This is a genomic window from Streptomyces sp. NPDC008317 (assembly GCF_042955955.1).
In the GTDB taxonomy this organism is placed as follows: domain Bacteria; phylum Actinomycetota; class Actinomycetes; order Streptomycetales; family Streptomycetaceae; genus Actinacidiphila.
Map to the genome: position 1 here is coordinate 346,030 of NZ_JBIBFQ010000001.1, position 54,137 is coordinate 400,166.

49 protein-coding genes and 1 pseudogene (2 of these 50 only partly in view) are annotated in these 54,137 nt (G+C 71.9%); 23 read left to right on the forward strand and 27 right to left on the reverse strand.

The features are described 5' to 3' along the window. Together ACFY9V_RS01315 and ACFY9V_RS01320 are read right to left on the reverse strand one after the other, a co-directional pair. A protein-coding gene (locus tag ACFY9V_RS01315) for a SpoIIE family protein phosphatase (RefSeq protein ID WP_391158581.1) crosses the window boundary here: on the reverse strand, positions 1 to 1,197 show its 5' portion. 45 nt of this gene lie to the left of the window's left edge; the window shows 1,197 of its 1,242 coding nt (coding positions 1–1,197); its start codon is at positions 1,195 to 1,197; the stop codon falls past the left edge of the window. Between the two features lie 205 nt (positions 1,198 to 1,402). After that, the gene (locus tag ACFY9V_RS01320; RefSeq protein ID WP_355339742.1) at positions 1,403 to 1,912 is read right to left on the reverse strand and encodes a MarR family winged helix-turn-helix transcriptional regulator; all 510 of its coding nucleotides are present in this window, start codon (positions 1,910 to 1,912) and stop codon (positions 1,403 to 1,405) included. A 280-nt stretch (positions 1,913 to 2,192) separates the two neighbouring features. Here ACFY9V_RS01320 and ACFY9V_RS01325 point away from each other — a divergent pair, with 280 nt between their 5' ends. Next, positions 2,193 to 3,182, forward strand: coding sequence for a phosphatase PAP2 family protein (locus ACFY9V_RS01325; RefSeq protein ID WP_391158583.1), 990 nt, complete (start codon positions 2,193 to 2,195; stop codon positions 3,180 to 3,182). A 167-nt stretch (positions 3,183 to 3,349) separates the two neighbouring features. On the opposite strand, the gene ACFY9V_RS01330 is transcribed toward ACFY9V_RS01325, so the two are convergent. Continuing rightward, positions 3,350 to 4,852: a DEAD/DEAH box helicase gene (locus ACFY9V_RS01330; RefSeq protein WP_391158585.1), complete on the reverse strand. Its 1,503-nt coding sequence runs from the start codon at positions 4,850 to 4,852 to the stop codon at positions 3,350 to 3,352. Positions 4,853 to 5,119: 267 nt separating this feature from the next. Further along, a complete protein-coding gene (locus tag ACFY9V_RS01335) occupies positions 5,120 to 5,323 on the reverse strand; it encodes a cold-shock protein (RefSeq protein ID WP_161307368.1) in 204 nt (67 codons plus the stop codon). Between the two features lie 415 nt (positions 5,324 to 5,738). Between ACFY9V_RS01335 and ACFY9V_RS01340 the strand changes: the two genes are divergently transcribed. The 3 genes from ACFY9V_RS01340 (at position 5,739) to ACFY9V_RS01350 (ending at position 11,470) form a co-directional block, all read left to right on the forward strand. After that, entirely contained in the window at positions 5,739 to 6,419 is a 681-nt protein-coding gene (locus ACFY9V_RS01340) for a hypothetical protein (RefSeq protein ID WP_391158588.1), read from the forward strand. A gap of 654 nt (positions 6,420 to 7,073) precedes the next feature. Beyond that, positions 7,074 to 9,155 (forward strand): glycosyl hydrolase family 28-related protein, encoded by a 2,082-nt coding sequence (locus ACFY9V_RS01345; protein ID WP_391158589.1) that lies wholly within the window; start codon positions 7,074 to 7,076, stop codon positions 9,153 to 9,155. A gap of 335 nt (positions 9,156 to 9,490) precedes the next feature. Next, on the forward strand, positions 9,491 to 11,470 hold the full coding sequence (locus tag ACFY9V_RS01350) for an amino acid transporter (protein WP_355339728.1): 1,980 nt from the start codon (positions 9,491 to 9,493) through the stop codon (positions 11,468 to 11,470). Between the two features lie 65 nt (positions 11,471 to 11,535). Here the strand turns inward: ACFY9V_RS01350 and ACFY9V_RS01355 are convergent, their stop codons facing one another. Then, positions 11,536 to 12,411, reverse strand: coding sequence for a helix-turn-helix domain-containing protein (locus ACFY9V_RS01355; protein WP_391041822.1), 876 nt, complete (start codon positions 12,409 to 12,411; stop codon positions 11,536 to 11,538). Between the two features lie 174 nt (positions 12,412 to 12,585). Between ACFY9V_RS01355 and ACFY9V_RS01360 the strand changes: the two genes are divergently transcribed. Next, positions 12,586 to 13,566, forward strand: coding sequence for an aldo/keto reductase (locus ACFY9V_RS01360; protein WP_391158592.1), 981 nt, complete (start codon positions 12,586 to 12,588; stop codon positions 13,564 to 13,566). 12 nt (positions 13,567 to 13,578) lie between these two features. Here ACFY9V_RS01360 and rpmG read toward each other — a convergent pair whose 3' ends face one another. Together rpmG and ACFY9V_RS01370 are read right to left on the reverse strand one after the other, a co-directional pair. After that, the gene (gene rpmG / locus ACFY9V_RS01365) at positions 13,579 to 13,743 is read right to left on the reverse strand and encodes a 50S ribosomal protein L33 (RefSeq protein ID WP_355339719.1); all 165 of its coding nucleotides are present in this window, start codon (positions 13,741 to 13,743) and stop codon (positions 13,579 to 13,581) included. Between the two features lie 103 nt (positions 13,744 to 13,846). Beyond that, the gene (locus tag ACFY9V_RS01370; protein ID WP_391158595.1) at positions 13,847 to 15,328 is read right to left on the reverse strand and encodes an alpha/beta fold hydrolase; all 1,482 of its coding nucleotides are present in this window, start codon (positions 15,326 to 15,328) and stop codon (positions 13,847 to 13,849) included. A gap of 83 nt (positions 15,329 to 15,411) precedes the next feature. On the opposite strand from ACFY9V_RS01370, the gene ACFY9V_RS01375 reads away from it, so the two are divergent. Further along, positions 15,412 to 16,410, forward strand: a complete 999-nt coding sequence (locus ACFY9V_RS01375; protein ID WP_391158597.1) for a MerR family transcriptional regulator — start codon at positions 15,412 to 15,414, stop codon at positions 16,408 to 16,410. Positions 16,411 to 16,619: 209 nt separating this feature from the next. Beyond that, on the forward strand, positions 16,620 to 16,811 hold the full coding sequence (locus ACFY9V_RS01380; RefSeq protein WP_355339710.1) for an antitoxin: 192 nt from the start codon (positions 16,620 to 16,622) through the stop codon (positions 16,809 to 16,811). Between the two features lie 124 nt (positions 16,812 to 16,935). Here ACFY9V_RS01380 and ACFY9V_RS01385 read toward each other — a convergent pair whose 3' ends face one another. From ACFY9V_RS01385 to ACFY9V_RS01395, 3 genes are all read right to left on the reverse strand, one after another. Further along, positions 16,936 to 17,385, reverse strand: a complete 450-nt coding sequence (locus ACFY9V_RS01385) for a type II toxin-antitoxin system PemK/MazF family toxin (RefSeq protein WP_391158600.1) — start codon at positions 17,383 to 17,385, stop codon at positions 16,936 to 16,938. Between the two features lie 142 nt (positions 17,386 to 17,527). Further along, positions 17,528 to 18,511, reverse strand: coding sequence for an aldo/keto reductase (locus ACFY9V_RS01390; RefSeq protein ID WP_391158602.1), 984 nt, complete (start codon positions 18,509 to 18,511; stop codon positions 17,528 to 17,530). Positions 18,512 to 18,520: 9 nt separating this feature from the next. Beyond that, a complete protein-coding gene (locus ACFY9V_RS01395) occupies positions 18,521 to 19,363 on the reverse strand; it encodes a hypothetical protein (protein ID WP_391158604.1) in 843 nt (280 codons plus the stop codon). A 165-nt stretch (positions 19,364 to 19,528) separates the two neighbouring features. On the opposite strand from ACFY9V_RS01395, the gene ACFY9V_RS01400 reads away from it, so the two are divergent. From ACFY9V_RS01400 to ACFY9V_RS01410, 3 genes are all read left to right on the forward strand, one after another. After that, positions 19,529 to 19,882: a hypothetical protein gene (locus ACFY9V_RS01400; protein ID WP_355339698.1), complete on the forward strand. Its 354-nt coding sequence runs from the start codon at positions 19,529 to 19,531 to the stop codon at positions 19,880 to 19,882. Between the two features lie 180 nt (positions 19,883 to 20,062). Next, a complete protein-coding gene (locus ACFY9V_RS01405) occupies positions 20,063 to 20,935 on the forward strand; it encodes a slipin family protein (RefSeq protein WP_355339695.1) in 873 nt (290 codons plus the stop codon). A gap of 50 nt (positions 20,936 to 20,985) precedes the next feature. Then, positions 20,986 to 21,993 (forward strand): aldo/keto reductase, encoded by a 1,008-nt coding sequence (locus tag ACFY9V_RS01410; protein WP_391158607.1) that lies wholly within the window; start codon positions 20,986 to 20,988, stop codon positions 21,991 to 21,993. Between the two features lie 481 nt (positions 21,994 to 22,474). On the opposite strand, the gene ACFY9V_RS01415 is transcribed toward ACFY9V_RS01410, so the two are convergent. The 6 genes from ACFY9V_RS01415 to ACFY9V_RS01440 form a co-directional block, all read right to left on the reverse strand. After that, positions 22,475 to 24,091: an ATP-binding protein gene (locus ACFY9V_RS01415; protein ID WP_391158609.1), complete on the reverse strand. Its 1,617-nt coding sequence runs from the start codon at positions 24,089 to 24,091 to the stop codon at positions 22,475 to 22,477. A 4-nt stretch (positions 24,092 to 24,095) separates the two neighbouring features. Continuing rightward, entirely contained in the window at positions 24,096 to 24,833 is a 738-nt protein-coding gene (locus ACFY9V_RS01420) for a response regulator (RefSeq protein ID WP_391158611.1), read from the reverse strand. Between the two features lie 68 nt (positions 24,834 to 24,901). Then, positions 24,902 to 25,729 carry a hypothetical protein gene (locus ACFY9V_RS01425; protein WP_391158613.1) on the reverse strand — a complete coding sequence of 276 codons (828 nt, stop codon included), beginning with the start codon at positions 25,727 to 25,729 and terminating at the stop codon, positions 24,902 to 24,904. Positions 25,730 to 25,780: 51 nt separating this feature from the next. Beyond that, on the reverse strand, positions 25,781 to 27,001 hold the full coding sequence (locus ACFY9V_RS01430) for an ABC transporter permease (protein WP_391041839.1): 1,221 nt from the start codon (positions 26,999 to 27,001) through the stop codon (positions 25,781 to 25,783). Beyond that, positions 26,998 to 28,080 (reverse strand): ATP-binding cassette domain-containing protein, encoded by a 1,083-nt coding sequence (locus ACFY9V_RS01435; protein ID WP_391158616.1) that lies wholly within the window; start codon positions 28,078 to 28,080, stop codon positions 26,998 to 27,000. Before ACFY9V_RS01435 ends, ACFY9V_RS01430 begins: the two co-directional genes overlap by 4 nt. Further along, a complete protein-coding gene (locus ACFY9V_RS01440; protein ID WP_391158618.1) occupies positions 28,077 to 29,453 on the reverse strand; it encodes an HlyD family efflux transporter periplasmic adaptor subunit in 1,377 nt (458 codons plus the stop codon). Before ACFY9V_RS01440 ends, ACFY9V_RS01435 begins: the two co-directional genes overlap by 4 nt. Before the next feature lie 319 nt (positions 29,454 to 29,772). On the opposite strand from ACFY9V_RS01440, the gene ACFY9V_RS01445 reads away from it, so the two are divergent. The 3 genes and pseudogenes from ACFY9V_RS01445 (at position 29,773) to ACFY9V_RS01455 (ending at position 33,308) form a co-directional block, all read left to right on the forward strand. Further along, on the forward strand, positions 29,773 to 30,429 hold the full coding sequence (locus ACFY9V_RS01445; RefSeq protein WP_391158620.1) for a hypothetical protein: 657 nt from the start codon (positions 29,773 to 29,775) through the stop codon (positions 30,427 to 30,429). Positions 30,430 to 30,586: 157 nt separating this feature from the next. Beyond that, positions 30,587 to 32,667 (forward strand): annotated as a pseudogene (locus ACFY9V_RS01450) (TerD family protein). A gap of 167 nt (positions 32,668 to 32,834) precedes the next feature. Continuing rightward, entirely contained in the window at positions 32,835 to 33,308 is a 474-nt protein-coding gene (locus tag ACFY9V_RS01455; RefSeq protein ID WP_355339668.1) for a carboxymuconolactone decarboxylase family protein, read from the forward strand. 70 nt (positions 33,309 to 33,378) lie between these two features. On the opposite strand, the gene ACFY9V_RS01460 is transcribed toward ACFY9V_RS01455, so the two are convergent. After that, on the reverse strand, positions 33,379 to 34,092 hold the full coding sequence (locus ACFY9V_RS01460; protein ID WP_355339665.1) for an SDR family NAD(P)-dependent oxidoreductase: 714 nt from the start codon (positions 34,090 to 34,092) through the stop codon (positions 33,379 to 33,381). A gap of 101 nt (positions 34,093 to 34,193) precedes the next feature. Between ACFY9V_RS01460 and ACFY9V_RS01465 the strand changes: the two genes are divergently transcribed. The 3 genes from ACFY9V_RS01465 (at position 34,194) to ACFY9V_RS01475 (ending at position 36,328) form a co-directional block, all read left to right on the forward strand. Next, a complete protein-coding gene (locus ACFY9V_RS01465; RefSeq protein ID WP_391158623.1) occupies positions 34,194 to 35,042 on the forward strand; it encodes a helix-turn-helix domain-containing protein in 849 nt (282 codons plus the stop codon). Positions 35,043 to 35,161: 119 nt separating this feature from the next. Further along, positions 35,162 to 35,647: a GNAT family N-acetyltransferase gene (locus ACFY9V_RS01470; RefSeq protein WP_391158625.1), complete on the forward strand. Its 486-nt coding sequence runs from the start codon at positions 35,162 to 35,164 to the stop codon at positions 35,645 to 35,647. A 45-nt stretch (positions 35,648 to 35,692) separates the two neighbouring features. After that, a complete protein-coding gene (locus tag ACFY9V_RS01475) occupies positions 35,693 to 36,328 on the forward strand; it encodes a TetR family transcriptional regulator (RefSeq protein WP_391158628.1) in 636 nt (211 codons plus the stop codon). Positions 36,329 to 36,498: 170 nt separating this feature from the next. Here the strand turns inward: ACFY9V_RS01475 and ACFY9V_RS01480 are convergent, their stop codons facing one another. Together ACFY9V_RS01480 and ACFY9V_RS01485 are read right to left on the reverse strand one after the other, a co-directional pair. Next, positions 36,499 to 36,960, reverse strand: a complete 462-nt coding sequence (locus tag ACFY9V_RS01480) for an RbsD/FucU domain-containing protein (protein WP_391158631.1) — start codon at positions 36,958 to 36,960, stop codon at positions 36,499 to 36,501. A gap of 105 nt (positions 36,961 to 37,065) precedes the next feature. Then, positions 37,066 to 37,902, reverse strand: coding sequence for a chitosanase (locus ACFY9V_RS01485; protein WP_355340133.1), 837 nt, complete (start codon positions 37,900 to 37,902; stop codon positions 37,066 to 37,068). A gap of 231 nt (positions 37,903 to 38,133) precedes the next feature. Between ACFY9V_RS01485 and ACFY9V_RS01490 the strand changes: the two genes are divergently transcribed. After that, complete coding sequence (locus tag ACFY9V_RS01490) at positions 38,134 to 38,370, forward strand: DUF2277 domain-containing protein (RefSeq protein WP_355339648.1); 237 nt, start codon at positions 38,134 to 38,136, stop codon at positions 38,368 to 38,370. Between the two features lie 32 nt (positions 38,371 to 38,402). After that, a complete protein-coding gene (locus tag ACFY9V_RS01495; protein ID WP_355339645.1) occupies positions 38,403 to 38,843 on the forward strand; it encodes a PPOX class F420-dependent oxidoreductase in 441 nt (146 codons plus the stop codon). A gap of 529 nt (positions 38,844 to 39,372) precedes the next feature. Here ACFY9V_RS01495 and ACFY9V_RS01500 read toward each other — a convergent pair. Together ACFY9V_RS01500 and ACFY9V_RS01505 are read right to left on the reverse strand one after the other, a co-directional pair. Next, positions 39,373 to 40,836, reverse strand: coding sequence for an LCP family protein (locus ACFY9V_RS01500; protein WP_391041857.1), 1,464 nt, complete (start codon positions 40,834 to 40,836; stop codon positions 39,373 to 39,375). A 336-nt stretch (positions 40,837 to 41,172) separates the two neighbouring features. Continuing rightward, positions 41,173 to 42,039, reverse strand: a complete 867-nt coding sequence (locus tag ACFY9V_RS01505; protein ID WP_355339639.1) for a helix-turn-helix transcriptional regulator — start codon at positions 42,037 to 42,039, stop codon at positions 41,173 to 41,175. A 181-nt stretch (positions 42,040 to 42,220) separates the two neighbouring features. On the opposite strand from ACFY9V_RS01505, the gene ACFY9V_RS01510 reads away from it, so the two are divergent. Beyond that, positions 42,221 to 42,697 (forward strand): ATP-binding protein, encoded by a 477-nt coding sequence (locus ACFY9V_RS01510; protein WP_355339636.1) that lies wholly within the window; start codon positions 42,221 to 42,223, stop codon positions 42,695 to 42,697. A 39-nt stretch (positions 42,698 to 42,736) separates the two neighbouring features. On the opposite strand, the gene ACFY9V_RS01515 is transcribed toward ACFY9V_RS01510, so the two are convergent. Next, on the reverse strand, positions 42,737 to 42,973 hold the full coding sequence (locus ACFY9V_RS01515; protein ID WP_355339633.1) for a DUF397 domain-containing protein: 237 nt from the start codon (positions 42,971 to 42,973) through the stop codon (positions 42,737 to 42,739). A gap of 256 nt (positions 42,974 to 43,229) precedes the next feature. On the opposite strand from ACFY9V_RS01515, the gene metG reads away from it, so the two are divergent. Next, complete coding sequence (gene metG / locus ACFY9V_RS01520; RefSeq protein WP_391158634.1) at positions 43,230 to 44,963, forward strand: methionine--tRNA ligase; 1,734 nt, start codon at positions 43,230 to 43,232, stop codon at positions 44,961 to 44,963. Between the two features lie 31 nt (positions 44,964 to 44,994). Here metG and ACFY9V_RS01525 read toward each other — a convergent pair whose 3' ends face one another. From ACFY9V_RS01525 to aspS, 4 genes are all read right to left on the reverse strand, one after another. Further along, positions 44,995 to 45,804: a L,D-transpeptidase family protein gene (locus ACFY9V_RS01525; RefSeq protein WP_355339627.1), complete on the reverse strand. Its 810-nt coding sequence runs from the start codon at positions 45,802 to 45,804 to the stop codon at positions 44,995 to 44,997. Positions 45,805 to 45,833: 29 nt separating this feature from the next. Further along, positions 45,834 to 46,658, reverse strand: coding sequence for a hypothetical protein (locus ACFY9V_RS01530; protein WP_391158637.1), 825 nt, complete (start codon positions 46,656 to 46,658; stop codon positions 45,834 to 45,836). After that, positions 46,648 to 47,163, reverse strand: coding sequence for a SigE family RNA polymerase sigma factor (locus tag ACFY9V_RS01535; RefSeq protein WP_355339621.1), 516 nt, complete (start codon positions 47,161 to 47,163; stop codon positions 46,648 to 46,650). Before ACFY9V_RS01535 ends, ACFY9V_RS01530 begins: the two co-directional genes overlap by 11 nt. A gap of 81 nt (positions 47,164 to 47,244) precedes the next feature. After that, positions 47,245 to 49,023: an aspartate--tRNA ligase gene (aspS, locus tag ACFY9V_RS01540; protein ID WP_355339618.1), complete on the reverse strand. Its 1,779-nt coding sequence runs from the start codon at positions 49,021 to 49,023 to the stop codon at positions 47,245 to 47,247. Positions 49,024 to 49,184: 161 nt separating this feature from the next. On the opposite strand from aspS, the gene ACFY9V_RS01545 reads away from it, so the two are divergent. After that, positions 49,185 to 51,302 carry a SpoIIE family protein phosphatase gene (locus ACFY9V_RS01545; protein ID WP_355339615.1) on the forward strand — a complete coding sequence of 706 codons (2,118 nt, stop codon included), beginning with the start codon at positions 49,185 to 49,187 and terminating at the stop codon, positions 51,300 to 51,302. Between the two features lie 222 nt (positions 51,303 to 51,524). Next, on the forward strand, positions 51,525 to 52,730 hold the full coding sequence (locus ACFY9V_RS01550; protein ID WP_391158639.1) for an acyltransferase family protein: 1,206 nt from the start codon (positions 51,525 to 51,527) through the stop codon (positions 52,728 to 52,730). Here the strand turns inward: ACFY9V_RS01550 and ACFY9V_RS01555 are convergent. Continuing rightward, the gene (locus ACFY9V_RS01555) at positions 52,678 to 53,130 is read right to left on the reverse strand and encodes an ATP-binding protein (protein ID WP_391158641.1); all 453 of its coding nucleotides are present in this window, start codon (positions 53,128 to 53,130) and stop codon (positions 52,678 to 52,680) included. The genes ACFY9V_RS01550 and ACFY9V_RS01555 overlap by 53 nt on opposite strands. A 215-nt stretch (positions 53,131 to 53,345) precedes the next feature. Between ACFY9V_RS01555 and ACFY9V_RS01560 the strand changes: the two genes are divergently transcribed. Then, a protein-coding gene (locus tag ACFY9V_RS01560; protein ID WP_391158644.1) for a Scr1 family TA system antitoxin-like transcriptional regulator crosses the window boundary here: on the forward strand, positions 53,346 to 54,137 show its 5' portion. 60 nt of this gene lie beyond the right edge of the window; the window shows 792 of its 852 coding nt (coding positions 1–792); it begins with the start codon at positions 53,346 to 53,348; its stop codon lies beyond the right edge, outside the window.

Below are 54,137 nucleotides of genomic sequence, written 5' to 3' on the forward strand. Positions count from 1 at the left end.
CACGGCGACGTCGTCCTCGGCGCGGGTGGCGTCCAGTCGGGTGAGGACTTCGTCCAGGACGGCCTGGATCGCGGCGCCCGGCGGGAGCCGCAGATCGGCGAGGCGGGCCAGGGAGACGTCGATGTCCTCCTTGCGCCGCTCGACCAGGCCGTCGGTGAACATCACCAGCGTCTGGTCGGGGGTGATGTCACGGGTGGTCAGCTCGTAGCCGCCGACGCCCGTGCCCAGCGGCGGCCCCACGGGCAGGTGCAGCAGGCTGCCCGCGCCGTCCGCCGAGAACAGCACCGGCGGCAGGTGTCCCGCGCTGACCAGTGCCACGCTGCCCCGCGCCGGGTCGACCCGGACCAGCAGACATGTCGCGGGGCGGCGGGTGCCGTCCTCGGCCACGGCCGCGTCGAGCTGGCGCAGCACGCGGTGCGGCGGCAGATCCGCCGAGGCCACGTACCGCAGCATCGAGCGGTACGCGTTCATGTCCACGGCCGCGTCCAGGCCGTGGCCCATCACGTCACCGATCACCAGCAGCGTCCGGCCGAAGCTGAGCCGTACCGTCTCGAACCAGTCGCCGCCCACCAGGCTCCCGCCGCCCGCCGGGAGATAGCGGGTCGCGATGTCCAGGTTCGGGTGCGGGCGCCGGGGCTCGGCCAGCAGCGCCCGCTGGAGATTCAGCGCCGTGCTGTGCGCCGCCGTGTGCTGCCGCGCGTGGCTCAGGTGCACGGCCGCCAGGCGCGCCGCGTAGTGCACGGCCGCCGTCTCCTCCGCCGTGAACCCCCGCCGGCCCGCCCGTACCGCCAACAGCGCGCCGTACAGCCGTCCGTGCGCCAGCAGCGGCATCGACACCGCCGTACGCGGCAGACTCCCGTCCGCGTCCGCCGTCGCCGTGATCGGATGCCCCTCGTCCAGCGCCCGCACCGACAGGGACCGCGCGCTCAGCGGCGTCCTCGGCTCCAGCAGCTCCGACCTGCCCGCCGCCGCCGTCCGCGTCAGCGCCGGCTCCTCCGGCCGCCGGTCCGCCGGTACGTCCTCGGGCAGCAGGTCCACGGCCGCCGCGTCGCTCACCCGGCGGCACAGGAAGCCGACCAGCTCCGCGCAGGTCGTCTGCTCGTCCAGGGTGCTTCCGATGGCCTCGACCGCCTCCTCCGCCACCCCGAACCGGCCCCCGTCCGTGCCCTCCGCCTCCCCCTCGACCGGTCCGCTCACCACTCCACGCCGCCTCTCCCACCGTTCGCCCTGGCGGGCACCCCCTGATCCTTCCAGGGCCCCCGCCGCTGCCCCCGTTCCCACGTGCCCGTCCCCCGGTCTTTTCCGGGCCGGGCCCCCTGTGCGTCGGCTCCAGGCGGGTGGGTGAGCCCGGCGGTCCTCAAAGCGCCCGCCCGCGCACGGTGAACGGACCGGGCCCGGGGCCCTACAGGGGCGAGCCGTCCCGGGCGGGGGCGGGGCCGTCGAGGAATTCGGCGAGCCGGAAGAGGGCGGGAAGGGCCGCGCGCACCGCCCGAAGGTCAGCATCGGGCAAAGCTTCAAGCGCGGCGTCCATCCGCCGCTCGTGCGCCAGCGTCCACGCGGCGAGCCGCTCCCGCCCGGCAGCGGTGAGCGTGACGACCGAGGCGCGCCGGTCGGCGGGATCGGTCTGCCGGGCGACGAGCCCGGCGGCGATCATGGGCCCGATGAGCCCGCTGACGGTGCTGGCGGCGAGCCGTCGCCGGACGGCCAGATCACCGATGCGGGCGGGCGAGTGCTCGCCCAGGACCTGCAACAATTCCACCTGGGCCATGGGCAGCGCCTCCCACGGGTCGTCGCCGCCGACGGACACCCGAAGGGCACGGCGGAGCCGGGTGACGGCCTCGGTGAGCAGCCGGGCGTCGGCGGACTTGCTGAGCGGTCGCGGCGGGGAAACCGCGGGGTGGTGCGGGGACATGCCCTTGAGCGTAGGCCCTGGCATGTCACGGACCACCTGTCCACGGCCTCTCAGGAGCGGGACGGGACCCCGTCGCGGCGGGCGGTGACTCGTCACTTCGGCGCCACCCGGACGACGGAAACTTCGGTGTCCGATGTAATCTCGTCCGAGTCCGCCGGCCACGGCCGGACCGTACGGCGAGAGTGAAAACCTTCATGCTGCTGGCGTATCCCCCGAGTCCCGCACAAGGTGCCCGGCACCCGGGACGGGTCCTGCCCGCAGCCGCGCCGGAGGGCGGCCGATGACGTCCCCGACGCGCAACGCGCCGCGTACGGACGGCGCGCGGACGGACGGACCCCGTACGGACGGACCCCGTGGCGACGAGCCCCGCACCGACATCCTCCGCAAGGACGCGGCCCCGGAGCCCGAGGCCGCACCCGAGTCCGGGTCCGCGCCCTCCGAGGCCCCCAGGAGCAGATTCCGCCGCCTCGGCCCGCTCCTGCCCGCCCGGCTGCGCCGCCTCGGCCGCCCGCACCTGCTGGTCGAACTGGTCTTCAGCGTGGTGCTGTACAAGACGTACTCGCTGACCCGCCGCGCCGCGCCCGAGCACCACGAGGCCGCGCTGCACCGCGCCACGGACATCCTCAACGCCGAGCGCAAGCTGCACGTGAACATCGAGCTGACGATCAACCACGCGATCGACAAGATTGACTGGCTGATCGTCGGCATGAACTACTACTACGCCACGCTGCACTTCATCGTGACCCTCGGCGTCCTGATCTGGCTCTACGCCCGCCACCCCGCCAGCTACCGCAGCGCGCGCACCGCGCTGTACGCGGCGACCTTCGTGGCCCTGATCGGCTTCACCTTCTTCGCGCTGGCGCCGCCGCGCCTGATGGAGGGCCAGGGCTTCATCGACACGGTGGTCACGCACCATACGTGGGGCTCGTGGGACAACGACGACGTGTCGTCGCTGTCGAACCAGTACGCGGCGATGCCGTCCGTCCACATCGTGTGGTCGGCCTGGAGCGGTCTGACGGTCGCGGCGCTGGCCCGCAGAACGTGGGTCAGGGTCCTGGGCTTCCTGTACCCCTTCTTCACCTTCACCGTCATCCTCGCCACCGGCAACCACTTCCTCGCCGACGCCGTGGCGGGCGCCCTCACCCTGGCCCTGGGCTTCCTCATCCAGCGCCTGCTGCTCGGCCGCCCCGCCTACCTCTACCCGGCCCCCGACCCGCTCCCGCCGGGCCCCCTGGGTCCGGTGGGCGCCCGCACGGGCACCAGGCAGTAGTCCTCCGCGCGCCGCCGACGAACGCGCGCGCACCGCGGGCCGCGAGGACGAACGCGGCCAGGACGCACGAGGGCCCGAGCCGTGTCGAACGGCTCGGGCCCTCGTCGTGCGTGTGGTGCCAGTCGTGCCGGTCGCGCCGGTCGTGCTGGTCGCGCGCCCCTGAGGGGTTACGCGGCGCCGCGCATCGGGGACGAGCGGCGGCGGGACTGCGACGTCGGACGGCCGCGGCGGGCGCGGGAGGACGGCGCGCCGGAGCGCTGCGGGCGGTCGGCGACCGGGTTGGTGATGGTGACCGGGATGCCGGACGGCGCCTGGGCGCCGGTGATCCGGGTCAGCTCGGCCTCGCCCGACCGCACCTGGGCCACCTGCGGCGCGATCCCCGCGTTGGCCATCAGACGGGTCATCTCACGGCGCTGGCTGGGCACCACGAGCGTGACGACCCGGCCGGACTCGCCCGCCCGCGCGGTACGCCCGCCGCGGTGCAGATAGTCCTTGTGGTCGCTCGGCGGGTCGACGTTCACGACGAGGTCGAGGTTGTCGACGTGGATGCCGCGGGCCGCCACGTTCGTGGCGACCAGCACCGTCACATGCCCGGTCTTGAACTGCGCGAGGGTACGGGTGCGCTGCGGCTGCGACTTGCCGCCGTGCAGCGCCGCCGCCCGTACACCGCTCTTGAGCAGGTGCTGGGTGAGCTTGTCGACGGCGTGCTTGGTGTCGAGGAACATCAGCACCCGGCCGTCGCGCGCCGCGATCTCGGTGACGGTCGCGTACTTGTCGGCGTCGTGGACGTGCAGCACGTGGTGCTCCATCGCGGTGACCGTGCCCGCCGACGGGTCGACGGAGTGGACCACCGGGTCGGAGAGGTAGCGCCGCACGAGCTGGTCGATGTTGCGGTCGAGCGTGGCGGAGAACAGCATCCGCTGGCCGCCGGGCCGCACCTGGTCGAGCAGCTCGGTGACCTGCGGCATGAAGCCCATGTCGGCCATCTGGTCGGCCTCGTCCAGCACGGTGATCGCGACCCGGTCCAGCCGGCACTCGCCGCGGTCGATGAGGTCCTTGAGCCGTCCGGGCGTCGCCACGACGATCTCCGCGCCGCCGCGCAGCGCGCTGGCCTGGCGGCCGATGGACATGCCGCCCACGACGGTGGCCAGCCGCAGCCGCAGCGTGCGGGCGTACGGGGTGAGGGCGTCGGTGACCTGCTGGGCGAGTTCCCTGGTCGGGACCAGGACCAGCGCGAGCGGCTGCCGGGACTCGGCGCGCTGCCCCGCGGTACGGGCCAGCATCGCCAGGCCGAAGGCGAGCGTCTTGCCGGAGCCGGTACGCCCGCGGCCCAACACGTCACGTCCCGCGAGGGAGTTGGGCAGCGTGGCGGCCTGGATCGGGAACGGTACGGTGACGCCCTGTACGGTCAGCGCGTTCAACACGGCGTCGGGCAGGTCGAGTTCGGCGAAGGACTCGACGGCGGGCAGCGGCGGGGTGACCGTCACCGGCAGGGCGAACTCGCCCTGCGGCGCGGAAGGCCGCCGTCCGTAGCCGCCGGAGCGGGAGCCGCCGCCGCTACGGGACTGGCCGCCGGAGCGGCCGGAGCCCGAGCCGGAGCCGCCCGTACGGGAGGAACCACCCGTTCGGGTGCGGCTGAAACGGTCGTTCGTGCGAGATGTGCGGTTCAAAGGAACCCTTCCTCGATGCGACACGTATCGAGGATTTCCCGGCGGCCGTGAGGCGGCGGGGACAATCGCAAGAACGAGCCGGATAAAAAGCGAAACGAAGCCGGTCGGGACATTTCCTCCCGTGGCTTCGACATTTCCGCGCCATGAAAAAGCCGTGGAAAACGGCGGAACGCGGTGGAAATCCGTACAACGCAACAAGCCGGGACCCGCACCCCAAGGCGCGGGCCCCAGCTATATCGCTGAACGTGTCAGACGTATTCAGACGCGTCAGGCGGGAACGATGTTCTCGGCCTGCGGGCCCTTCTGGCCCTGGGTGACGTCGAAGGTCACCTTCTGGCCTTCCTGGAGCTCACGGAAGCCCTGGGCGGCGATGTTCGAGTAGTGGGCGAAGACGTCGGCGCCGCCGCCGTCCTGCTCGATGAAGCCGAAGCCCTTTTCAGCGTTGAACCACTTCACGGTACCGGAAGCCATATTAATCTCCTTCAGGGGCAGTACATCGAAGCCCGCGGATTACGGACCCCGTGTCGCCGCAATGATTGCCCCGTTCAGGAAAGAACAGCGGAAATACAAAAGTGCACCTATCGGCACGTATGCCGATGAAGGAGCACTTGTAAGTCTTTGGGAACCACAACTGCAACTGAAAACAACGGTACCACGGAACCAGATTTTCGCCGGGTAAAACGCGTCACACCCCGCCCCGGCGCGCCCCACGGGTGTCGTCCAGGTGCCGACGGGGGTGTCGTCGAGGTGTCGTCGGGGTGTCGTCGGCCCCTCGCCCGGGCGCGGGGGCGGCCGGGCGCGCGCGCATCACGATCGCGCTCGTATCCCGGCCCCAGGGGCCGTTACGGCTGTCGCGGGCACAGGTTCATCGGCCATACTTCGCGCCGTGGAGCAGAAAACAGGTCCGAACACCCCGCCGATACCGCCCGCCGGAGTCGACCCGGCGTACATACCCGGCCTGACGCCCCCCGCGCGGTCCGCCGCCGAGGCGCCCGCGCCCGTGGTGGACGACGACGCCCCGGAGGACGCGCCCCCGGCCGCGCCCGAGGCCGAGCCGGAACCGGCGCCCGAGGCCGTGCCCCAAGCCGCCGTCGAGGCCGTGGCCGAGGACACGGGCGCGGCGGACGACGAGGACGCGACGGAGGAGGACACCGGCCCGGTGTTCTCGGTCTCCGACCGCCGCGGCTCGATCACCGCCGACCGCACCGGCATCACCTTCAAACTGGACGGCGAGACCGCCGACTTCGGCTGGGACGAGATCGGCGCCGTCGAGATCGACACCCCGCGCTTCGGCCGCCGCTTCTCCGTCACCGTCTACACCTCGACCCGCCGCTGGTTCGACACCGACGTCGAGGCGCCCTCCAAGCCGCTGCTCAAGACCTGGGCGGCCGAGCTGGACGCGGTGCTGGACACGTACTTCGAGGACGACAAGCCGGACGCGGCCGACGCCACGGACGACGTGGAAGAGGTCGAGGAGGCCGAAGTGGCCGAAGAGGCCGACACGACCGACGCCACGGAGAAGGCCGACGGGACGAAGGCCAAGGCCACCGAGGACGCCGAGGCGTAGCCGTACCGTCGTGGACGGCGCCGGTTCCCACCCTCCGGCGCCGGTTCTCACCCTCCGGCGCGGGGCACCGCATACCGCCGACGTACCCGGCGCCGTACGCCACCGCGGGCGACGCGTTGAGCGAGGTGCCGACGGAGACGCGCCACCGGCAGGGCCCTGGTCGCGGCGGGTGTCGACCGTCGCCAGGCGCAGCCGTCCGGCGTCGTCCGTGAGGCCGTGGCCAGTGAAGTAGAGCAGGACGAGGGCTTCCGCGTCGTGCCCCGGCGCGGTCGACTGCCGCAGCCCCGCGCCCTCGTGCTCGTGCTCGTACGGAGCGACCAGCGGAGCAAGTCGCCGCCCCACGCCTCGTCGCCTCCCCCGGGTACCGCTCTTCGTGCCTGCGCGCCAGCGCGCCTCCGCGTCCGCGCGGCGCCGAAGTCCCCCCGATTCTCCCCCTGTTCGCATCCCCGCCCGGGGCCGCTTCCCGGCAATCGCTCCGGCGCGGAGGCGGGGACGCCTGCAACAGGTGTTGCAGGTGATTGCAAGAAGTCAACCAACGGGCGTAGTTCGACAGCAGGGTTACGAAATCATTTCGCATGAGCCTTGTGGAACCGGACGCGCGCGCCCTAATGTCACCTCACCCTCTCGGCAGGTCTCGACAGAAACGAGCTTTCGATGTCACGGAGCAGCACAGGCGCTGTGGTGGAGTGGTCGGGCAGACCGCGGCGAAGAGCCGCGGTCGTGGTCGCGACGGCGACCGCGGTAGCCGTCGGGTTCAGCATCATGGCCGGTGGTACGACCGCCCTGGCGGGTACGGGATCGGGCGGAACGGGCGGCGGTACGGCCCCGGTGGTGACGCGGGCCGCGCTCGACCCCTCGCTCGTCGCCGGCCGCGGCGCGAACGTCGGCTTCGCGGAGCAGGAGGCGGAGAACGCCGCGACGAACGGCACGGTCATCGGCCCCGGCCGGGACGCGTACACGCTGCCCGCCGAGGCGTCGGGCCGCAAGGCGGTGTCGCTGAAGCCGGGCCAGTACGTCGAGTTCACCCTTCCGAGTGCCGCCAACGCGATCAACGTGCGGTACAGCATCCCGGACGCGCCGACCGGCGGCGGCATCACCTCGCCGCTCGACGTGACGGTGAACGGCAAGGACCGCAAGGCCCTGACGCTCACCTCGCAGTACGCGTGGCTCTACAACCTGTACCCGTTCTCGAACGACCCGGGCGCCGACGTCCTGCACCCCGACTACTGGGTGACCGAGTGCGCCTGCGTGCCCCAGGACACCACGCCCGCACCGGTGTTCGCCAAGCCGTTCCGCCCCAACCACTTCTACGACGAGCAGCGGCTGTCGCTGGGGAAGACGTACCGCGCGGGCGACAAGGTGCGGCTCCAGGTCCCGGCGGGCGCCACCGCCGCGACCACCACGATCGACCTGCTGGACTCGCAGCTCGTCGCGCCGCCGAAGATCGACCTGATCGCGGCCAACGTCCTCGCCTTCGGCGCCGATCCGACCGGCCGCCGCGACTCGGCGAACGCCATCGACAAGGCCATCGCCTTCGCGAAGCTCACGCACCTGAAGGTGTACATCCCGCCGGGCACCTACCAGGTGAACCGGCACATCGTCGTCGACAACGTGACGATCGAGGGCGCGGGTAGCTGGTACACGATCATCAAGGGCCGCCAGGTCGACCTCGCCACCCCGGCGCCCGACGGAAGCGTCCACACCGGTGTCGGCTTCTACGGCAAGGACGCGTCGAAGGGCGGGAGTTCGAACGTCCACCTGTCCGGCTTCGCGATCCAGGGCGACGTCCGGGAGCGCATCGACACCGACCAGGTCAACGGCATCGGCGGCTCGCTGAGCAACTCGACCATCGACGGCCTGTACATCCAGCACACCAAGGTCGGCATGTGGTTCGACGGGCCGATGAGCAACCTGAGGATCACCAACAACGTGATCGTCGACCAGATCGCCGACGGCATCAACTTCCACACCGGCGTGACGAATTCGACGGTCTCCAACAACTTCCTGCGCAACACCGGTGACGACGCGCTCGCGCTGTGGTCGGAGAAGACCGAGGACGCGCGCAACACCATCGACCACAACACCGTGCAGACGCCGGTGCTCGCCAACGGCATCGCGCTCTACGGCGGCACGGACAACACCGTCTCCAACAACCTGATCGCCGACCCGATCCGCGAGGGCAGCGCCATCCAGGTCGGCTCCCGCTTCGGCTCCGAGGCGTTCACCGGCCACCTGTGGATCACGGACAACACCACGGTCAGGGCGGGCACGTACGAACTGAACTGGAACATCGGGCTCGGCGCGATCTGGTTCTACGCGCTGGAGAAGAACATCGACGCGGACATCCGGGTGACCGGGGACAACTTCCTCGACAACACGTACAACGCGATCATGCTCGTCGCCGACTGGCCGGTGAAGGACCTGTACTCGGTCACCAACGTCCACTTCAAGGACATCAAGGTCGACGGCACCGGTACCTCGGTGGTCAGCGGCCGGGTGGCGGGCTCCGCGTCCTTCGAGAACGTGGTCGCGCGCAATGTCGGCGCCGTCGGCGTCAACAACTGCGGTTCGTTCAACTTCACGCCCGCGGGCTCGGAGTTCTCCCTGACCGACCTCGGCGGCAACACCGGCGGCGGTACGACCGGGCCGTGGTTCGCGTCGTGGGAGCTGCCGAACACGATCACCTGCGACGACCGCCCGCCGGTCGTGGCACCGCCGGCTCCGTCGGCGTGGTGACGGCTGCCCTTCGAGGAGCGCGCCGTGAGGAGCGCGCCGTGAGAAGCGCTCCGTGAGCGACACCCCGTGACAAGCGCCTCGCGCGAAGTCCATACGGAGATCCGTACAGGTTTCGCGCGGGGCCGCTAAGAAAGCGTTAAGACTCGCGGGCCGCGGTGGCCGGTGCGCCGGGACAGACCCCGGCAAAGCCCCCACCGTCCCGATGAAATGCCTGGTCGGCCGCCCGGAACACCCCGGGCGGCCGATCATGTGTCAGCGGGGCAGGGGTGCGTACGCTGGCCGGGCCGTCATCCGCGATGGCCCGACCGATCCGCCGCACCCCAGGAGCCCTCCGGATGACCACGACCGTCCCGCCCGAGCGGTCCTCGACGCCCCCGCGCAGCCGCTTCAGGGCCTGGCTGCTCGAAGGTCTCTCCGACATGGGCAAGCACCAGTCGGGCGGCGGCGGGGCGGCGGAGCGGGAAGCCGCGCCCGCCCACAAGGGCCAGCGCTGGTGGCGGGTGATGTGCCTGACCGGCGTGGACTACTTCTCCACCCTCGGCTACCAGCCCGGCATCGCGGCGCTCGCGGCCGGGCTGCTGTCGCCGATCGCGACGGTCGTGCTGGTCCTGGTCACGCTGGCGGGCGCGCTGCCCGTCTACCGGCGGGTCGCCGAGGAGAGCCCGCACGGCGCGGGCTCCATCGCGATGCTGGAGCGGCTGCTGTCGTTCTGGAAGGGCAAGCTCTTCGTCCTGACGCTGCTGGGCTTCGCCGCCACCGACTTCCTGATCACCATCACCCTTTCGGCCGCCGACGCCTCCACCCACCTGGTGGAGAATCCGCACTTCGCCACGGCGCTGCACAGCCACCAGATGGTGATCACGCTGGTCCTGGTCGCGCTGCTGGGCGCGGTGTTCCTCAAGGGCTTCCTGGAGGCCATCGGGATCGCCGTCGTCCTGGTCGGGCTCTATCTGGCGCTCAACGTGGTGGTCGTCATCGCCGGCTTCTGGCACGTCGCGACCGCCGGGCACGTCGTCACCGACTGGTCGCACGCGCTGACCGCCGAGCGCGGCAACGTCTTCGTCATGATCGGCGTGTCCCTGCTGATCTTCCCCAAGCTCGCGCTCGGCATGTCCGGCTTCGAGACCGGCGTCGCCGTCATGCCGAACGTCGCGGGCGACCCCGGTGACACCGAGGAGCGGCCGGTCGGCCGGATTCGCGACACGAAGAAGCTGCTCACGACGGCCGCGCTGATCATGAGCGTCTTCCTGATCTGCACCAGCTTCATCACGACCGTGCTGATCCCGAAGAAGGAGTTCGAGACCGGCGGCAAGGCCAACGGCCGCGCGCTGGCGTATCTCGCCCACGAGTACCTGGGGTCGGTCTTCGGCACGGTCTACGACTTCTCCACCATCGCCATCCTCTGGTTCGCGGGCGCCTCCGCGATGGCGGGCCTGCTCAACCTGATGCCGCGCTACCTTCCGCGGTACGGCATGGCCCCGCACTGGGCGCGCGCGGTGCGGCCGATGGTGCTGGTCTTCACGCTCGTCGCCTTCCTCGTCACCTGGATCTTCGACGCCAGCGTCGACAAGCAGGGCGGCGCGTACGCGACCGGCGTCCTCGTCCTGATGAGCTCGGCCGCGCTGGCCGTCACGATCGCCGCCCGCAAGGCCGGGCAGCGGCGCTGGACGGTCGTCTTCGCCGTGATCTCGGTGGTCTTCCTCTACACGACGGTCGTCAACGTCGTGGAGCGGCCCGACGGCGTCAAGATCGGCGCCTGCTTCATCGCCGGGATCATCCTCGTCTCGCTGCTGTCCCGGCTCGCCCGCGCCTTCGAACTGCGCGTCACCAGCGTGGAGTTGGACGACATGGCCACGCGGTTCGTCCGCGACATCGCCAGCCGCCGCATTCGCTTCATCGCCAACGAGCCGGGGCTGCGCGACGCGGCCGAGTACCGCGACAAGGTGCACCAGATCCGCGCCGACAACGACATCCCGCCCGAGGACGACCTCGTCTTCGTCGAGGTCACCGTCCTCGACGCCTCCGAGTTCGAGTCCGCCCTGCGCGTCACCGGGCATGTCCTGCACGGCCGTTACCGGGTGCTGTCCCTGGAGAGCTCGTCCGTCCCCAACGCGCTGGCCGCCCTCCTCCTCCACGTCCGCGACACCACCGGCACCAAGCCGCACATCTACTTCGAGTGGACCGAGGGCAGCCCCTTCACCAACTTCCTCCGCTTCTTCCTCTTCGGCCACGGCGAGGTCGCCCCGGTCACCCGCGAGGTCCTGCGCGAAGCCGAGCCCGACCGCTCCCGCCGCCCCCGCGTCCACGTGGGTTAGTCCGCGCGGGCAGACCGCGCGGGTTTGTCAGCGCGCCTCAGACCGCGTGCGTCAGCCCGCGTGCCTCAGACCGCGTGATCGGCGGCCTCGCGGTCGTTGGTCGCGGCCCAACTGGCCAGCAGATCAAGGGCGTCACGCGCGGGCGTGCCGGGTTCCGCGCTGTAGGCCATGATGGTCAGCCCGGTGTCGGCGGGCAGCTCCAAGGCGTCGTAGGCGAGGGTGAGTTCGCCGACGACGGGGTGGTTGAGGCGTTTGACTCCGCCGCGGTGCAGGTGGACGTCGTGGGTGGCCCAGCGGGTGCGGAACAGGTCGCTCCGGGTGGCGAGTTCTCCGACCAGGTCGCTCAGGGCCCTGTCGTGGGGGTCGCGCCCGGCTTCGGCGCGCAGGATCGCGACGGTGCCCGCCGCCATCCGCTCCCAGTCGCGGTAGAAGTCGGTGGCCGCGGGGTCCAGGAACATGAAGCGGGCCACGTTGGGCGGTCGCCCCGGGGTCGCGAGGACCGGGCCGAGGAGCGCCCTGCCGAGTCGGTTCGTGGCCAGGATGTCCAGGCGGCGGTCGCGTACGTAGGCCGGGGTCGTCGTGGACATGGAGTCCAGGATGCGCTGGATGCTGGGGCGCACATGAGGCTTCGGGGCGCGGGCGGGTGTCCGCGCTCCGGAACCGGCGGCGCGGGCCAGGTCGAACAGGTGGGCGCGTTCGGCCTCGTCGAGGCGGAGGGCGCGCGCGAGGGCTTCCAGGACGCCGTCGGAGACGCCGCGGGCGTTGCCGCGCTCCAGCTTGATGTAGTAGTCGGCGCTGACGCCCGCCAGCAGCGCGACCTCCTCGCGGCGCAGCCCGGTCACCCGGCGGAATCCGCCGCCGACCGGCAGGCCGGCTTGTTCCGGGGTGATCCCGGCGCGGCGAGAGGTGAGGAAGTCGCGGAATTCGGTGCGGGCGTCCATGCGTCCAACCGTACGGCCGTTTTCGCCTGCCTGACAGGCTCCGTCAGTACCTGTAACAGCAGGAATCCCCTGGTGAGAGGCCATGGGCAGCGGTTCGTGCCACGGTGGGAAGGGAAGGCGATCCGCCGTCCCGGAGCAGGCGAGCGGCTCCGCGTCACCGAGGAGGAACAGGCCATGGAGTACACGCGACTGGGAACGTCAGGGCTCAGGGTCAGCCGGATCGCCCTGGGCTGTATGAGCTTCGGCGACCCCGCCACCAGACTGACCTGGTCCCTCGACGACGACGCGGCCGAGCCGGTCTTCCGCCGGGCCGTCGAGCTCGGCATCACCTTCTGGGACACCGCGAACATCTACGGCCTGGGCACCTCGGAGGAGATCGTCGGGCGGGCGCTGCGCAAGTACACCCGGCGTGACGACATCGTCCTGGCCACCAAGCTGTGGGCGCCGATGCACCAGGGCCCGGGCGGTTCCGGTCTGTCCCGCAGGGCCGTCATGGAGCAGATCGACGCCTCGCTGCGGCGCCTGGACACCGACTACGTCGACCTGTACCAGATCCACCGGTTCGACCCCCGGACGCCGGTCGAGGAGACGATGGAGGCGCTGCACGACGTGGTCAAGGCGGGCAAGGTCCGCTACATCGGCGCCTCGTCGATGTGGGCCTGGCAGTTCGCCACAATGCAGCACACCGCGCAGTTCCACGGCTGGACCCGGTTCGTGTCCATGCAGGACCAGTACAGCCTGCTCCACCGCGAGGAGGAGCGCGAGATGTTCGGCCTGCTCGCCCACCAGGGCGTGGGAAGCATCCCCTGGAGCCCCCTGTCCGGCGGGCTGGTCACCCGGCCCTGGGGCGAGCGCTCCACGCCGCGCGCGGCCGTCAACCGGACCGTCGACCCGCAGGACCGCCCGATCTTCCTCGACGCCGACCGGGCCATCGTCGACGCCGTCCAGGAGATCGCCCGGAACCGAGGCGTCCCCATGGCCCAGGTCGCGATGGCCTGGGTGCTGAAGAACCCGGTCGTCTCCGCCCCCATCGTCGGCGCGACCAAGCCCCACCACCTCGCCGACGCCGCCGCCGCGCTCGACCTCACGCTCGCCCGGGAGGAGGTCGACTCCCTCGAGGCCCCCTACACCCCTCGCGAGCCGACCTTCTTCTGACCCCGTCAGGGCCTAGCGCTCCTCGCGGAACTCCACGTGCCGGCCCGCCGCCGGGTCGTACTTGCGCAGCACCATGCGGTCGGGGTCGTTGCGACGGTTCTTGCGGGTGACGTAGGTGAATCCGGTACCGGCGGTGGACCGGAGCTTGATCACGGGACGTACTTCGTTGCGTGCCATGACGTCCACTATACGAAAACGGTTGTCGTTGTCAATAGACCGGCCGTCCCGGCGACCGCCACTGCGATGCCCCGCGTCCGGCGTCCGGGATTCCGAGCCGCGCTCACGCCGTGAGGTGGCCGAGGACGGCGGAGACGGCGGCGCGCAGGGGCGGGGTGGAGACGCGGGCGGGGTCGCGGGATTCGAAGGCGTGGTGGGCCTCGGGGGCTTCGACGACCTCCAGGGGGGCGCGGGAGGAGGCGGCCGAGGCGATGAACCGGTCGACCGTGGCGGCGATTTCGGGGACCTCGAGGGCCACGCGGGTGAGGACGGTGGGGAGGGCGGCGGGGGCGGGGTGGAAGCGGGTGGCGGACAGGCCCCAGTTGGGGAGGGGGGCGAGGACGGGGTAGGTCAGGGCGACGCAGCGCAGCCACGGCGGCGGGGCCGCGAGCCAGTCGGCGCAGAGCAGGCCGCCCGCCGAGAAGAACCAGAGGGCGACACGGTCGGGGTCCACGCGCGGGTCGGCCCGGACGAGGGCGACGGCCTCGGCCACGTCGTGGGCCGCGCGGTCGAAGTCGGTGAGGTCGTGGAAGCGGTGGTCGACGGTGGCGGCCACCACGCCCTGGGAGGCCAGGAGTTGGGCGTAGCCCAGGAAGGCCGGCCAGTCGCGCGGAGTCGGGCGGACGTCCGGCGATACGGGGCCGCCGTGGACGAACACGACGGCGGGGGACGGGTGTTCGGCACGGGGGAGGTGGAGGTCGACGCGACCGTGCCGCTCGCGGGGGAGTTCGGGGACGGGGAGGGGGAACGGCCGCTGCTGGGGGGCCTGTTCACCCCTGGGCGCGAGCCGCCGCCCCTCCCCCGCGACCGCCCGCAGCAGGACGTCCGCCAGCCCGCGCGGAGCGGACAGCATCGGCCAGTGCCCGGTGCCGAGGTCGAAGAAGGTCACCCGCGGTTCGGTGAGCACGGCGAGCCGGGGGTCGCCGAGCCCGACCAGCGTCTCGACCAGCGCGATGCTCGAACCGTTCGCCGTACAGAAGACGCCTGTCACCGGCAGCGCCGCGACCGCGCCCGTCAGGCGGAGCGGCCGGGTGAGGGTGGCGCGCGGTTGCGGTACGGCGCGGTCGGTCAGCCGGGCCAGCGCGTCCGCCGGGACCCCGGCCGTACTGCCGTGCCGTGCCCACTCCTCCGGGCCGGACGGCGGCGGGACCGGCCCGTCACCGTCCTGCGCGCGGTCCCGCAGCTCCTGGTCGCGGTAGAGCGCGAGCGGCGGATCGCCGTCCTGCGGGATACCGGTGTCCAGATGGACGACGCGGGCGGTACGCGCCGGGCGGCGGTCGGCGGCCCCGACCACCGGGTGGATGCCGTAGTCGTGCCCGACGAGCACCACCGGCCCCTCGGCGGCGGCCACCGCGTCGATCACCTCCAGCACGTCCCGGATGTGCGTCTCCAGATCGGTGTCGGGCCCCGCCGGACGGCCGCCGTCGCCCATGCCGGTGAGCGTCACCGGATACGCCCGCGCGCCCGCTTCCCGCAGCGCCCGCGCGGTCTCCTGCCAGATCCAGCCGCCGGTGTGAGCGCCTGCCACCAGTACGTACGCCGTCATGAGATCTCCTCGGTCACCCTGCGGAACGGCCGCTTTCCCGGCCGCGGGTACCGTAGGAACTCCCCCTGAGGGAGGTTCAAGCCGTGCCGCCTGACCGTTTGTGGACCATCGGGGAACTCGCCGAGCGCGCGGGCGTCACCGTCAAGACCGTCCGCTACTACTCCGACCGCGGCCTGCTCCCCGAGGCGCGCCGCAGCAGCGGGGGCCACCGCAGGTACGGCCCCGCCGCGCTCGACCGGCTCCGCACGATCCGCTCGCTGCGCGGCCTCGGCCTCGCGGTCCCCGACGTCCACCGGGTCCTCGACGAGGACGACCGCGCGAGCGCGGCCGGGGCCGACGCGGCGGCCGACGTGCTCGACGGCCTGATCGCCGGGCAACTGCGCGAGGTCGGCGCGGGCCTGGCCGCCCTGCGCTGGCGCGAGGCCGCGCTCCAGGCGCTCCAGGACTGCGGCCCCGGGGAGCGCGCCGAGCGGCTGCTGCTGGTCGGCGCGCTGCCGAGCCCGCCGAGCACCGCCGCCATGGCCCGCTTCTGGCGGCGCTGGCTGCCGCCGCGGATGCCCGCCCGGCTGGTCTCGGCCATCCTTGACGGGACGATTCCGCAGCTCCCCGAGGCGCCGACCCCGGCGCAGGCCCTGGCCTTCGCGCGCCTGCACGCGCTGGTGTCGGGGAGCTGCGACGGTGCGGGAAAGGTCTCCGGAAAAGCCTCCGGCACGAGCCCCGGCGACGGCCGCGACCCCACCCAGCCCGCCGCGCACCGGCCCGAGGAGGGCTACCGCCCGGCCGTCCTGTACGACGGCCTCATCGAGGCGTACGGGCTCGCCGCCCCGCACCTGCGGGCCGGGCGGCGACCGCAGGAGGGCGAGGCGCTGGACTGCTTCGTCGCCGCGTACGCCCGCTCGCGCGGCGCCCGCGACACCCCGGCCTTCCGCCGCCGCCTCGGCGGGGTGCTCGGCGCGGACCCGCGGATCGACCGCTACTGGCAGCTCGCCGGGGAGCTGTTCGGCCCGGCGGACCCGACCCCGGGCAGCACGCACGACTGGCTGCTGGCCGCGCTGGACGGCGCGACCGCCGAGGCCGCCTGAACCGTACGCCGGTACGTCAGTAAGCCAACACGCCAATACGCCAACACGCCGGTACGTTCACCGGACCGTACGCCGCGGAAACGTTCCGGAAGGCGTCCCCGGAGAGCGTACGAACTCGTCCGGACCTGTCCGGAATGCGAAAACCTTCGGGGGCCCCGATGCTGGGAGGGCAACGGGGAGAGCAAGGCGTTCCCCCAAGGAGGGCAGCCATGTCCATGCTCGACAAGCTCAAGGGCCTGCTGAAGGGTCACGAGGACCAGGCGCACCAAGGCGTCGAAAAGGCCGGTGACATGGTCGACAAGAAGACCGGCGACAAGTACAGCGGCCAGGTCGACCAGGTCCAGGACAAGCTGAACGACCAGCTCGGCGGCGGCACCCGTCCGTCGAACGAGCAGCCGTAACCGTACGACGCGGCCGGCATTCGTACGGCGTACGCGTCGACGTACGGGCAGCCGCGTCCACCTCCGCGGAGGCGGACGCGGCTGCCCGACGCGTCAGCCCGACACGTCATGCGCGACCGGGGGCTCACGCCCAGCCGTACAGCTCCTTGAGCCGGTTCACGACGAGGTTGAACCTGCCCCGGTCCAGGGCGCACGCCTCGCGCCGCATGCCCTGGTCGTGCAGGCGCAGGACGCGGTCGACGGCGACCCAGGACTCGCGGCCCTCACGGTCCCAGGGCCCGGTGCCGATCGGCACCCACTCGTGGTCGTTGTCGTGGCGCTTGCTGGAGAGCTGGACGGCGAGCAGCGTGCCGCCCGCCTCGCGCGCCACGACCAGCACCGGCCGGTCCTTGCCGCGCCCGTCGTTCTCCTCGAACGGCACCCAGGTCCAGACGATTTCCCCGGGGTCGGGGTCACCGTCGTGATCCGGCGCGTACGACGTCCGCACCCGGCCCACCTCGCGCGGCTCCGCCTCGGTGGTGGCGTACGGCCCGCTGGCGCCGGGGAATTCAGCATTGGCAGCATTCGCAGTCATCCGCAAGACGGTAGGCCCTGCGGGCGGCGGCCCGGCGAGCGGGTCGGAACCCGTCGGTCACGAACCGCCCGGCGGCGCACCCGTGCCTCAGCCGTGCCTCAGCCGCGCCTCAGCCGCGCCTCAGCCGTGCCTCAGCCGTGCCTCACCAACGGCCGTGCACCTGCGCCCTGATGCGGCGGTCGTACAGCTCGCGCACCGCGTCCAGCGTGGCGTCGGTCAGCGGCGGCAGCGCGGCAGCGGCGGCGTTGGCCCGCGCCTGGGCGACATCGCGCGCGCCGGGGATGACGCTGCTGACGCCCGGCTGCTGGATGATCCAGCGCAGCGCCGTCTGCGCGGGCGTGGCGCCCTCGGGCGCGAGCGCGGCGAATTCGGCGGCGGCGTCGAGGCCGGTCTCGAAGTCCACGCCGGAGAAGGTCTCGCCCTGGTCGAACGCCTCGCCGTGCCGGTTGTACGTACGGTGGTCGTCGGCGGCGAAGACGGTGTCGCGGGTGTACTTGCCGGTGAGCAGCCCCGAGGCCAGCGGCACCCGCGCGACGATGCCGACGCCCGCCTCGGCCGCCGCGGGCAGCACCGCCTCAAGCGGCTTGAGGCGGAAGGGGTTCAGGATGATCTGCACGCTCGCGACGCCGGGCCGCGCGATGGCGGTCAGCGCCTGCTCGCACGTCTCGACGCTCACCGCGTACGCCGCGACGCGCCCCCGCGCCACCAGCGTGTCCAGGGCGTCGTACATCTCGTCCGAGGAGTAGACGGCCGTGGGCGGGCAGTGGAGCTGCACCAGGTCGAGGGTGTCGACGCCGAGGTTCGCGCGCGAACGGTCGTTCCAGGCGAGGAAGTTGGCCAGTACGTAGTTCTCGGGCACCTGCTCGGCCCTGCGGCCCATCTTGGTGGCCACGAACACCCCGGCGTCCGGGCGCTCCTTGAGATACCGCCCGATGAACTGCTCGCTGCGGCCGTCCCCGTACACGTCGGCCGTGTCGAAGAAGGTCACGCCCGAGGCGACGGCCGCGTCGAGCACGGCGAAGGCGTCCGCCTCGCGCACCTCGCCCCAGTCGGCACCCAACTGCCATGTCCCGAGCCCGACGACGGACACCTTCCGGCCCGTCCTGCCAAGAATCCGCTGCTCCATGCGGCGATGCTACGTCGCCGGTGTCCGGTCGGCGCTCGTGACGTCCGCCGGTCGCCCCGTCGGTCGCCCCGTCGGTCGCCCGGCCGGTCGCCCGGTCCGGCGCTCCGCGCTCCTGCGGCGGCACGCGAGGAAGAACCCGAGCCCCGCCAGGAGCGCGGGGGCGATCATCTCGGCCGTCAGCGAGGCCAGCCAGTCGGGGTTGATCCGGTCGGTCATGCCGCTGGTGTACTGGCAGGTGGCCTGCGGCGGAAAGAAGCTGTACGTCACGGTGCGCGGCGGGCCGCTGCCCCAGTCGGCGCCCGCCGAGCACGCGGAGGACGGCCCGGCCAGCAGTTTCCAGCCCGCCAGCGCGTAGATCATCAGGAAGAAGGAGCCGGTGACGAAGAACGCCGCCCCCGTACGGCGGACCTTCTCGTCCCGCGACATCGGCACGACCAGCTCGCTGGCGAAGGCTCCGCGAAGCGGCGGCTCGAAGCACTCGGCGAGCAGCGCGAGGAACACGCACGCGGTCATGAACAGCAAGGCGGCCCAGAGCAGTCCGGTGAGCAGCGCGCCGCCGCCGACGGAGGTCACGTCGCCGTCGCGGAACTCGCAGACGGTGGCGGGCGGAAACGCCTGGTTCCGGGTGCGCACCAGCGGGCCGGGGCCCTTCGTCATCCCCTGCGCGCACCGCTCGTCGAACTCCATCATGCCGAACAGCGCGACCGCGAGGCCCAGTGCGAGCACCGCGAAGGCCGCGCCCGCGCCCAGCCACAGCAGGCCCGTCCGATAGCCGCCGTACGCGCCGTATCCGCCCTGCCCGGCGGGGCCGCCCCGCGCGCTCCGCCCGCCGTCCATCCGCGCGTAAGACATTCGCGCACAGTAACCGACGGCCGCCGCCGGTGACCCGGCCTTGGGAAAACCCACGCAGGGGCCCGGTACGGTCACGGGGAGTGAGCCGTTTGCGGGGCGGGGGGACGGGCGTACGCTCGTCCGGGGAGAGGGATAAAAGGGACTAAAGGGAGCGAGGTGGTGGCCATGACGATCATGGGGTCGCGTCACCGTGGGACCACGGACCCTGAGGATTGGGAGGCCAGTCACCGCAGGGCCCTGGTGCTGAGCGAGGTGGCGGCGGAGGGGATGGTGGGGCTGTCGCGAGTGCTGCGCAGGGCGGCGGCGGGCGACGAGGACGCGGCGGGCATCCGGGTGGAGGCGCTGCTGCGGGCGCTGCCGGGCATGGGGATGTTCGACAGCCACTACCTGCTGGTGCGGGCGCACATCCGCGAGTCGGGGCTCGCGGGGGAGCTGAGCCCGGGGCAGCGCGTGGCGCTGGTGGAATTCGTCGAGCGGGCGCGGCACCTGCACGACCCGGTACCGCCGTGGGCGGCCTGACCACCCGGCTCACGTCCTGGCCCCAGAAGTTCGAGTCGGCCGAGGAGTCGGCCCGCGACCGGTGACAGCCCCCGGAAGCGGCTGCCGGAGTAGGCTGAAAGTGCAGGTGAGCGTGGCGGTGCGGCACGTGCCTGTGCGGCGCGCGCCTGTCTTCGGCCACGCCAGAAGGTCGTGAGATCGATGGTTGCTCTGATCACTGTGCTGGTGGTGGTCGTCCTGATCGGACTGATCCTGCTCGCCATGAGCCTGCACGATGTGCAGCAGTACGAGCGGGGCGTCGTCTTCCGCTTCGGACGTCTGCTGCCGAACCTGCGGCAGCCGGGCCTGCGGACGATCCGCCCGATCGTCGACCGGATGCGCAAGGTCTCCATCCAGACCGAGGTGCTCGGCGTCCCGGCGCAGGGCGCCATCACCGGCGACAACGTGACCGTGACCGTCGACGCCGTCGTCTACTTCCGGGTCCTGGACCCGGTCAAGGCCCTGGTCAACGTGCACGACTACCCCAGCGCCGTCTCCCAGATCGCGCAGACCTCGCTCCGGTCGGTCATCGGCCGCGCCGACCTCGACACGCTGCTGTCGGACCGCGACCACGTCAACGCCGAGCTGAAGACGGTGATGGACGAGCCGACCGAGGAGCCCTGGGGCCTGCGGATCGAGCGCGTGGAGATCAAGGACATCGCGCTGCCGGAGTCGATGATGCGGTCGATGTCCAAGCAGGCGGAGGCCGAACGTGAACGGCGGGCCCGTGTCATCGCGGCCGAGGGCGAATTCCAGGCGTCGCAGCGCCTGACCGATGCCGCCGCCACGATGGCCAACACTCCGGGCGCCCTCCAACTGCGGCTGCTGCAAACCGTGGTGGACGTCTCCGCCGAGAAGAACAGCACCCTCGTGATGCCGTTCCCGGTCGAGATCCTGCGCTTCTTCGACCGCGTGGCCGGGGACACGGCCACCGACGGCGCGGGCCACGCGGAACCGGACACCGGCCCCGACGCCCGTACGGGCCCGGTCGACGAGAACGTCCCGCCGGACCGGCCGAGGCTCGTCCATCACTGAGACCCGCCCCCTTGCGATAGAGCGCACTCCAGGGTGTTGGCTGTGGAGCCATGAAGTACACCCAGCTCGGCCGCACCGGCCTCAAAGTCAGCCGCCTCGTCCTCGGCACCATGAACTTCGGCGGGCAGACCGACGAGCCCGGCAGCCACGCGATCATGGACACCGCGCTGGACGCGGGCATCAACTTCTTCGACACGGCGAACATCTACGGCGTGGACGAGCGCAAGGGCCGCACCGAGGAGATCCTCGGAAGCTGGTTCGCCCAGGGCGGCGACCGGCGCGACAAGGTGGTGCTGGCCACCAAGCTGTACGGGAACATGACGCAGGGCAACCCCTGGCAGGAGGAGCCCTGGCCGAACCACCAGCGGCTGAGCGCCCTCAACATCCGCCGCGAGGTGGAGGCCAGCCTGAAGCGGCTGGGCACCGATCACATCGACGTCTACCAGTTCCACCACATCGACCGGGCCACGCCCTGGGACGAGATCTGGCAGGCGATCGACGTCCTGATCCAGCAGGGCAAGGTGCTCTACGCCGCCTCCAGCAACTTCGCCGGCTGGCACATCGCGCAGGCCAACGAGGCGGCGGCGCGGCGCGGTTCGCTCGGGCTCGTCAGCGAGCAGTGCCTGTACAACCTCTTCGAGCGCACCGCCGAGATGGACGTCCTCCCGGCCGCCGAGGCGTACGGGCTCGGTGTCGTGCCCTGGTCGCCGCTGCACCAGGGGCTGTTGGGCGGCGCCATCCGCAAGTCCCGTGAGGGGGGCGGCTCCCGCACCCACGCCGGGCGCTCGGCGCGGGGCCTGGCCGATTCGGTGGTCCGCGACCAGGTTCAGCGCTACGAGGATCTGCTCGCCGAGCACGAGCTCGACCCCGGGGAGGTGGCCCTCGCCTGGCTCCTCACCCGGCCCGCCGTGACCGGGCCCATCATCGGGCCCCGCACCCCCGCCCACCTCGACGGCGCCCTCCGCGCCCTCGATCTCCACCTCTCCGTGGACCTTCTCGCCGCCCTCGACGCCATCTTCCCGGGCCCCGGCCCTTCCCCCGAAGCCTTCGCCTGGTAGCCCCGACCGCCGCCGCCCGGGCGGCTCAGCCACGCGCCTTCAGGGGCGCACCGTCTTTCGCCCGGACGGCGAGCCGATCTTTTAAGGGGCGCGGGGAACTGCGCCACCAGCCACGACGCTGCCGCAGGTCACCACCCGCCCCGACGGGGCAGATCGGCTGTCCCCGGACCACCGGGCCGGTGGCGGGTTGCCCGCGCAGTTCCCCGCGCCCCTAACGGGGCCCACCGTCTTTCGTCCGGGCGGCGAGCCGATCCTTTAAGGGGCGCGGGACTGTTCCTGATCTGCGGCTGCCGCCGCGTGGGCGCGCTCAGCCACGTGCCTTTAGGGGCGCACCGTCTTTCGGCCGGACGGCGAGCCGATCTTTTAAGGGGCGCGGGGAACTGCGCCACCAGCCACCACGCTCCCGCACCTCACCACCCGCCCCAGCGGGGCAGATCGGTTGTCCCCGGACCACCGGGCCGGTGGGGGCTGGCCGCGCAGGTCACCGCCCGCCCCGGAGGGGCAGTTCGGTGGTGTCCGGGCCACCGGCCGGTGGGGGCGGGGAAGCGGAGGGGAGGCGGAGGCGGAAGAGGGCGCCTTGGCCGGGAGCCGTGTCGAGCTCGATGTACCCACCGTGAGCGGCAGCGAACGCGGCACAGATGGAGAGCCCGAGACCGGCGCCGCCCCCGGCGCCCCGGCTGCGGGAGGCGTCCACGCGGTAGAAGCGTTCGAAGACCCGCGCGGCCTGGTCGGGCCCGAGCCCGGGCCCGGCGTCGGCGACTTCGAGGACCCCGTGTCCGCCGACGGTGCCGACGCCGATCCGGACGGGCGTGCCGGGAGGCGTATGGGCGACGGCGTTGCCGACGAGATTGGCGACGACCTGCCGCAGCCGGGCCTCGTCACCGAGCACGGGTGCGGGACCAGGACCGGAGCCGGAGCCAGAGCCGGAGCCGGAGCCAGAGCCGGAACCGGACCCGCCCGGCCCGGTGAGGGAGACCGGCCGGGACGGATCGAGGGCGGTCGTGTCGTGCAGGGCGTCCACGGCCAGGGTGCGCAGGTCCATCGGAGCGAGCTGCACGGGCCGCTGCTCGTCCATCCGCACCAGCGTCAGCAGATCCTCGACCAGGCCGCCGAGCCGTACGGCCTCGCTCTCGATCCGCGTCATCGTCCGCTTCACGTCGGCCTCGTCGGGCAGCGCGCCCATCCGGTACAGCTCCGCGAAGCCCCGGATACCGGCCAGCGGAGTGCGCAGTTCGTGGCTGGCGTCGGCGACGAACCGGCGCATCTGCTTCTCGGACTCCGCGCGCGCCGCGAAGGCCGACTCGATCTGCGTGAGCATCCCGTTGAGCGCGGCGGACAGCCGCCCGGCCTCGGTGCGCGGGGACGCAGCGGGCATACGGTGCGACAGCGGGCGCCCGGCGGCTATCTCGGCGGCGGTGGCCTCGATCTGCCGCAGCGGCCGCAGCCCGGCCCGTACCGCGAACCAGCCCGCCACCCCGAGCAGCGCCGCGACCACCGCGCCGATCAGCAGGAACGCGGTGCGCAGGTGGGAGGCCGTGGAGGACACCTCGTCCAGGGACGCGGCGACCACGACGCCCGCGGGCAGGTCGGCGGAGGGGGCGGCCGTGCCCGCGGCGACCGGTTCGATCAGCACCCGCCACCGCCCGCCGCCGTGGTCGCTGGCGACGTCGAACGGCTTGCCCAGCCGCTCGCGCAGCGACCCCGCGTCCATCGTCGGCCACAGCGGGCGCGGGTCCCCGGCCGAGACCGGCAGCCGGAACTGGTCGGAGACCCGCCCGTCCGCCGCGGCGAAGGCCACCACGAACTGGCTGGGCAGCCACGGCCGCGGCGCGCCGGGCCCCGGCCGTACGTAGCGCGGCGCGGGCACCCCGTCGGTGCCGAGCCGCCGCGCGAGCGGTTCGCCGTACCGCTGGAGCTGTTGGTCGACGCGCCGCACCTGCTGGCCGCGGACCGTGCCGAGGACGACGGTGTCGCTGACGGCGAGGCCGAGCAGGACGAGGACCAGGCAGAGCAGCACCAGCCGGGAACGCAGCGAGAGCGCGGAGAGCCGCAACGAGCGGAGGGACCTGAGGGAGCTGAGGGACCGCACGGTGCGCACGGCGTCAGCCCTGCGGTCGGCGCAGCACGTACCCGACGCCGCGCACCGTATGGATCAGCTTGACCGTGCCGTCGGCGCCGGAGTCGACCTTGCGGCGCACGTACGAGATGTACGACTCGACAATGCTGAGGTCGCCGCCGAAGTCGTACGCCCACACGTGGTCGAGGATCTGGAGCTTGGACACGACGCGGTCGGCGTTGGCCATGAGGTAGGCGAGCAGCTTGAACTCGGTGGGTGAGAGGGAGACCGGGCGGCCGGCGCGGAGCACCTGGTGGCCGACCGGGTCCAGCTCCAGGTCGCCCGCGACCAGCCGCCCCTCGTCGGTGGGGCCGCCGGTACGGCGCAGGATCGCGCGGATGCGGGCGATCAGCTCCTCCAGGCTGAACGGCTTGGTGACGTAGTCGTCGCCGCCCGCCGTCAGGCCGCTGATCTTGTCGTCCACGCCGTCCTTGGCGGTCAGGAACAGCACGGGGAGCCGGTCGGCGGCGCCGCTGCCGGGGCGCGCGCGCGGCCCCGACTCCTCGCGCAGGTGCCGGACGACCGCGAAACCGGTCATGTCGGGCAGCATCACGTCGAGGACGACCAGGTCGGGGCGCTCACGGGCGACGGCGGCCAGCGCGTCGGCGCCCGAGGCGGCGGAGACCACCTTGAAGCCGACGAAGCGCAGGGACGCGGAGAGCAGTTCCCTGATGTTGGGCTCGTCGTCGACGACCAGCAGGCTGGCCTCGGGCGTCGTGTCCATGGAGTCCTCCTGGCCCCCGTCGTACGGTGCGGTTTCGCACCGTACGCTCCCGTCCTGTGAAGGCGGGGTCAGTTGCCCGTACCGCCGCCCGAGCCGCCCGAGCCGCCCGCGCCGCCCGCCGTACCCGTACCGCCGCCCGCGCCTCCGGCACCTCCGGCACCTCCGGCGCCGCCACGGCCGCCGAAGCCTCCGAAGCCGCCGCCGAAGCCGCCCGCGGTGGCCGCGCCCTCGGTGACGGTGGTGGCGGCGATGTCGCCTGAGGAGTTCGCGCTGCCGCGTACGGTCACGCTCTGGCCGGGCTGGAGGTCCGAGGTCTTGCCGTCCTTGGTGACGGTGACCTTCGTGGAGCCGCCGGTGGTGACCTTGACGATGCTGCCCTGGGCGTCGGTGACGTAGATGGTGTCACCGTCCACCAGCTTGACGGTGCCGACGGTGACGCCGGTGCCTGTGCCGCCGGTGCCTGCGCCGCCGCCCGCGCCGGGAGCCGCGCCCGGCGCCGTACCGGAGCCCGTACCCGTACCCGAGCCCGTGCCCGTACGGCCGTTGGCGCCCGCGAAGGCCGAGGCGAAGTCGCGGGCCGCGGCCGAACCGCCGCCGGACGAGCGGCCGTTGAGGTGGTTCTTCTCCACCAGCGCGCCGCCCGCGAAGGCCGCCGCGGCGACGACGCCCGCGGACAGCAGCAGCGTCAGCCAGGGCAGTTTGCGGCGCGGCGGGGCGGCCAGCTCGGCCGAGATGTCACGGGCGTCCGGCGGCTCGGACAGGACGTCCTCCGGCCGTTCGGTGAGCACCGCCTCGCCGGGCCGCTCGACGATCTCCACCTCGCCGAACGTGTCGGTGAGCGGCAGCAGCTCCGTGTCGGCGTCGGCCTTCACGAGTTCGGTGCGGCGTCGCGCCATGTCCGGTTCTCCCTCGTCCCTCGTACGTCGTGTGGTGTGGTGGTGGACGGCCTACTCATGGCGCAGGGCCTCGATCGGGCGCAGGGCGGCGGCCCGGTTGGCGGGGTAGCCGCCGAAGAACAGGCCGATGGCGACCGCGATGGCGAAGGCGCCCCACACCGACTCCGGGATGATCACCGGTTTGATGCCGACGATCGTGAAGCGCGAGCCGATCAGTCCCGCCACCACCCCGAGCCCGCCGCCGACCAGCGACAGCAGGGTCGACTCGGCGAGGAACTGCCCGAGGATGACGCCCTTGGGCGCGCCGATCGCCTTGCGGATGCCGATCTCGCGGGTCCGCTCGGTGACCGTCACCAGCATGATGTTGGTGATGCCGATCCCGCCGACCAGCAGCGAGATCGCCGCGACCGCGCCGAGCAGCACCGTGAACGTCCTGTTGGTGTCGGACTGGGTGCTGAGCAGCGACTGCTGGCTGCTGACCCGGAAGTCCAGCGCGTTGGCGTCCTTGATGCCGTGCGTGCCCATCAGGATCGTGGTGATCTCGTTCTGCGCCGGGGTCGTCGCGTCGGCCGACGTGGCCTCCACGAGGATCTGGTTGACCGAGCCGAAGCCGGTGAAGGCGTTCTGCACGGTCGGCAGCGGCGCGACCAGGATGTCGTCCGGGTCCTGGAAGCCGGTGCCGCCCTTGGTCTCCAGCACGCCGACGACCGTGAACGGCGTCCCGCCGAGCACCACCTTCTTGCCGACCGGGTCGGCCGTGCCGAACAGGTCGGTGGCCGTGGTCGAGCCGATCACCGCCACCTTGCGGGAGTTGAGGACGTCGTCGGCGCTGAAGTAGTCGCCCTTGGCGACCTTGCTGTTGGATGCCTTGAAGTACGCGGGGTAGGTGCCGACGACCTGCGCGACGTCGTGCGAGGTGCCCTCGTACAGCGCGGTCTGCGAGGACGTGGTCACCTCGGGGGCGACGGACTCGATGCTGGGCGCGGCCGTCGGGTCGGCGAGCGCCCGCGCGTCGTCCACGGTCAGCGGCTTGACGGTGGTCGCCGACGAGGACGAACCGCCGCCGAATCCGGCGCCGGAGGAGATGGTCAGCGAGTTGGTGCCCAGCTTCTCGATGGAGTCCTTGACGGACTGCGAGGAGCCGTTGCCGACCGCGAGCAGGATGATGACGGCGGCGACGCCGATCAGGACGCCGAGCATGGTCAGTCCGGAGCGGACCTTGTTGGCGGCGAGGCCGCCGAAGGCGAAGCGGAGGGTCTCGAAGGGGTTCACGCGGTGCCCCCGCTTCCGAAGCCGTTGCCCGTATTGCCGTTGCCCGCATTGCCTATGCCCGTACCGCCAATGCCCGTACTGCCGTTGCCGTGGCGGCTTCCGGTGAGGGCCTGACGCCGGCCGCCGGTTATCGGGTCCTGCGGGTGGTGCGCGGCGAAGGACGCAGGGTCGCGCAGCGCGGGCGGCGGGCCGTCGGCCGGTGCCTGGCGCCGGTCCTCGACCACCTGGCCGTCGACCAGCGTGATCACCCGCTTGGCGTGCCGGGCGACCTCGTCCTCGTGCGTGATCAGTACGACGGTGCGCCCGGAGGCGTTGAGCCGGTCGACGATGGCGAGCACTTCCTCGGTGCTGTGGCTGTCCAGGTTTCCGGTCGGCTCGTCGGCGAGCAGCATGGCCGGTGCGGTGACCAACGCCCTTGCCACGGCGACGCGTTGCTGCTGGCCGCCGGAGAGTTCGTTCGGCCGGTGGTCGACGCGGTCGGCGAGGCCGACCAGCGCGAGCGCCGCCAGCGCGCGCCTCCTGCGCTCGGCGGACCGCACACCCGCGTAGGCCAGGGGGAGTTCGACCTGCGCGAGCGCGGGGGTGCGCGGCACGAGGTTGAACGACTGGAAGACGAAGCCGATCTTACGGTTGCGGACGAGCGAGAGCTGGTGCTCGTCCAGGCCGCCGACGTCGATGCCGTCGAGCAGATAACGGCCCTCGGTGGGGATGTCGAGGCAGCCGAGGATGTTCATCAGGGTCGACTTGCCGGACCCGGAACTGCCCATCACGGCCACCATGTCGCCCTGTTCGACCAGCAGATTCACGCCGGGCGAGACGCCGGTGACGGGGTCGGGGTCGCCGCCGAGCGCGCGCACGGCGGCGTCGCCGTGCCCGTACGTCTTCAGCAGCGACCGCACCTCGATGACCGGCGGGCGGCCCCAGGGGCTGTCGTCGTCCCCCTCGACACCCGCGGTTTCCTCGCGGCCCGAGATCTGCTCGACGCCCGAGGTCTCTTCCGCGCCCGGACTCTCTTCGGCGTCACCAGTACGGGCGCCGGGCCGCAGGCCGCCGAGGCGCTGCCGCAGGGCGGGCCTCATCCGCGGCCACCGCCGGCACCGCCGCCACCGCCGGTACGGAAACCGCCGCCCCCGCCGCCGATCCGGTTCGCGCCGCCGCCGAGGCCGCCGGGGAAGGCGCCGCTCGGGAAACCGCCGTTGCCGGAGGACGCGACCGTGGCGATCTGCACCTGCTGGCCCTCCTTCAGACCGCTGGTGATCTGGTCGGCGGTGTCGCCCTCGACGCCGACGGTCACGGACGTACGGGTCGTGCTGCCGTCGGAGTTGACCACCGTGACCGTACGGTTGGCGCCGGTACCGGAGACCGCGGCGGTCGGCACGTTCAGCGCGCCGGACGCCGAGCCGGTGATCACCTGGATACTGGCGCTCAGGCCGGTCCGCAGATCTGCGGTGGGGCTGGTGATGGCGAGCGTGGCCGCGTACTGCACGGCGCTGCCGCTCCCGCCGCCGCTGCCGCTTCCGCTGCTCACCGGGAGCGAACTGACCGACAGCACCTTGGCGTTGAGCACCGTGCTCGACTGCGCGTTGAGGGTGACGGTGGCGGGCTGGCCCGCCTTGACCTTCAGCGAGTCGGCCTCGGAGAAGTTCGCCGTCACCTGCATGCCGGTGGGGTTGGTCAGGACGACGAAACCGGACGGGGTGCTGGAACCGCTGCTGCTCGACGTGGAGTTGGAGCTGCTGGAGTTCGAGCCCTGGCCGCCCGAGCCGCTGCCGGTGCCGCCGGTGCCCGACACCGTCTGGCCCTTGGCGGCCGAGACCGAGGCGACCGTGCCGGACACCGGGGCCTTGAGCGTGGTGCCGTCCACCGCGCGCTGGTCGGCGTCCACGGCGTTCTGGGCCTGGGTCAACTGGGCCTGCGCCTGGGCGAGTTGGGCCGGGTCGACGGTGTAGGTGGGGGACGGCGTGGGCGTCGGGGCGGCGTCCCGCGAGCCGCCGCTGCCGGAGCCGGTGTTGGAGCCCGTGCCGGAGCCGCTGCCGGAGCCCGTGGTGGAGGTGACCAGCTCGCCCGCCTCGACCTTGGTGAGGTTGGCCCGCGCCGCCGTCAGCGTCGCCTGGTCCTGCTGCAACGTCTCCTTGGCGTCGGTCGGATCGACCTTCGCCAGCACCTGGCCCTTGGTGACCTTGTCGCCCGGCTTCACGTCGACCTCGGTGAGCGTGCCGCCCGTGGTGAAGTCCACACCGGCGTCACTGGGCGAGGCGAGCGTGCCGGAGCCGGACACCGTCGCCAGCACCGTGCCCTTGGACACCGTCACCACGCGCGCGCCCGTACCACGGGTGTTGCCGCTGTCACCGTTGTTGACCGCCGCGTAGGCGCCGCCTGCGCCCGCGAGGACCACCACGCCGAGCACCGAGTTGATCAGGACGGCCCTGCGCCGCCGTGGGAGCACCTTCATGGCGCGCATCCTGGCCGCCGACGCCTTTGATGGCCTGGGAGAAGGCTGGGAGTTTCCTGGGAACGGCGCCGTGCGCGAGGCCGCCCCGCCACGGCACGAAGCGGTCGCTTTACGTCTCAACCGGACCGTACGGCGGGCCCGTACGGGTCGCGGCGGCCGATTCGCGCGCCCCGGCTCCCCGGGAACTCACAGCTCGCGCCCTGGCTGTGCCTAACTCGCGGCGGTTCACTCATGCGCCGCCACTCATGGGTGCTCGTGTCCCGCGCGTGCGCGTGGGTGAGCGGCGCCCCCCGCCCCCGCATCCGAGGAGACCACGGTCATGACCCTGACCACCACCCGGCAGTCCGCGCGCCGCTCCGCGCTGCGGGCGGGCGCGTGCGTCGCCGTCCTCGCCTCGGGCGCGCTGCTGCTCACCGCCTGCTCGTCGTCGGGCTCCTCTGGCTCGGCGTCCGCCGACGCGAAGGCGTCGTCCTCGTCCTCGCCGTCGTCCTCCGCCAAGGGCGCCCCCGGCGGCGCGCAGGACATGGCGGCCTACCGCGACTGCCTCTCCCAGCACGGCGTGAAGCTGCCGTCCTTCTCCGGCCGCCCCTCCGACCGCGCGTCCGGCCGCCCCTCGGGCCGTCCCTCGGGCCGCCCGAGCGGCGGATTCGGCGGGGGCTCAGGCGGCTTCGGCGGTTTCGGCGGCGAGTCCGCCGACCCGGCCACCCAGAAGGCCATGGAGGCATGCGCCTCGCTGCGCCCCCAGTTCAACGGCCAGCGCGGCGGCGGCCCCGGCGGCGTCAGCTCCGCCTTCCAGGCGTTCACGAGCTGCCTCAAGGACCACGGCGTCACCCTCCCCACCCCCTCCCCCACCACCCGCCGCGGCGGCTTCGGCTTCGGCGACCTCAACACCTCCGACCCGAAGACGGCCAGGGCCTACACCACCTGCAAACCCCTCCTCCCCACCCGCCCGCCCGCCTCCCCCTCAGCGACATAACCGCCCTCCCGGCCCAGCCGTCCGGGGCACAGGTGCCCCCTTATCCGGGCACATGCGCAAAGGGCCGGGCGAATGGGATCGCGCGGGCACATTGCGGCGCTAAGGTGCAGGCAGCGCACGGCGGTTGTGCGCTGGGTCACAGCCTGTGGGGGGCCGTATGCGCGAGATGGTCAAGGGCGGCAATGTCGGGCTTTCGGCATTGAGCGAGCACACCGGGGCGGTGATCGTCAGCCTGGGGTGGAGCAGCGCGAGCGGGGACGGGGACGCCGATGTGTCCGTGTTGCTGCTGGACGGCGACGGCAAGGTCCGCAGCGACGACGACTTCTACTTCTACAACAACCCCGCGGCGGCGGACGGAAGCGTGCAGTTGCTCGGCAAGACCCCGACGGAGAACGGCAGCGAGGACCGGATCAGCCTGGATCTGACGGCCGCCCCGGGGATGTGCAGCGGATCGTGCTGGCGGCGAGCCGGTACGGGGGCGCGCGGTTCGGGGACCTGGACGACCTTCGGCTGACGCTCGCCGACGGCAACGGCGAGGGGCTGCTGCGGTTCACGATCGAGGACGCGGGCCCGATCGGGGCCGTGATCTTCGGGGAGCTGTACCGGCGGGACGGCGGCTGGAAGTTCCGGGCCGTCGGTCAGGGGTACGACTCGGGACTCGCGGGCCTGGCAACGGACTTCGGCATCGACGTGGACGACGCGGACGAGACGGCGGCCGACGAGGAGCCGGGCGGCGCGCTGGAAGCGGCGCCGGAGCCCCAGGCTCCCACGGACGCGTCGGCGCGGGTGGCCGTTCCGGACCCGGCACACGCCCAGGACCCGGTGGCCGCTCAGGGCCCGGTGGGCACCTCGGCGTCGATCCCCCGGCAGGTCGCGCCGCAGGCCGCCGTCCCGACGGCCGCCTCGTCGGTCGAGCAGGCACCGCCGCCCAAGCGCCCCCGCACCGCCCGCAAGAAGGTCACGCTGCCCGCCGTCACCCGCAAGTCCCTCGCGGAGAACGACTCCTGGCGCATGGCACGGCTCTTCCCCGCGGGCACGCTCAAGAGCGACCGCGAGCGGGAGACCAGGGCCACGTCCGTACTGCTCTCGGTGATGGCCCAAGTGCCCGAGTTCGGACGGCGGTTGACGGCGGCGTTCGGCGCGCCCGCCGGGCGGATGGAGACGTACACCGAGGTCTCGCTGCCGCACGGCGGCGAGAGCCCCAAGCGGCCCGACGGGCTGATCCGGGTGGAGCGCGCGGGCAAGCTGTGGACCGCGCTGGTCGAGACGAAGACCAACGGAAATCCGCTGCGGACCGCGCAGGTCCAGGACTACGTGGACATCGCGGGCCGCCGCGCGTACGAAGCGGTGATCACGCTCTCCAACGACGTCGCCCTGGACGGCAGTCCGCTCGTGGACGTCAAGATCGACGGCCGCCGCAAGCACAAGGTGGCTCTGTGGCACCTGTCCTGGGCGGAGGTCACCCACCAGGCGCAGATGCTGATCCGGCACGAGGGCGTCGGGAACGCGGCGCACGCCTGGCTGTTGCAGGAGTTGCTGTACTACCTCCAGCACGAGAACTCCGGCTGCCACGGCTTCCAGAACATGGGCCCGGCCTGGGTGCCGGTGCGCCGGGGCATCGACGAGGAGACGCTGTGCGAGGGCGATCCGCGCGCCGTCGACGTGGTCGCCAACTGGGAGCGGCTGATCCGTCAGGTCTGTCTGCGGCTGGGCGGTGAACTGGGCCAGAAGGTGCTGCCGGTGCAGCGGGTCAAGCGCGGCACCGACCCCGGGGAGCGCCGAGCCGCGCTCGCCGACCGGCTGTGTCGCGAAGGGCGCCTCCAGGCCGAGTTGCGGATCGAGGACAGCCCCGGCGTCCTCGGTCTCACCGCCGATCTGCGGACCAGCAAGTTGCGTACGTCCCTGGACGTTCCCGCGCCCGCCGCCGGCTCACCGCTGACCTGGGCGAAGCGACTGGTACGCCAACTTCCCGACGCTCCGGCCGACTTGCACGTGGAGACGCTGGTCGACGGGCGCGGCTCCGGCCCCCGGGGAACGCTGGAGCGGCTGCGCCCCGAGCCCGCCGACCTGCTCCCCCGGGACGGCGCCACGATCACCGGCTTCCGCCTCTCCCTCTTCAAGGGCATGGGCAGCACCCGCGGTACGGCCGAGACCGGCTTCATCCGCAGCGTGGACGAAGCCGTCGACCGCTTCCACGACACGGTCGTGACACCCCTCCAACGCGGCCCGCGCGGCTAGACCCCGCCGTCCCGCCCGCCCTCCCGCCCCCGGAGGGGAGACGGGGGTCACTTCGGGGGGCGGTCACATCGGGGTGGGGCGGGGCGTCAGGGAGGTGCGTGCGCCGGGGACGTCGTGGAAGGGCGGCGGCGGCGCGGAAACGCACGAGCCCGAGGAGTAGTAACGCCATGGAAGCCCGTCTGAACCTTTTCGAGAGCCCGCTCGCCGCGAAGTCGCTGCGGCACCTCACCGCGGCCGGCAAAGTGCTGGCGGACTCGACGGTGCCGCTCGCCACCCAGGAACTGGTACGGCTGCGCGCCAGCCAGATCAACGGCTGCGGATTCTGCACCGACATGCACACCAAGGACGCGGCGGCGGCCGGGGAGACGCAGCAGCGGCTCAATCTGGTGGCCGCGTGGCGCGAGGCCAAGGTCTTCACCGACGCCGAGCGCGCGGCCCTGGAGCTGGCCGAGCAGGGCACCCGTATCGCCGACGCGGCCGGGGGCGTCGCGGACGAGGTGTGGGCGAACGCCGCCAAGCACTACAACGAGGAGGAGCTGGCCGCCCTCGTCACCGGCATCGCCCTGATCAACGCCTTCAACCGGCTGAACGTGATCATTCAGCAGCCCGCGGGGGACTACGAGCCGGGCATGTTCGGCTGAGACCCAGGCGGGCGGCACCCGCGGCCCCGGCGTACAGGGGCCGTCGGGGCCGCCCCGTCAGGGGCCGCGGCTACCAGGGCAGCGGCCCCTCGGCGTCGAAGTACCCGCCGGTCGGGCCGTCGGCCGGCACCTGCGCCATCCGGACGATGATCTCGGCGCCCTGCTCGACCGTCTGGACCCCGGTGTTCCCGTTCAGATCGGTCTTGGTGAAACCGGGCTCGACGGCGTTGATCCGCATCTCGGGGAACGCCTTCGCGTACTGCACGGTGATCATGTTCACGGTGGTCTTCGACGCCGGGTACGCGACGCCCGGATACGCGTAGGCGGGGGTGCCGGGGGCGCTGAGCCGGGACAGCGAGGCCAGCCCGCTGCTGAGGTTGACCACGACCGGCGCGGCCGAGCGGCGCAGCAGCGGCAGGAACGCGTGGGTGACGCGCACCAGGCCGAAGACGTTCGTCTCGAACGTCTCCCGCATGACGTCGGCGGTCAGGTCGGCGGCGCCGACGACGCCGTTGTCGGCGGTCCTGCTCTCGATGCCCGCGTTGTTGACCAGGACGTCGAGGCCGCCGTCCGCCGCGATCGCCTCGGCCGCGGCCCCGACGGACGCGTCGTCGGTGACGTCGAGCCGGACCGCCCGCGCGCCCGCGCCCAGCCGCTCGACGGCCTCCCGCCCGCGGTCGGCGTCCCGGCTGCCCACGTAGACGGTGTGCCCCGCGGCCAGCAGGCGGCGGGCGGTCTCGAAGCCGAGGCCCTTGTTCGCTCCGGTGATCAGTGTCGTTGTCATACGTCCACGGTGCGGCAGGCCCGCCGGGGCAGCCAGTGGCCCGGTCTTCCTGGGACTGCCGGTACCAGGACGGCGCGGGCCGCACGGTGCACAGTGGAACCATGGCGACCACGGAGTTCGGGCACACGGTACGGCGCTGGCGCGACCGGGTCTCCCCCGAGGCGGCCGGGCTGCCCGCCGGGGGCCACCGGCGGGCGGCCGGGCTGCGCCGCGAGGAGCTGGCCCTGCTCGCCGGGATCTCCGTCGACTACGTCACCCGGCTCGAACAGGGCCGCGCGGCCAACCCCTCCGAGCAGGTCGTCGAAGCGCTCGGCCGCGCGCTGCGGCTGACCACCGCCGAGCGCGAGCACCTCTTCCACGTCGCCGGACTCGTACCGCCGGGCCAGGGCACCGTCCCCGCGTACATCACGCCGAGCGTGCAGCGCATGCTCGACCGGCTGACCGGGACGCCGGTCGCCGTCAGCGACGCCGCGTGGACGCTGCTGCTGGCCAACCCCCTGTACGTGGCCCTGATGGGGCAGCAGCAGGGCAACGACCGCAACGCGATCTGGCGCAATTTCCTTGGCTCCGGCTCCCGGGTCCGCCACACCCCCGAGTCGCTGCGGCTGCTGGAGATCTCCCAGGTCGCCCAGTTGCGCGCCACCGCCAACCGCTACCCCGCCGACCAGCGCCTGCGCCGCCTGGTCGCCGAGCTGCGCGCCCGCAGCCCGCGCTTCGCCGAGCTGTGGGAATCCGGCGAGGTCACCCGGCACGACGCCTCCCGCAAGACGATCGACCACCCGGTGGTCGGCCCGCTGACCCTGGACTGCGACATCCTCAGCGTCGCCGGAAGCGATCTGCGGATCATGGTCTACACCGCCGAGCCCGGCACCGAGGACGCCGAACGCCTCACCCTGCTCGGCGTCGTCGGCACCCAGGCGCTCAGCCCCGCCGGAACCCCCGGCACCTGACCCGCCTCCGTACGCCTCGCGGAAGACGGCGCGGACGACTCCCCCGCGCCCTGCTGCCGGGGCGGTGGCGCGAGGGGGGCCGGGGCGAGGCGGCGCGGGCGCTCGCGGATACTTGGGGGATGCGGACGAATGGGGCGGTACAGAGCGCTGACCTGCGGTGGGCGCTGCGCGCGGCCGTCGCGGGGGACGTGGAGCCCATAGCCGAGCTGCGGGCCGTCGTGATGCGGGCGGATCTGGAACGGCTCGGGCGGTACGACGGGCACCGGGTACGGCAGCGGCTGCGGGACTCGTTCTCGACGCGGTACACCTCGGTCGTCACCGTCGAGGGGGACTTCGCCGGGTGCGTGACGCTGCGGCCCGCCGAGACCGGCAGCGCTCTGCTCGAACACTTCTATCTGGAACCCCGTTACCAGGGGCGCGGGTTGGGCTCGGCCGTGCTGCGGGAACTGCTGGGCCGCGCCGACGCGCGCGGCGAGGACGTACGGCTGAACGTCCTCCAGGGCAGCGCCGCCCGGCGGCTCTACGAACGGTGGGGCTTCGTCCTGGAGACGGAGGACGCGGTCGACGTGTTCATGGTGCGCCCCTCGCCGGTCATGAACGCCTGAGGTTACGGCGATTCACCTTGTGGTGACGGGTGTTAACCTGCGGATATGACGCCTCCCGCCGAGCGCACCGCACCGGCCCGCCGCAGTGGACAGCACCACGGCGACCTCCGCAACGCCCTGGAGCGGGCCGCCCTCGGCCTCGTCGCCGAGCGCGGGCCGCACGGCTTCACGCTCGCGGAGGCCAGTCGGCGGGCGGGGGTCAGCGCGGCGGCGCCGTACAAGCACTTCGCCGACCGGGACGCGCTGCTGGCGGCGCTGGCCGAGCGCGGGTACCGCGAGCAGCACCGCCGGTTCTCGGCCGCCGTCCGTCAATCCGCGGACCCGGTCGAGCAGTTGGCGGACTTCGCCGCCGCCTACGTCCGGTTCGCGGTGGAGGAACGGGCCCTGTTCGACATCACGTTCAGCGCGGGACTCGACAAGTCCCGCTATTCGAGCCTGGCTTCGGCGGGCGACCAGGTGCTGACCGCCGTGCTCCCGACGGCCCGCCGCCTCACCTCGGGCGACCGCGCGGTGGAGTTGATACTGGACGTCTCCTCGGCCGCGCACGGCCTGGTCCTCTTCCTCGCGGAGGGTCTGCTCGGCCCGGCGCCGGACGCCGTCGCCCGCGCGGAGTCCCGCGCCGCGCGCACCGCCCGCGCCCTGGCCCGCGCGCTGCCGACCGTCGCGCGAGAGCCGCGCTGACGCGTCGTCAGAGGTCGGTGATCTCCTGGGCGTAGAGCGTGGTGAGCGGCTGCGGGCCCACGTACTGCCGGCAGTTGCACGTGCCCGTCGCGGCGCTCCGTGCGGTCCGCCTCAAGGCGCTCCATCGTGCGCTCGTGCCGGGTGCGCAGCGCGGTAAGGGCGTCCGCCGCTCAGCGGTCCTCCGACCGCACTCCGATCGTGAGCAGCAGATTGGCGTACGTACGCCGGTCGCCGGTGGCCACCACGAGGGCGGTGTCGGGGCCGCGGGCCGCGTCGTAGAAGGCGAAGCGGTCGAGGCCGTCGAGGGTGAGGCCGGGGAGGGCGGCACGGAACTCCGCGAAGATCTCCGGCTCGGAAAGGTCGGAAGTGTCGGACGTCTCGGAAGTGTCGTCACGGTCAGGCGGCGGGGTCATGACGGCCGCCGCCTCGATCGGGATCGCGTCGACCAGGGCGTCCAGTACCTCGGTGACCAGCAGCCGGTCGGGGCTGAGGTTGAGGTAGACGCGCTCGGCGGCCGGGTTGGCGCCCGTGGTGTGCGGATAGTGGCCGTCGCTGATCAGGACGCGGGAGCCGTGGCCCGCGGCGGCGAGCGCGGCGAGGATCGCGGGGTGGGTCAGTCCGTAGCGCAGCATGGGCGGCGGCTCCTTCGATACATCCGATCTCTGCATCCGACCCCGGGAGCGTACCCGGCCCGCCGACACAAGGGTCGGCGGGCCGGGGGCGGGAAGCGTCGGGCGCTACGGAAGCGTCAGGATCTGGTACGAGTCCCCGTACGTCTTCCACTTCAGCGGCGGGTCCAGGTTGAGGTTGCCCGCGTTGAGGAAGACGCGCTGCTCGGTGTCGACGCGGCTGGTGTCGTCGTGGGCGTCCTCGGTCTTCATCGCGGCCTTGCGGGCGTCGAGGAAGGCGTTGAGGTACGTGGTCTCGTTGCCGCCCTGGGCCGGGGTCTTGGCCTTCTTCATGGCGGTCTTGCGGATGCCGCCGAAGCTGACGGAGTCGTCGCCGGGGCCGTGCATCACGATGGCGTCGTAGTAGATGAACTGGCCGAGGGTGCCGAGGCCGTCCGTCTTGGCCTGGTTGACCGACGGGTTGAAGTAGACGCGGTCGCGCTCGTCGTTCTGCGCGGTCTGGAAGACGGTGTCCTTGGCGGCGGTCTTCCACGCGCTCACGAAGGCCGAGCCGAGGCCGGAGTGCGAGTCGGAGCCGTTGACGCTCTCCAGCGCGGGGAGGTACTTGGCCAGGACGTTGCCGGGCTTGAGGTCGTTGTAGTGCTTGACCAGGTCCAGCATGTCGCCGGTGCCGGAACAGAAGCCGATGATGCCCGCGGTGTAGCCGCGGCCGTCGCCGATGTCCTCGATGTACTTGTACTGGGCCTTCCAGTCCAGCGAGGAGTTCTCCGCGCTGGAGACCAGCTCCATCGCGATTTCCTTCTTGTGCGGGTCGGCGAGACCGGCTGCCGCCGCCTTGGGCGCGACCGCGGCGGCGTGCGCGCCGGGCGCGGTGGCCGCGTTGCCCGCCGTGGCCAGGGCCAGCGAGGCGCCGCCGCCCGCCAGTACGCCGACGGCGGCGATCATGGCTATCCGGCGGCTGGGGCGCCGGTTCGAGCGGTGCGAGTGGGGGGATCGGTGCACGTGCGTCTCCGTTTCCGGCCGTCGGAGGAACGGCCAACTGCGGGGGCCTGCTGTGCAGTTAGGAAAGGTTCCTAACCAATGGAGAGCATTGAAGCACTGCGACGGCCGCACGCCAAGGGGCCGCCGCGACCGAGTTCGTGGCGCGATGTCGTACCCCCGCGCGACACTGGAGGCATGTGCAGAAGCATCAAGACCCTGCGACCGCCGATGACGCCCGATCCGGACGAGGACGACATCGAAGCGGCGGCGCTCCAGTACGTCCGCAAGATCTCCGGTTTCCGCGCGCCCGCCGCGCACAACCGGGAGGTCTTCGACGCCGCCGTGGCCGCCGTCGCCGCGGCCACCGCCGACCTCCTCGACGGCCTGGAGGTACGCGGCGCCGCCGCCCGCGCCCACGGCGGGGCGGCCTGACCCCCGGACCCGCCCGGCCCTAACCTGACCCCATGCAGCACATGACCGAGGCCGAATGGCGCGCCTTCGCCTCCACCGGTACCCGCACGGGGAAGCTCGCCGTCCAGCGCAAGGACGGCGGTCCCCACGTCACGCCCGTCTGGTTCCTGCTCGACGACACCGACCCCTCCGACATCCGCGTCGTCTTCAACACCGGCAGCGACTCCCTCAAGGGCAAGGCCCTGCGCCGCGACGCCCGCTTCGCGCTCTGCGTGGACGATCAGGAGCCGCCCTACTCCTACGTCCTCTTCGAGTGCACCGCCGAGCTCGTCGAGGACCCCGCCGCCCTGCTTCACTGGTCCACCAAGATCGGTTCCCGCTACATGGGCTCCGCCCGGGGGGCCGAATTCGGTGCCCGCAACGCCGTTCCCGGTGAATATCTCGTCCGTGGCCGCATCAACCGTGTCACGGCCCAAGCCGCCGTAGCCGACTAGCCCTCCGGGCCCCGCCCCCACCCAGGACGGTGAGCCGATCTTTCCCGGGCCCCGCCCCCGTCCCCGCACCTGCCCGGGGCAGTGGGCCGATCTTTTTAGGGGCGCGGGGAACTGCGCGACCAGCCCCCACCGGGCTTTCAGCCCGAAAACAACCGCATCTGCCCCGCTGGGGCCGGTTCTCACGGCGCACCACCGCCGTGGCTGAGCGCGCAGTTCCCCGCGCCCCTAAAAACACGTGGCTGGCCCCCCGGCAAAAGAACCGCACCAGGGCCGCGCCCCAAAAAACACGTGGCTGCCGCCCCGGCAGAAGAACCGCCCAGGGCCGCGCCCCTAAAAAATCGGCGTGCCGACCAGCGCAAGGAAACCGCCCAGGGACCGCGCCCCCAAAAAACGCGTGGCTGCCGCCCCAGCAGAAGAACCGCCCGGGGCCGCGCCCCGAAAAGATCGGCGTGCCGACCAGCGCAGAAGAACCGCCCAGGGGCCGCGCCCCTGGAAGAGCGCCCCTGCCCGGGAGGGCCCCGGCGGGGGGCTAGCCGTAGGAGAGTTTTTTGCAGGGGTCGGTGTCCGCGGCGCGAGCCTGCTGCGTGAGATTGGTGGGCAACGGCTTCGGCTTGCTCGCCGCCGAGGCGAAATCCTGGCCGACGACGAGATTGATGCCCGAGATGGCGAGCGGAGCGAGCTCCGCGCCGGGAAAGAGCTTGGCGAGCTCGGTGGCGTGCGCCTTGTCGGCGGGCCCGTACTCGATACGGGTGGTGGCGTGGTCCTGGGACTTGGCGGTGGAGGTCCCGGTGACGGTGTAGCCGGAGCCCTTGAGCTTGTCGGCGGCCTTGCCGCCGAGCCCGTCCACGGTGGTGCCGTTGAAGACGCCGACCGAGACGCCGGTGCCGTCGACCGTGGCGGCGGGCGTCGGGGAGGCCGTCGACTTCGGCTTGCCCGACGCGTCGACGCCTTCCAGGGTCCGGTTGGCCCGCAGCTCCGCGAAGAGGTCGTCCACGTCGGGGTGGACGAGGTCGATGCGCGGCCCGTCGTACTTCCACGGCGCGGTGATGAACTGGATGTTCTTGAGGTCGATGTTCTTCAGCGACAGCCCGAAGGACATCAGCTTGGTGGCGCTGCCGAGCCCCGGGTCCACGGTGAGCGACTTGGTGGCGGCGTCGGCCAGCGGCAGCAGCGTCGTCGGGTTCATGCCCTGCCCCTTGATCTTGGCGATCAGGGCGGACAGGAACGCCTGCTGCCGCAGCATGCGGCCGACGTCGGAGTTGTCGCCGACCCCGTGCCGTACGCGGACGTAGTCCAGCGCCTGCTGGCCCTGGAGGTTCTGCATGCCCGCGTCGAGGACGACCTTGCCCTTGCTGCCGCGGTTGGGGTTCATGTCCCCCTGGTAGATCTTGTTCGGCACGCAGACCTCGACGCCGTGCACGGCGGAGGTCATGGACGCGAAGCCCTCGAAGTCGACCACCATGGTGTGGTCCACGCGCAGCCCGGACAGCTTCTCGATGGTGTTCTGCGTACACGCCGGATTGCCCTTGGCCGTGTCGCCCATCGAGAACGCCGAGTTGAACTGCGCCCTGGGCTGGTCCGGCGACCACTTGCCGTCGGGCAGCAGGCACGGGGGTATGTCGACCATCGAGTCACGCGGTACGGAGATGCCCACCGCGTGTTTGTGGTCGGGGTAGACGTGCAGCAGGATCGTGGTGTCCGAGCGGCCGATGTCGCCGGAGGCGGAGCCGCCGAGCTTGCCGTTCGCGCCGGAGCGGGTGTCGGAGCCGATCAGCAGGACGTTGACGGCGGTGTGGCCGTTGGCGTCCGCGGGCCCGGCCTTGGGCCGGTTCTTGCTCAGCCCCGCCGAGTCGAACGTCGAGATATTGGCGTTGAGCTTCAGGTAGATCGCGCCGGCGCCGCCGGCCAGCAGCACCACGAAGGCGACGGATATCGCGATGATCCAGCGCTTGCGACTGCGCTTGGGTTCTCGCTTGCGCCCACGAACGCCCATTCCCACACCTTCAGTCCGGTGGCTCGCACGCACACGACGAAGCCCCAACGTTTACCACTTGAACCATCCCGCTCGTATGACGCGCGTCACACCGGCTCCGCCTCGGGGGAATTGCCCGGCGAGACACTGTACGTGGTGCGCATTTCGGTAATCGTCAATGCGGGGAGGGTGACGGAATCGGGAGCGGAAGCTCCGCATCCGCGGCTGTCCGTGGCGCGGCGCGCACGCGAAGGGCCGGGGCGCACGCGAAGGGCTCGGGCGCACGCGAAGGGCCGGGGCACACGCGAAGGGCCGGCTCCCGCCGTCATCGGCGGAAGTCGGCCCCGGGCGCACGGCTCACAGTTCGCGCTGGAAGGAGTTCAGCCAGTCCAGGGAAGCGGTGGGCGTCAGCGCGACATCACTCAGCGCGTTCATCGCCTTCTGGTACTCGACCACTTCGTCGGGCTTGTCGATGTAGAGCGCCCCGGTGAGCTGCTCCAGGTAGACCAGGTCCGGCAGATCGGACTCCGGGAAGCTCAGCAGCGTGAAGGCGCCGCCGCCCGCCGCGTGCCCGCCCGTGGCGAACGGCAGGATGCGGACGTCGACGTTGGGCCGCTCGGCGGCTTCCAGGATGTGCCGCACCTGGTCGATCATCACCTGCCGGCCGCCGAACGGACGGCGCAGCGCGCCCTCGTCCATGACGGCGACGAAGTGGGGCGCCTGCTCGGAGACGAGAAGCTTTTGCCGCTCCAGGCGTAGACCGACTCGTCTTTCCACCCAGGGCACGGCTGCCTCGGGGTGACCAAGCCGGATCACCGATCTTATGTAGTCCTCGGTCTGCAACAGGCCGTGCACGAACTGCACTTCGAAGGTGCGGATCAGCGCGGCCGACTCCTCCAGGCCCACGTACGTCTGGAACCACGTCGGCATGACCTCGCCGTATCCGTGCCACCAGCCGGCCGCGTTGGCCTCGCGGACCAGGCCCAGCATGGCCGCCCGCTCGGCTTCGTCCGTGACCTCGTAGAGGGTCAGCAGATCGGCGACGTCACGCTCCTTGAAACTGACTCTTCCCAGCTCCATGCGGCTGATCTTCGATTCGGAGGCCCGGATCGAGTAGCCCGCCAGCTCGCGGGTGATGCCCTTGGACTCACGCAGCCGCCGCAGCTGCGCTCCGAGCAGCATTCGTCGCACGATGGACCCGCCTCCCGGCTGCCCTGCGCTCATAGGTCACGCTCCGCCCTTGGTTCATCAGCAGTCTGCCACTAACGGACTGCGCGGTGTACCCGTTCGGTCACTCTCCACCGACACGTGCATCAATTCCTTGCAGATGCACGTGCAGACGCTCTTGCATCGGAGGGTGCTGATCCATGAGCATGGTGGACGTGCAGATACCCCGGGGGCACGTATGAAGGCAGAGGCAGTCGCCGTGCTGGAGCCGTTATGGCAGGGAGTGCTCGCGCCTGAGCGCGTGGCCTCGGGTAACGGAGCCACCTGTGAGCTGCCCGCCGCCCTGGAGTCAGTGGGTGAGGCACGTCACTTCACGCGCGCGACGCTCCAACGATGGGATCTGTCCACGCTCCGCGACTCGGTCGAACTGGTCGCGTCCGAGCTGGTGACCAACGCGCTGCGGTACGCGGTGCCGATCGGCGCGCCCGGCGCCCCGGTACGGCTGAGCCTGGTGCGCTGGACCTCGCGCGTGGTGTGTGCGGTGCGTGACCCCAGCGGGGTGGCGCCCGTCGCCAAGGACCCTGATTTCGTGGCCGAGACCGGCCGCGGACTTCATCTGGTGGACTCGTTCAGCGAGAACTGGGGATGGCACCCGCTGAGCGGCACGGGAAAGGTCGTCTGGGCGCTTTTTCTCACACCGGGCGGACCCTGTTAGTTCCGCCGGTTCCACGCGGGTCGCGGCGCAACCGGCGCATTACGGGACCAGGTGGTCGAATTCACCGGCTTTCACGCCGATGATCATCGATTCGATCTCCGCACGTGTGTATATCAGCGCCGGACCCTCGGGGAAGCGCGAATTCCGTACGGCGACCTCGCCGTCGGGCAGGGCGGCGAACTCGACGCACGTTCCATTGGCATTACTGTGACGGCTCTTCTGCCAGACCACTCCACGTAGGTCTTCTGCAGCCATTCCGTTGTGCGTCCGGCGCATCAGCCACTCCCCATAAGTGCCATGTCTGGTACGGCAGATCATAACTCGTTGGGCAGGCACGTGCATGTGCACGTGCATGTGCACGTGCAGTCACTCGCTGTGATCTTCAGGGCTCGACCCCCCGGGGCTGTTCACAGCCCTTCACAGCCCGGCTACCCGGAAAAGGGGCGGCGGATGCCCCCCGGTCGTCCGATACGATATTGACCGTCCGTAGAGGAATTACTCACTCCCCGCAACGAATTGGGAGCAGCCCGCAATGGCGCGTCACCTCATCACCTCAGCCCTCCCCTATATCAACGGGATCAAGCATCTGGGCAACATGGTGGGGTCCATGCTCCCGGCCGACGTCTACTCGCGGTATCTGCGGCAGCGCGGCCACGACGTCCTCTACATCTGCGCCACCGACGAGCACGGCACCCCCGCCGAGCTGGCCGCCAAGGAGGCGGGCCTGCCGGTCGACGTCTTCTGCGGCCAGGCACACCTCGCGCAGAAGGCGATCTACGACGGCTTCGAGCTGTCCTTCGACCACTTCGGCCGCAGCTCCTCGGCGGAGAACCGCGACATCACCCAGCACTTCGCGCGCAGGCTCAACGAGAACGGCTTCATCGAGGAGCGGGCCGTCCGGCAGGTGTACTCGCTCGCCGACGAACGCTTCCTGCCCGACCGCTACATCGTCGGCACGTGCCCGTACTGCGGGTACGACAAGGCCCGCGGCGACCAGTGCGAGAACTGCACGCGGGTGCTCGACCCGACCGACCTCATCGACGCGCGCTCCGCGATCAGCGGCAGCAGCGCGCTGGAGGTCCGCGAGACCAAGCACCTGTTCCTCCTCCAGTCCAAGCTCGCCGGCGAGGTCGAGGCGTGGATCGACGCGAACGGCGCCGACTGGCCCACCCTGGCCTCGTCCATCGCGCGGAAATGGCTCACCGAGGGACTCCAGGACCGGGCGATCACCCGTGACCTGGATTGGGGCGTTCCCGTACCGGCCGACACCTGGCCGGAGCTGGCCGCGGACGGAAAGGTGTTCTACGTCTGGTTCGACGCGCCCATCGAGTACATCGGTTCCACCAAGGAGTGGGCCGACGCCGCGTCCGAGGGTGAAGTACGGGACTGGAAGTCGTGGTGGTACGAGGCCGACGACACGGTCCGTTACACCGAGTTCATGGCCAAGGACAATGTGCCCTTCCACACCGTGATGTTCCCGGCGACCCAACTGGGCACCCGTGAACCGTGGAAGAAGGTCGACTACGTCAAGGCTTTCAACTGGCTGAACTACTACGGCGGCAAGTTCTCCACCTCGCAGCGCCGCGGTGTCTTCACCGACGCCGCCCTCGAGTTGCTGCCCGCCGACTACTGGCGCTACTTCCTCATCGCGAACGCGCCGGAGTCCGACGACACCTCCTTCACCTGGGAGCTGTTCGCGGCGGGCGTCAACAAGGACCTCGCCGACACCCTCGGCAATTTCGTCAACCGCGTCCTGTCCTTCTCGCGCAAGCGATTCGGCGACGAAGTGCCCGCGGGTTCGGCGGCCGGCGCCGCCGAGGCGAAGCTCGGCGAGCAGATCGCCGCGCTGCTCACCGAATACGAGGGCCACATGGAGACGCTGCAATTCCGCAAGGCCGCGCAGTCGTTGCGGGCGCTGTGGAGTGCGGGCAACTCCTACCTGGAGGAGAAGGCCCCCTGGATGGAGATCAAGACCGACCAGGACGGCGCCGCGCTCACGCTGCGTACCGCGATGAATCTCATCCACCTCTACGCGGTGGTGTCCGAGCCGTTCATCCCGGCCTCGGCCGCCGCCATGCGGGCCGCCTTCGCGCTGCCCGCCGACGACGCCCGCTGGGTCACCGCCGACGAGGCCCGCGCGCTGGACTCGGTGCCCGCGGGCACCCCCTTCACGGTGCCGCCGGTGCTCTTCGCGAAGATCTCCGACGAGGACCTGGCGTCGTACATCGAGCGGTTCGGCGGCGACCCGGACGCGCCGGCCGCCTGAGGAACGCGATCGGGGCCGTGCGTACGGCCGTTCAGCGCGCCAGCGCGGCCCCGTCGCCCATCACCACCACCGGGTGCAGCTTCGGGTCCAGGGTGCGCAGCAGCGTCCGCATGGCCTGCTGCGGCAGCGAGACACAGCCCTGGGTCGGGCCGCCGTGGTCCACGTGCAGCCAGATGCCGCCGCCGCGCGAGGCGCCCAGCGGACGCGTCCAGTCGCGCGGTGACGTGCCGGGCAGGTGGTTGTAGTTGATGGCGATGACGTAGTCGAAGGAGCCCGCCAGCGGCTCGCCCCTGAAGCCGGTGCCGGAGACGCTGAAGCCGATCGGCGCGTGGTCGTAGGGGAGTTCGGTGCCGGGGTCGGGGAGGTGGCCGCCCGCGTCGGTGAGGCCGAAGACGCCGATCGGTGAGCGCAGATCGCCGGTGCGGTGCGTGTCGGTCCAGCCGCGCAGCGCGTTGTGCGCGGCCCACACCGGACCCGAGGGCCGCCAACCGGCCGTGTTCTCGCGGGTGTAGAAGGTGACCTTCGCGTCGGGCGAGTCGGGGCCGGCGCCGGTGACCAGGACGGCCTGCCGCGCGTCGGCGGGGATCTGCGAGCGCGTCTTCGGCCCCAGGCCCGGCAGTTGGGCGGGCGGCGCGGGTGTCGTGCGCACCGGCTCGGGCGCGGACCTGCCCGCCCGGCCCGCGGGACCGCTCACCACCGTGCTCAGCGGCCCCTCGTCGCCGACCTTCGACGCCCGCACGCCCGTGCCACCGGCCACGCAGCCGGACATCAGCGGGGCGGCGGCCAGCGCGGTCAGGACGGCGGCGGCCAGGAGACGGCGGGGGCGGCGGGTGGTGCGCATGACGTGGCGGGGGCCTTTCACGGGAGCCTTCACGAGAAGACGGCGTTCTTCAGCGCGTCGTTGATCTGGGACTGCTGCGCGTCGGTGGCGTCGGCCAGGCACACCGAGACCTCGATCAGAACGTCGGAGCCGGACGCGTCGGTGAGCAGGGCCTTGGTCTGCGCGGTGCCGCCGACCGCCCGGCAGGCGCTGACGACGACGGACGAGGTCACCGGGTGGCCGTCGGCGTTGAGCTTGTCCACCGTCGTCTTGCTGTGCCGGAGTGTCAGCATCATCAGCGCCCCGCCGCGGGTCAGGGTGCGGACCAGCGGGGTGCAGAAGCCGTCCAGCGGCTTGACGCAGCCGTCGGTGGGCAGGCCGAGCGCCTGCGAGGAGGCGAAGACGTCACCCGTCTTGGGCGCGACGACCGTCGTCCAGCCGGGCGGCAACCGCAGGTCGAGACCGGCCAGTTCGGGGAAGTGGTACGTGACCGCCGCCGACGCGGCGGACGCCGACTCGGTCGCGCGGGTGGTCTGTCCGAGGCTCGGGGTCGGGCTCGGACCGCTGTCCACCGGGCCGGTCGCCGTCGAAGCGCTCGCCGTCGGGCCGCCGCTGCCGGACGCGGGCGGCGCGAGCGAGGTGACGACGGCGGGCGGCGCCGGGGCGCTCGCCGCGCCGCCGAGACCGGGCAGCACCGTCCCGGCCGCCGCGACCGCCACCACGACGGTGGCGGACATCCCGACCGCGCGGCGCCTGCGACGGCGCAGCGCACGCTCCTTGACCCGCTCCAACCGCTGTACGGGGGCGGGCAGTTGGGGCACCGCGCGCTCCAGCAGGTCGCGCAGCTCGTCCTCCGCGAAACGCTCATCCGGCATGGTGTTCACCTCCGACGCCCGTGTCGACCGCTTCGGGCAGCCGTCCGCGCAGCGCCCGCAGCGCCTTGGACGCCTGGCTCTTGACGGTGCCCTCCGTGCAGCCGAGGACATCCGCGGTGTCGGCCACGCTCAGGTCCTCGAAGTAGCGCAGCACGACCACCGCGCGCTGGCGTACCGGCAGTTCCCGTATCGCCGCGGCCAGCGCCTGCTCCAGGTCCACGTCCCCGTACGGGTCCGCCGGCTGCGGGCGGTCGGGCAGCTCGCCGTGCGGCACCTCGCCGCGCCAGCGCCGCCGCCACCACGAGGCGTGGGTGTGCACCAGCGCCTTGCGTACGTACGCCTCCGGGCTGTCGCCCGCGATCCGGTGCCACTTCGGCCACACCCTGGCCAGCACCGTCTGGAGCAGGTCCTCTGCGAGGTGCGGGTCGCCGGTCAGCAGCCACGCGACCCGCAGCAGTCTGGGGCCGCGGGCCGCCACGAACTCCTCGAAACCGGGGTGCGACACCGTTGTTCCTCTCCACACCCCTTCAACGCGGTGACCCGCCTCCGGGGTTGCCCCCCGGCTCGCCCCTCCCGAGACGCGGTCCTAGCGCCCCGCGGAAGGGCGCCCTGCCGAAGGGCGGAGCTGGATGTGGAGCTCGCGCAGCCGCGCCTCCTCGACCTCGGAGGGCGCGCCCATGAGCAGGTCCTGGGCGTTCTGGTTGAGCGGAAACGCGATCGTCTCGCGGATGTTGGGCTCATCGGCGAGGAGCATGACCATACGGTCGACGCCCGGCGCGATGCCACCGTGCGGCGGCGCGCCGAAGTGGAAGGCGCGGAGCATGCCGCCGAACTCGGCCTCCACCGTCTCGCGGGTGTAGCCCGCGATCTCGAACGCGCGGTACATGACGGCGGGTTCGTGGTTACGGATGGCTCCGGAGGACAGCTCGATGCCGTTGCAGACGATGTCGTACTGCCAGGCCAGGATGTCCAGCGGGTCCTTGGTGTTGAGGGCTTCGAGGCCGCCCTGCGGCATGGAGAAGGGGTTGTGCGAGAACTCCACGGCCCCGGTGTCCTCGTTGCGCTCGAACATCGGGAAGTCGACGATCCAGCAGAAGCGGAAGACGTTCTCCTCGAACTGGCCGGTGCGCTTGGCGGCCTCGACCCGGACCGGGCCCATGATCTTGGAGACCTCGTCGAACTCACCGGCGCCGAAGAAGATCGCGGTGCCGGGCTTCGCGCCGACGGCGGCGAGCAGCGCGGTGACGTCCTCGGGGGTGAGGAATTTGGCGATCGGGCCGGTCAACGCGTTGCCGTCGCCGACCCGGACCCAGGCCAGGCCCTTGGCGCCGAGCGAGACCGCGTACTCGCCGAGCTGGTCGAAGAACTTGCGCGGCTGCTCGGCGGTGTCGGGCACGGCCAGCGCGCGTACGTGCTTGCCGGCGAACGCCTTGAAGCCGCTCCCGGCGAACACGTCGGAGACGTCGACCAGTTCGAGCGTGGTGCGCAGGTCCGGCTTGTCGTTGCCGTACTTGAGCATCGACTCGCGGAAGGGGATGCGCGGGAACGGCGAGGTGACCGTGCGTCCGCCGCCCAGCTCGGTGAAGAGGTCGGTCATGACCTTCTCGATGACGCCGAAGACGTCCTCCTGCTCGACGAAGCTCATCTCGACGTCGAGCTGGTAGAACTCGCCGGGCGAGCGGTCGGCGCGCGAGTCCTCGTCGCGGAAGCAGGGCGCGATCTGGAAGTAGCGGTCGAAGCCGGAGATCATCAGGAGCTGCTTGAACTGCTGCGGGGCCTGCGGCAGCGCGTAGAACTTCCCGGCGTGCACGCGGGAGGGCACCAGGAAGTCACGGGCGCCCTCGGGGGAGGTGGCCGACAGGATCGGGGTGGCCATCTCGTTGAAGCCGAGCGCGGTCATCTCGCGGCGCAGGAAGGAGATGACCTGGGTGCGCAGCATGATGTTGCGGTGCATGCGCTGGCGGCGCAGGTCGAGGAAGCGGTTGGTGAGCCGCATCTCCTCGTTCGCGTTGTCCTCGGGGAAGACCGGGAAGGGCAGCGGGTCGGCCGCGCCCAGCACCTCCAGGGCGGTCACGTCGACCTCGACCTCGCCGGTCGGCAGCTCCGGGTTGACGTTCTCCGCGGAGCGGGCCAGGACGCGGCCGTCGACGCGGACGACGGACTCCTTGGACTGGCCGCTGAGCTGGTCGTACACCGGGGAGCCGGGGCGGACGACGAGCTGGGTGAAGCCGTAGTGGTCGCGCAGGTCGACGAAGAGGATGCCGCCCAGGTCGCGGCGATTGTGCAGCCAGCCGGACAGGCGGACGTCGGTGTCGACGTCGGTGGCGCGCAGCTCGCCGCAGGTGTGGGACCGGTACCGGTGCATCATTCGTCCTCGACGCTGGATGTTGGGTGGGTGGCCGGGCCAGCGGCCCAGCACAGCTTACCGGCGCCCGCACACCGGCCTCACTCCGGATTCGGTGGGGCGTAAGGCCACGAAGGCCGCCCTACTGGGCCATAAACTCCCAATTCTCATAAACTGGCACAATGCGCACCGAGGACGTCCTGGCCGCAGTCGGTACCGGGCTGTGGCAGTGGCACGAGGCCACCGGCACCGTGACGGTCGACGCCCGCGCCGCGCGCCTGCTCGGGCTGTCCGGCGGCCCGGCCGAGCACCGGACGTCCGCCGTTCGGGCGTGCCTGCACGCCGCCGATTACGTGTCGCTGGCCGGCGCGGTCTCGCTGGCCTACTCGGAGGGCACGGTCGCCGAGGCGCTGGTGCGGGTGGTGGGCGACGACGGCGCGACCCTGCGGACGGTACGGGCCAGGGTGCGCCCGCAGGGCACGGTGATGGCGGGCACGCTGCACGAGGTGCGCGGCGGCCCCTCACGGGCGGCGGCGCAGGCGGGCGGCGGCTGGCGGCGGGCCAGGGAGGCGTTCCTGCTGGACGCGGGGCGCGCGCTGGCCGAGGCCGACTCCACCGCCGAGGTGCTGCGGGTGGCGGCCACCTTGTCGATGCCGGGTTTCTCGCCCGACGGCCTCGCCGTCTTCGGCACGGACGGCGACCGGCTGTCGGTGATCGGGCACCACGGGCAGGCGGCGGGCACCGAGGACCCCTTCCTCGACATGCCGCTGGACACCGACTACCCGGCCGCGCTGGTGGTCCGTACCGGCCAGGCGGTCTATCTGCCGTCGCCGGCCGCGTACGAGGACCGCTTCCCGGTCACCTGGCCGCTGGTGAAACCGTTCGGCCGCTCCTCCTGGGCGTATCTCCCGCTGGTCGTGGCCGGGTCCACGATCGGCGCCTGGATGGCGGCCTTCCGCGACCCGGTGGCCTTCACGCCCGACGAGCGCTCGGTGCTCACCACCGTGGCCCGGATGCTCGCGCAGGCGCTGTCCCGCGCGCATCTGCACGAGTCGGAGCGCGCCCTGACCGACGGCCTCCAGCGCACGATGCTGCCCGCGCGCAGGCCCGGCATCGAGGGCATGGCGGTGGCCGCCCGGTATGTGCCGACCGGCGGCGGCCTCCAGGTCGGCGGCGACTGGTACGACGTGATCGGGCTGCCGTCGGGCCGAACCGCGATCGTCATCGGCGACGTCCAGGGCCACGACGTACGGGCCGCGGGGATCATGGGCCAGCTGCGGATCGCGCTGCGCGCCTACGCGGCCGAGGGCCACCACCCGGACGCGGTGCTCTCGCGCACCTCCCGCTTTCTGGCGGGGCTGCACGACGGGCTCCCCGACGGGCCGGCGGACGGGCTGCGCGACGGCCTGCACGAGGGGCTGAGCGCCGACGAGTCCGCCGACGTACGCTTCGCGACCTGCCTCTATCTGGAGGCCGACCCGCTGACCGGCACGCTCGACGTGGTGCGCGCCGGGCACCCGGAGCCCGCGATCCGGCTCGGCGACGGTACGACGATCGTCCGGCGTACGGCGGGCGGCCTGCCGCTGGGCATCGAGCCGGACACCGACTACCCGACGACCCGGCTGGTCCTGGAGCCCGGCGAGGTGCTGCTGCTGTGCACCGACGGCCTGATCGAGACCGGCGGCCACGACCTGGAGACCGGCTGGCAGCGGCTGCGCGATGTGCTGGAGGCCGGGCCCGCGGGCGATCTGGAGGAGCTGGCCGACTCCCTGATCCGCGCGGTGCACGGGCCCGCCTCCCACCACACCACCGGGCCGCTGGCCGACCGCCGCGAGGACGACATCGCGCTGGTCCTGCTGCGCCGCGACCCCGACGGCCCGACCTGCGCGGTCCCGGTCCGCCGCGCGGTGCTGACCGTCTCGCAGACCGACCCGGGCCGCATCCGCGCCACCCGCGACGACATCCGTGCCCTGCTGCACGACTGGACCTCGGCCGACCAGGTCGAGTCCGCCGTCCTGCTCGTCTCCGAACTGGTCACCAACGTGCTGGTGCACACCGACGAGGACGCCGTACTGACCGCCATGGTCACCGGCATGCCCGGCACCCGCCGCCTCCACGTCGAGGTCGGCGACCGCTCCGACGACATGCCGCACCGCCGCTCCCCCGGCGAGATGGCCTCCTCAGGCCGCGGCCTGATGCTCATCGAGGAGCTCGCCGACGCCTGGGGCGTCGACCCGCGCGGCGACGGCAAGTCCATCTGGTTCGAGCTGTACGAGGCGACGAGCCCGTCGATCGGGTGACCGCCCGGCGGGGGGGGCGGGGTCGGCCGCGGACGCGAATCCGTCACGGTCGTGTGAACCGGCCGTGAAACGGAGGAAAACACTGGTCGCACAGAGCGGTTGGGCCCGCTCCAACGCCCCGTGGAGCCGGTGCCTCCACCTAGCCTGAACGCCTACGTGACGGGCGATCGTACGGCCGACCGCGCGCCCTGACACTCACGCCGGCGAAAAGGCAGCACTGGGATGAGCCTGAAACTCCCCGCACCCACGGACGATCCGACGTCGCCCGGCGACCCGACCGCGCCCGGCGACCCGACGTCGCCCGGCCACGTACCGGCGGCGTCCGCCGCACCGGCACCGCGCGGCGGCGGGAAGGGCCGGTTGCGGGCGCTGGACGGGCTGCGGCTGGTGGCCGCGCTCATGGTGGCGATCTACCACCTGGCCTTCCGGGGCAGCGGAGCGTGGCGCGGACAGCCGCTGGAGATCTTCCCGCACCTGTCGCACGCCGCCGCGTACGGACCGCTGGGCGTGCAGTTCTTCTTCATCATCAGCGGCTTCGTGATCTGCATGAGCGGCTGGGGCCGCAGCGTCAAGGCGTTCGCGATCTCCCGGATCAGCCGCCTGTACCCGGCCTACTGGGCGGCGCTGATCCTGGTGACCGTCGTCCTGTTCGTCCTCGGCTACAAGACCGTCTCGCGCACCGACCTGCTCACCAACTTCACGATGCTCCAGACCCCGGCGGGCTCCGAGCGCGTCCTGGGCGTCTCCTGGACGCTGTGGGCCGAGATGCGCTTCTACGTGCTCTTCGCCGTCACCGTCCTGTGGCGCGGCGCCACCCGCAAGCGCGTCCTGGCCTTCTGCGCCCTGTGGACGATCGGCGCCCTGTACGCGGACTCCTCCGGCCAGGAGTTCCTCAAGCTGGCCCTGATGCCCGAGTACGCGCCCTTCTTCATCGGCGGCATCGGCCTCTACCTGCTGCGCCGCTTCGGCCACGAAATGCTGACCTGGGGCGTCGTCGCGACCGGCTTCCTGCTCGGCCAGCACTACGCGGTCCTGGGCCTCGTCCCCAAGCCCGGTGTGGCCGTCACCTTCCACCGCTCGCCGACCGTCGTCATCGCCCTGGTCGCCGCGGGCTTCGCCGCCATCGCCGCGGTGACGCTCGTGCGCCGCGTCGCCGACGTCGACTGGCGCTGGCTGACCACGGCGGGCGCCCTGACGTACCCCTTCTACCTGGTCCACGAGATCCTGGGCACGCTCGTCATCGAGAAGCTGAAGGCCCACACCGGCATACCGAACTACGGCGTACTCGCCCTCGCCATCGGCTCGATGCTGCTGCTCGCCTACCTCATCTACCGCCTGGTCGAACGCCCCTTGACGCCGATCCTGCGCCGCGCGCTCACCCACCAGGCCAACCGCCTGTCCGAAGCCCGCCCGGCCTCGACCGGCTGACGTCGCTGAGCCCGGCGACCACCGACTTCCCGCGCACCGGGCGCGGCACGACTCCCCAGACCTCGGCGAGGGCGTCGATGAGCACCAGCCCCCTTCCGCCCTCGCTCTCCGGCCCGGCCTCGGCCAACTCCGGCTTCTCCGGCCCGCCGTCGGACACCGCCACCCAGTAGTGCCCGTCGGCGGGCCACAGCACCAGCTCGATGACCGCGTCCTCCTCGCACCGGTCCCCGTGCCGCACGGCGTTCGTGACCAGCTCACTGGTCACCAACCCGAGATCCGCGGCCAGTTGGGGCTCCACTCCACGAGGGAGCGCCTCCGCGACGGCGTGCCGCGCCCGGCGCACGGACTCCGGCCGCGCCGGGAAGCGCCAGAGTGCTGGTAAGCGGGGGATTTCAGGCATGACGAACTCCGTTGCGTCGAAGGGGTCTTGTGGCGTCTTGAGGGTTCGCCGGTGGCATGCCGCCGTCACTCGCGGTGCGCTTCCGACGTAGTTGTGCGTAGCTGCGCGCTACTACGGTAGGGCATCGGGGGTACGTGTGCTACCTATTCGCCGATGACCCGTTGGACCGGGCTTCTCACCGCAAGGCAGACTGGGCCACGGAGGGGAGGGAGCCCATGCCGCCGAGAAGCAACCCGACAGCACGCCAGCAGCGTCTGGGTGCGGAGCTCCGCAAGCTACGGGAGGACGCGGGACTGTCCACCGAGCAGGCGGCCGCCCTGCTGGACACGAAGCGGACCGTCATCTCCAGCACCGAGGCCGGTCGGCACGGGACGAGTCCCGAACGGGTGCGCCGGATCGCCTTCGTCTACGAGTGCACCGACCAAGCGCTGATCGACGCGCTGGTGGCGATGTGCGGCGACCGCGTGCGCGGCTGGTGGGAGGCGTACGAGGACGTCCTGCCGTCGACCTTCCTCGACATCGCCGAACTGGAGTGGCACGCCCAGGGCTTGCGCGTCAGCACGATGACCCACATGCCCGGCCAGTTCCAGACCGAGGCTTACGCCCGCGCCCTCTTCGACGCCGCCATCCCGGCGTTGCCCCCGGCCGAGTACGAGGCCAGGGTCGCCCACCGCGTCCAACGCCACGAGGCGATCGACCGGCAGGACGCCCCGGCGTACGAACTCGTCGTCCACGAGGGTGTCCTCCGTACCGAGGTGGGCGGGCGCGCGGTCCTGCGCGACCAGCTCAACCACCTGATGACCGCCGCCGAGCGCGACAACGTCACGGTCCAGGCCATCCCGTTCTCCGCCGGTGCCTTTCCCGGCTCGGGCCAGTCCATCCTCTACGCCCGCGGCCAGGTCGCCCGCTTGGACACGGCCCTGCTGGACCGCGCCACGGTCGGCGAATTCCTGCACACCGAGGCGCACTTGTGCAAGTACCGACTGCACCTCGACGAGATGCAACGC

What these genes read in the sequence shown, in the direction of transcription:
- ACFY9V_RS01545 (WP_355339615.1), top strand. Translation starts at nt 49,185, where the DNA reads ATGCGCACCGAGGACGTCCTGGCCGCAGTCGGTACCGGGCTGTGGCAG.
- ACFY9V_RS01490 (WP_355339648.1), top strand. Translation starts at nt 38,134, where the DNA reads ATGTGCAGAAGCATCAAGACCCTGCGACCGCCGATGACGCCCGATCCG.
- ACFY9V_RS01385 (WP_391158600.1), bottom strand. Translation starts at nt 17,385, where the DNA reads ATGACTGCGAATGCTGCCAATGCTGAATTCCCCGGCGCCAGCGGGCCG.
- ACFY9V_RS01495 (WP_355339645.1), top strand. Translation starts at nt 38,403, where the DNA reads ATGCAGCACATGACCGAGGCCGAATGGCGCGCCTTCGCCTCCACCGGT.
- ACFY9V_RS01440 (WP_391158618.1), bottom strand. Translation starts at nt 29,453, where the DNA reads ATGAAGGTGCTCCCACGGCGGCGCAGGGCCGTCCTGATCAACTCGGTG.
- ACFY9V_RS01455 (WP_355339668.1), top strand. Translation starts at nt 32,835, where the DNA reads ATGGAAGCCCGTCTGAACCTTTTCGAGAGCCCGCTCGCCGCGAAGTCG.
- ACFY9V_RS01550 (WP_391158639.1), top strand. Translation starts at nt 51,525, where the DNA reads ATGAGCCTGAAACTCCCCGCACCCACGGACGATCCGACGTCGCCCGGC.
- ACFY9V_RS01460 (WP_355339665.1), bottom strand. Translation starts at nt 34,092, where the DNA reads ATGACAACGACACTGATCACCGGAGCGAACAAGGGCCTCGGCTTCGAG.
- ACFY9V_RS01435 (WP_391158616.1), bottom strand. Translation starts at nt 28,080, where the DNA reads ATGAGGCCCGCCCTGCGGCAGCGCCTCGGCGGCCTGCGGCCCGGCGCC.
- ACFY9V_RS01505 (WP_355339639.1), bottom strand. Translation starts at nt 42,039, where the DNA reads ATGAGCGCAGGGCAGCCGGGAGGCGGGTCCATCGTGCGACGAATGCTG.
- ACFY9V_RS01510 (WP_355339636.1), top strand. Translation starts at nt 42,221, where the DNA reads ATGAAGGCAGAGGCAGTCGCCGTGCTGGAGCCGTTATGGCAGGGAGTG.
- ACFY9V_RS01350 (WP_355339728.1), top strand. Translation starts at nt 9,491, where the DNA reads ATGACCACGACCGTCCCGCCCGAGCGGTCCTCGACGCCCCCGCGCAGC.
- ACFY9V_RS01390 (WP_391158602.1), bottom strand. Translation starts at nt 18,511, where the DNA reads ATGGAGCAGCGGATTCTTGGCAGGACGGGCCGGAAGGTGTCCGTCGTC.
- ACFY9V_RS01355 (WP_391041822.1), bottom strand. Translation starts at nt 12,411, where the DNA reads ATGGACGCCCGCACCGAATTCCGCGACTTCCTCACCTCTCGCCGCGCC.
- ACFY9V_RS01465 (WP_391158623.1), top strand. Translation starts at nt 34,194, where the DNA reads ATGGCGACCACGGAGTTCGGGCACACGGTACGGCGCTGGCGCGACCGG.
- ACFY9V_RS01475 (WP_391158628.1), top strand. Translation starts at nt 35,693, where the DNA reads ATGACGCCTCCCGCCGAGCGCACCGCACCGGCCCGCCGCAGTGGACAG.
- ACFY9V_RS01400 (WP_355339698.1), top strand. Translation starts at nt 19,529, where the DNA reads ATGACGATCATGGGGTCGCGTCACCGTGGGACCACGGACCCTGAGGAT.
- ACFY9V_RS01405 (WP_355339695.1), top strand. Translation starts at nt 20,063, where the DNA reads ATGGTTGCTCTGATCACTGTGCTGGTGGTGGTCGTCCTGATCGGACTG.
- ACFY9V_RS01530 (WP_391158637.1), bottom strand. Translation starts at nt 46,658, where the DNA reads ATGCCGGATGAGCGTTTCGCGGAGGACGAGCTGCGCGACCTGCTGGAG.
- ACFY9V_RS01425 (WP_391158613.1), bottom strand. Translation starts at nt 25,729, where the DNA reads ATGGCGCGACGCCGCACCGAACTCGTGAAGGCCGACGCCGACACGGAG.
- ACFY9V_RS01335 (WP_161307368.1), bottom strand. Translation starts at nt 5,323, where the DNA reads ATGGCTTCCGGTACCGTGAAGTGGTTCAACGCTGAAAAGGGCTTCGGC.
- ACFY9V_RS01320 (WP_355339742.1), bottom strand. Translation starts at nt 1,912, where the DNA reads ATGTCCCCGCACCACCCCGCGGTTTCCCCGCCGCGACCGCTCAGCAAG.
- ACFY9V_RS01470 (WP_391158625.1), top strand. Translation starts at nt 35,162, where the DNA reads ATGCGGACGAATGGGGCGGTACAGAGCGCTGACCTGCGGTGGGCGCTG.
- metG (WP_391158634.1), top strand. Translation starts at nt 43,230, where the DNA reads ATGGCGCGTCACCTCATCACCTCAGCCCTCCCCTATATCAACGGGATC.
- ACFY9V_RS01370 (WP_391158595.1), bottom strand. Translation starts at nt 15,328, where the DNA reads ATGACGGCGTACGTACTGGTGGCAGGCGCTCACACCGGCGGCTGGATC.
- ACFY9V_RS01380 (WP_355339710.1), top strand. Translation starts at nt 16,620, where the DNA reads ATGTCCATGCTCGACAAGCTCAAGGGCCTGCTGAAGGGTCACGAGGAC.
- ACFY9V_RS01445 (WP_391158620.1), top strand. Translation starts at nt 29,773, where the DNA reads ATGACCCTGACCACCACCCGGCAGTCCGCGCGCCGCTCCGCGCTGCGG.
- ACFY9V_RS01555 (WP_391158641.1), bottom strand. Translation starts at nt 53,130, where the DNA reads ATGCCTGAAATCCCCCGCTTACCAGCACTCTGGCGCTTCCCGGCGCGG.
- ACFY9V_RS01480 (WP_391158631.1), bottom strand. Translation starts at nt 36,960, where the DNA reads ATGCTGCGCTACGGACTGACCCACCCCGCGATCCTCGCCGCGCTCGCC.
- ACFY9V_RS01325 (WP_391158583.1), top strand. Translation starts at nt 2,193, where the DNA reads ATGACGTCCCCGACGCGCAACGCGCCGCGTACGGACGGCGCGCGGACG.
- ACFY9V_RS01360 (WP_391158592.1), top strand. Translation starts at nt 12,586, where the DNA reads ATGGAGTACACGCGACTGGGAACGTCAGGGCTCAGGGTCAGCCGGATC.
- ACFY9V_RS01410 (WP_391158607.1), top strand. Translation starts at nt 20,986, where the DNA reads ATGAAGTACACCCAGCTCGGCCGCACCGGCCTCAAAGTCAGCCGCCTC.
- ACFY9V_RS01525 (WP_355339627.1), bottom strand. Translation starts at nt 45,804, where the DNA reads ATGCGCACCACCCGCCGCCCCCGCCGTCTCCTGGCCGCCGCCGTCCTG.
- ACFY9V_RS01500 (WP_391041857.1), bottom strand. Translation starts at nt 40,836, where the DNA reads ATGGGCGTTCGTGGGCGCAAGCGAGAACCCAAGCGCAGTCGCAAGCGC.
- ACFY9V_RS01345 (WP_391158589.1), top strand. Translation starts at nt 7,074, where the DNA reads ATGTCACGGAGCAGCACAGGCGCTGTGGTGGAGTGGTCGGGCAGACCG.
- rpmG (WP_355339719.1), bottom strand. Translation starts at nt 13,743, where the DNA reads ATGGCACGCAACGAAGTACGTCCCGTGATCAAGCTCCGGTCCACCGCC.
- ACFY9V_RS01395 (WP_391158604.1), bottom strand. Translation starts at nt 19,363, where the DNA reads ATGTCTTACGCGCGGATGGACGGCGGGCGGAGCGCGCGGGGCGGCCCC.
- aspS (WP_355339618.1), bottom strand. Translation starts at nt 49,023, where the DNA reads ATGCACCGGTACCGGTCCCACACCTGCGGCGAGCTGCGCGCCACCGAC.
- ACFY9V_RS01420 (WP_391158611.1), bottom strand. Translation starts at nt 24,833, where the DNA reads ATGGACACGACGCCCGAGGCCAGCCTGCTGGTCGTCGACGACGAGCCC.
- ACFY9V_RS01485 (WP_355340133.1), bottom strand. Translation starts at nt 37,902, where the DNA reads ATGATCGCCGCCGTCGGCGTACTGGCGGGCGGCGGCGCCTCGCTGGCC.
- ACFY9V_RS01515 (WP_355339633.1), bottom strand. Translation starts at nt 42,973, where the DNA reads ATGCGCCGGACGCACAACGGAATGGCTGCAGAAGACCTACGTGGAGTG.